Raw genomic sequence first — 57,671 nt, forward strand, 5'->3', positions numbered from 1 at the left:
GGCAAAGCTGATATCGGACTGTTGGGGCATGAGCAGCCTTCCGCGCGACCGTGACGAAGCGCCAAACTGTGCGCGGTCGTGCGGTTGGACGTCTGCCGGATCAATCCCGGCGCAAGGTCATCGTTGGCCGCTACGACGCAGCCACCGAAAGACTGTGAACCGGCTCTGACGATGTTGACGTTTCGCCGACGCGCCGATCCACAACGCGCGGCATACTGACCACCCGTTTTCGCCGCTCGTGGCGCCCCGGAGCCGCACCATGAACGTCGCCGTTGGCCCCTTTGCCGCCCCCTTGCATCGCCTGCGCCCCGCCATGTCGCTCTTGGTGCTGGCCGGTATGCCATGGCTGGCGCAGGCGCAATCGTCGATCCAGATCACCCCGCTACCCGAGCCCAAACACGCCACCGTCACCCAGTTGGGTGCGGCCGAGCTGAGCGCCGGCGATGTGCAGGCGTGGTTGGATGACGCCATGGCCAAGACCCAGCGACAAACGCCGTACACCGGCGCGGTGGCCGTGGTGGTAAAGGACGGCGACGTGGTGTTCTCGCACGGCTACGGTGTTGCCGATGCGGCCACCAAGACCCCGGTGGACCCGGCGACGAGCTTGTTTCGCGTGGGTGCCATCTCCTCGCTGTTCACCTGGACGGCGGTGATGCAACTGGTCGAGCAGCACAAGCTGCAGCTCGATGTCGACATCAATCGCTATCTCGACTTTGCCGTGCCGCCGTACGACGGTAAGCCGATGACCCTGCGCGATCTGATGACACAGACGGCGGGCTTCGAGACCGCCGTCAAAGACCTGCACGTGCGCGATGCCGGCGCGTTGGAAAGCAACGAAGCATGGCTGAAGCGCTGGGTGCCCGCGCGCATCTATCCCGCTGGCGAGGTACCCGCCTATTCCGCCTATGGCACCGCCCTGGCCGGCTATATCGTGCAACGCGTTTCCGGCCTGCCGTTTGACGAATACGTTGAAAAGCACCTGTTCCTGCCACTGAACCTGCTGCACGCCACCTTCCGCCAGCCGCTGCCCACGCCCTTGCAGGGCGATATGGCGCGGGTTACGGCCGCGATGCCATCGATCGAATGGATCAACGCGGCACCAGCGGGCGCGCTGTCTATCAGTGGCGCGGACATGGCGCGCTTCATGATCGCGCACCTGCAGTTTGGCAGGGCTGGCGATGCCCAGTTGCTGGACCAGGACACCGTGCGCCAGATGCAGGGCTACCAGCGCGCCGTCATTCCCGGCCTGCCCGGCACGGGCCTGGGCTTGCAGCGCCTGGACCACAATGGGCAGGCCATGCTCGGCCAGCGCGGCGATGCCGGCACGTTCCATAGCATCGTGGTGCTTTTCCCCGATCGGCATACGGGGCTGTTCGTTGCGTTCAGCGGCGCCGACGAACGCGCGACGCTGGATACCCTGGTCCGGTCATTCGCCGATCGTTACTTTCCACCGTTACCGCAGTTGCGCCAACCCACCTTGCCCAGCGCCGCGGCGCACGGCGCCCAGCTGGCAGGCCACTATCTTTCGAGTCGTCACCCGGAAAGCAACATCTACGCGCTGCATAACCTACTCGCGCAGTCGGAAATCACCGTAAACGCGGATGGCACGCTGCGCGCGCCAATGTTCGACCGCTGGGTGGGCCCCGCGCATTGGCGTGAGATCAAGCCGTACCTGTGGCTGGACGACAGCAGCGGTCACTTGCTTGGCGCGCTGCTACAGGACGGCCACGTGCGCATGCTCTCCATCGATATGCTCGCGCCCACGCAGGTGTATCTGCCCATCGGTGGCTGGCAGCTGGCCTCGCGATGGATGACCCTGCTCTACGCCACCTTGGCGGCCTTCGCACTTGTCGCACTGAGCTGGCCGCTGCAAGCGCTGCTGCGTCGCCTGCGCCCCACCCTCACCGCGCTGCCCGACAACGCCATGCGCTGGCAGCGGCTGAGCTGCATCACCGCCCTGCTGTACCTGGTGTTTGCCGGGGGCTGGTGCCTGATGCTGCCGCGCATGGCCACGGGCGGCTCCCTGTTGGACCTGCGCCTGCGCCTATTGCAACTGGTGGGGGTGCTGGCGGTACTGGGCACGCTGGCCGCGGCGCGCTACGGCTGGACCGCCTGGCGCCTGGCGGGCGCGTGGTGGCACAAGCTGGCCAGCGCCGTCCTGCTACTGGCCTGCGTGGCGGCCATCGTTTTCATCGGCGCCTTCCACCTGCTCAGCCCCGCGCTGCATTACTGAGGATGCGGGAAACCCGAGGACGGCCGGCCCGCTACAATAGGCAGGATGGATGTCTCGCACCTGATCGATAAGCTCAACGACGCGCAGCGCGAAGCCGTTTGCGCGCCCCCCGGCAACTACCTTGTGCTGGCCGGCGCCGGTTCCGGCAAAACGCGCGTGCTTACCCACCGCATCGGCTGGCTCACCCAGGTGGAAGGCGTGCCGCCGTGGGCGATTCTCGCCGTCACCTTTACCAACAAGGCCGCGGGTGAAATGCGCGCGCGCCTGGACCAATTGATTCCCGGTGGCACACAAGGCCTTACCGTGGGCACCTTCCACGGCATCGCCCATCGCCTGCTGCGCCGTCACTGGCGCGAGGCGGGGCTGCCGGAGGGTTTCCAGATTCTGGATGCCGACGACCAGCAGCGCATCATCAAGCGGGTGGTCAGCGGGTTGGGCCTGGACGAGGCGCGTTTTCCGCCGCGCCAGGCCACCTGGCAGATCAATCAGTGGAAGGACGAAGGCAAGCGCCCGGACAGCATCGAGCATCGCGATCACCCCATGACGCGTACGCTGGTGCAGATTTACCAAGCCTACGAAGACGCCTGCCGCCGCGCGGGCCTGGTGGATTTCGCCGAACTGCTGCTGCGTGCGCACGAACTGTGGCTAGGCAATCCGCAGGTGCTGGAGCACTATCGCGAACGCTGGCGCTACCTGCTGGTCGACGAGTTCCAGGACACCAACACGCTGCAGTATGCGTGGATTCGCGTACTGGCCGGCCACTCCGGGCATACGGCACCGGCCCAGGTATTCGTGGTGGGCGACGACGACCAGGCCATCTACGGCTGGCGCGGCGCCAAGGTGGAGAACGTGCAGCAGTTCCTGCACGATTTCCCCGGCGCCAAGACCATCAAGCTGGAACAGAACTACCGCTCCACCTCCACCATTCTCAAGGCCGCCAACAGCGTCATCGCACGCAACGGCGGGCGCCTGGGTAAGCAGTTGTGGACCGACGGCGGCGACGGCGAGCGCATAGCGCTGTATTCGGCCTATAACGAGCAGGACGAAGCGCGTTTCGTGATCGAGCGTATCCGCGAGTACATCGCCGAGAACGGCGAGGCACGCGATTGCGCCATCCTCTATCGCTCCAACGCGCAGTCGCGAAACTTCGAAGAACAGCTGATGCAGCGGGATATCCGCTTCCGCGTGTATGGCGGCCAGCGCTTTTTCGACCGTGCGGAAATCAAGGATGCATTGGCCTATTTGCGCCTGTCTTCCAATCGCCATGACGATGCCGCGTTCGAGCGCGCGGTGAACACGCCACCGCGCGGCATTGGCGATCGCACCCTCGATGTACTGCGCCGCCGGGCGCGCGCCGAAGGCAGCTCCATGTGGGACGCCGTGCTCACCGAGCTAAGCGGCGGCCAGGAACTGGCCGGTCGCGCCAAGAACGCGGTGAAAACCTTCCTCATGCTGATCGACGATATGGCGCGCGCATTCGCCGGCACCGAAACCGGCAATGCACTCGCGCTCGCCGAACAGATCGACCATGCCATCAGTCATACCGGCCTGCGCGACTTCTACGAAAAAGACAGCCGCGGCAACGCCGAATCGCGCGTGGAAAACCTGGACGAACTGGTCAACGTGGCCAGCCGTTTTGAGCTTACCCCGGACGATGAGGAAGCCGGCCTGAGCGAACTGGCCGCCTTCCTTTCGCATGCCGCGCTGGAAGCCGGCGAAGGCCAGGGCGAAGCCTGGGACGATTGCGTGCAGCTAATGACGCTGCATTCGGCCAAGGGCCTGGAGTTCCCGGTAGTGTTCCTGGTGGGTATGGAAGAAGGCCTGTTCCCCAGCCAGCGCTCGGTGGAAGACGAAGGTCGCCTGGAAGAAGAGCGCCGCCTCGCCTACGTGGGCATCACCCGCGCCCGCGAACGCCTGTTCATCACCCACGCCGAATCACGCCGCATGCATGGCACCGAAATGCTGGCGCGGCCTTCGCGCTTCCTCGCGGAGATACCACCGGAGTTGATCGACGAGGTACGCCCGCGCGTGCAGGTAAGCCGGCCGCTTTACGGCGCGCGCCCCAACACCGGCTCGTACGCGCTGGAAGAAAGCATGCCGCTCAAGCTCGGCCAGCGCGTCAGCCACCCGACCTTCGGCGAAGGCGTAGTGGTAAGCGCCGAAGGCAGCGGCGCGCACATGCGCATTCAGGTCAATTTCTCCAGCAATGGCAGCAAATGGCTGGTTTTCGCCTATGCCAACCTGACACCGCTGTAAGCGCCAGCACCAATGAATGCCCCCTTTTCCCTGCGCGAGAACCTTCGAAACCTGTTGGGATTTCAGCAGGGCATGGCCTCGATCTATCGGCGCCTGCCTTGGTGGCATCGCATGGTGCAAGGGTTGTGGCTGGCCGCGCTGGCGCTCGTCGCCTCCAGCGCCGCGTATGGACTGGGTTTGTTGCTGCACACCCAGCAGGCGTTCTGGGCCGCCCTCACCGCCATCGCGGTGACCCAGCAGAGCTACCTGGATACGCGCGCCTCCTCGCGCGACCAGATCATCGGCGCCCTGGTCGGTGGCGTGTGCGGCCTCACCGCGGCCCTGGTGTGGGGCGAGCATTACGTGGGCTATGCGGTCGCCATCGTCGTTTCCATCACGGCTTGCTGGTTGTTCGGCGTGGGCAGCGCGGGGCGCCTGAGCGGCAGCACCACTACCATCGTGATGCTGGTGCCGCACAACGGTTCGTTCTGGTGGGTGGCGCTCACGCGCATTGGCGAGGTGGCACTGGGCATCGCCTGCGCGTTGCTGGTGGTGGCCCTGGCCGAGCGCCTGCAGGCGCGCTGGGTGCGCGATAGCGCCGGCGACGACTGAGCGGCCCTCATCTGGCCGCTGAACGCAACGGCATCGCACGGGAACCTCGCGGGCTTCCCCAGCTCTTGGTTACAGTGCCTTAGACCCGGGAGCGACCATGAACCACGACAACCTCGATACCTCCGACGCCGACCAACGCCGACGACTGGATCGCGATATCTGCGTCCACATCTTCACCGCCTCGGCGGCGATGGTAGGCGTGTGCCTTACGGTCATCGGCATCCTTCGCGTGGTGATCTCGCTACGCAAGGAGGACATCCTTGGCGACGATCTGCTGGCCATCAATTCGATGCTTTATCTCGCCTCATGCCTGCTGTCCTATTGGGCGCTGCGCACACGCAACATCCGTCGCAATCATCAGTTGGAACGCGCGGCGGACATCATCTTTCTCTCCGCACTGGTGTTCACCGCGATCAACGCCGGCTTCATCACCTGGGCGATTTCGGCCAGTTGATCCACCAGCTCCTGACGTACGAGCACGACGGCGTGCGTCACTATCCCGGATCTATCGTGACTAGAAGTCCGAACGAATGCCGGTGTGCCCGCACCGGCATCGCGCCTCTCCGATCGTCGACGCATCACACATTCGCCATGTGCTGCGGCAAATGCATCACACGACGAATCAAGTGATCCCATGCGGTATCCACGTACTTGGATACCGCACACATAGTCCCTTGGAAAACCCACGAACAGGCAAGCGATAAAGCGACATACCCTGCAGTGTTCCCCCTTCCGCCAGCGCGCTTTGCATCAAGACGAGGCATCGGCTGGATGCTAGATTTTCCGCAGGAACAGGGGTGTTCATTTATCAACTGAGAGGGACTATCCATGCGCTTATTATCACGTGCAGTTCTCGCCATATCGATCGCCACCGCCGCCAGCACGGCTCTCGCCGACGCTCCCGCCACGGGGCTTGGACAGGAATGGCCGAATGCCCCGGATGTCAGTGCCCATCCGAACTTTCATGTGTATGTCTTTGCACTCGGCGGCATCGATTACATTCAGGTCAACGATGCAAGCGGCGACGTGCTTGGCGGTGTCGGCACCTCGGGCGGCCAGTTCATTACCCTGCCGATTGGCCGTTACGCACAACAGGTGACGACACCTGATCAGCCTGCCGCAAGCCCGAGCAATGCCGCCGCAATGGCGGCACCGGCATCGGTGTACAACGACAACGACACCGTGATCACGGCGACGCCCATGAGCGACGGCACCTTGCAGCTAAGGGCTGGGCCGCAGCGCCTGGGCTGCGGCGATCCGGTTGACTGCAATATGAAGGCGCTTTAGTAGTTAGCGCATTCCATTGATGGCTCGAACGGGTACGGTTCGCGCAGCGATACCATCAAGCGGCGGCCATGGTGCAGGGTACGTTCCCGCACCTGGCCGCGAAAAAGGGCGGCCCTATCTTCGATGGCTTTGCGCCCGAGCCCGGTGGCGCCAAACCGGAGCCGATGGGCAACCGTCCAATCCACGCGCTGTGCTCGCTCGGCCTGATGCTTGGTTTCGATCATCAGCACCAGCCAACCGCCGTAGCGAGAACCACACCGAATTTTCACCAGGACATCGGAGGCGTCGCGCGCAATCAACGCGTCGGCAATCGCTTCGCAGGTCATGCGATACACGGCCAGCTGCAAGGGCTGTGCAAAGAAGCTCACGGGGCCGCGCAGATCGCACCAGTACCGGATGCCAGCCTCATGAAGCGTGCGGGCCAAGGTACCCTCGACAAGCACGGCAGGCAGACCCCGCTCGCGCAGCTGCGATGGACTGACACTGTCGGTCAGCTGATAGATCCGCTCCTGGGTCGCGCTAACCTGTCGACGGTAGCCGGCGTCATTGGCCACTGGCTGAAGGATCCGTAGACGACTCAGCATCGTGTCGAACGTCTGGTTGACGGAATCGCGCATGTGATCCATGGCCAGGGCCGCGATGCGCAACTGCGCCTCACCGAGTGTCGCGTTACGCAGGGCGAGCTCGATGGCCCTATCCTTTTCCTGCTGCGCGTCTTTGGCGTGGCGATCCAACCGGGACAAACGATCACCCACCATCAGCATGGTCGATATGGCGATAGCGACTACCGCCTCGGCATGCAGCGTCGCCGGATCGTTCCTGGTCGGCATCAGGAGCATGATGCCCAGGCTCGCCATGGCGCCCGCCACGGCGGCCCCCGCCCAGCCGTGCCGCAAGGCCATGAGAATAACGGGGAAGAACATGACCATTTGCGCAGCTGATTGCGCATCGGCATTGCGCGAACCAATCCAGCCGAGAAACCCCAGAACAGGCGCCACGAGGAACGCATTTTCCAAGAAAAAGCGGCTATCCAAGGCTTGGCGAATCCACGTCACGCAACGACCATCGACCACCATCAAGCTACGATGCAGTACCAGCGCGATAGGCACGATGGTGAGTATGCCCATCAGGTTGCCCAACAAAATCCGCGCGACAAGATCGCCGTACTGAATGACATAGTCAGCAGGCAACCGTGTGACCTGCAACTGACCAATGGTTAGAGTAGTGGATATGGTCGCCATAACGAGCGCGCACGCGACCAGACCCTGCATGCTCACCTCGCTCTTTGCGAACAGCTTCCGACGCTCCAGGAACCACCAGACAACCGGCGCTTGGTATAGCGTCGCCGGAATGAGGTTGATCACCGCCCAGAGCGGTCCAAATTCATCCAGGCAGGTAAGGCTCACATAGGCCAACCAAATGCTGTCACCGACGAAGATAGCCGGCCAATATCGATAGGGCACGAGTAGAAGCGCGGCAACGTGGAGCCCAACCAAGGGGAACCAGTGCTGAATCGATACCTGCCGAAACAGCGCGAGTATCGCGAGATAGATCGTTGCCACGGCCGCTTGTTTCAGTAGCGCTTGATTCCTCACACCTGCATACATGTTGCGGCCCTCGGCTCGGCAAACGGGCGAAAAGTATCGATCACACGCGGCCTTATCGGAAAAATGTAGGCTCACATTTCTCCGCCTGAGCACGTGCGATCACACCGCGCTGCCATGTCAACGCAGGCCTTCAGCGACAGATCCCGCGGCGTAGTCCAGCTCGCTCACGCGCAACTGGCCAACACCCTTGTTCGCATCCGACTGCACATGCGTTGCTCGTCGATCGCGCCAGCGTGTTCGATCGCATGCACCCACGCAGCATCTCCGTGATTCGTCGTTGGGATAGACATCAACGATCGCTCGCGAAGCTATGCGCACCCACAAGCTGTAGCGCTAAAGCACCACGTACGATCAGCGCGATTCACCACGCGAAGCGCATACCAAGGCCTTGCGTGCCGGCAATCGAGTAATGACGTGTGCGGCGCAGATGCCGCTTAAGCATGCGATGGGTTGCGGCGCGGCTGAGCCGCGTGGCGCCACTACGATCAACCCGAGCCCCCGCTGATAGCGGGATGATCTGTGCTCAACGGGGCCAGTCCGTAGCCTTTCGGAAGGCACCCACGCCAACCTAACTTCGCTACCCGGCGAAGGCACGTTCACGGCGATACCTTCAACCGTTTGAGTGCAGTGCACAACACCACGCAATACCGCAGCCTGGAAGGTTTGCGGCAGTGCGAACAGGCTGCCGCGCGCGCGGGGTGCATGCCCTGCGCGACGGCCGGCAGCTCATTCCGGCAGGCGCGGTACGCCGTGCTCGCTGCGTTCTTCCATGGCGATGGGGCGCGTATCCAGGCGCGAGGAACGCGCGCTCTGCGGCAAAGGTTCGATGGCTTCGCCACGGGCCAGCGCCAGCGCATTGCGGTAGCAGCGCTGTGCCAGCGCGGCATCGTCCTGGCCCGCATGCACGTCGCCCAACGCTTCCCAGGCACCGCTGCTGGGTGCAAGCGCCAGTGAGCGCTCCAGGTATTGCGTGGCTTTGCCCCACAGCCCCAGGCGCACGCACATGCGTCCCAGGGTGAGCAGTAGCACGGCGTCGTTGGGATGCCCATCCAACCAGGATTCGGCGCGACGCAGACGTGCCTCGATATCTTCCGCGCCCAACGCGCCATAGGTTTCGATGAGCAGCGGCGACCATTCGCGACGCAAGGCCGATTCCACCTCGTCCATCGCCGGCAGCACCATGCCGAACGCCGCCGCCTGTCGCGCGTAGGCATCGATGGCCGCCGGCACGCGGCGCTGGGCTTTGGGCAGTTGTGACCACAAGGTGTTGAGTGCGGCGGCATCGGGCGCCGCGCGCAACGAGGCGGCCAGTACCTGGCCTTCCAGCACGGCGTAGCGTCGCCCACCCAGGGCGCCGCTCCTCTGCAGAGGGTCGAGCGCGGCGCGGGCGCGACGCATGTCGCCGCTTTCCAGTGCCGCCAGCGCCAGCTCGCGCCAGCCACCCGGGGTCAACTGGCCGCTGTCGGCGTCCGGTGCCAGCAGATTCACCGCCTCGCTTGCCCGACCATCCCGGCGCAACACGCGGGCGCGCAATACGCGCGCGGCGCGCGGCGCGACCTGGCCGGCTTCATCCAAGGTGGTGAGTGCGCGCGCGTTCTCGCCGCGACGCGAGGCGGCCTCGGCGGCGGCCAACAAGGCCGGGCCGCGCAGCACATCCAGGCGCGAGGCGCGATGCAGATCGCGCTCGGCATCGCCGTGACGACCTTCCATCAGCGCGATCAAGCCCTCGCTCATCTTCTTGCGGCTGAGCCGGCGATGTCGACGGCTGAGCGCGCCGAACGGCCAACGCACGGCAAACCACAGCGCACTGAGCACGCCCCATGCCACGAGCAGCACGACCACGGCCGCCACCACCGTGGTTTCGGCCTGCCATCCACGCAACTGCACCAGCACATAGCCCGGATCTTCCGCGACCCAATGCCAGCCGAACGCGGCCAATGCCGCCAGGATCACCAGCAGCAGAATCCAGCGCCACAGCTTCATGACTTGGCCCCGCCCGGCGTGCCCACACTCGCGGTCGGCTTGAGCGCGTGCACGGCGCGCAGGTTACGCAGTTCATTCAACGCTGCGCCAAGCTGCACCGAACCGGGTGCCTGCTGTGCGAGCAGGGCGGCCAACTGTGTGCGGGCCTGTTGCACGGCCGGCGCCTTGGCGTCGAATTGCGCGGCAATGCCGTCATCGGCACGCTTGAGTGCGGCGACGTAGCCGTCGTGATCGGCGGCCAGCAGGGCGGCCTGCGCCTGAGCCAGATCGATCGCGGTGAGTTCGCGCGCAAAACGCGCGTCCGCGACGGAAAGCGGCGCGCCATTGGTGCGTTGCACCTTCACCACGCTGTCCAGGGCGGACGTGATGCGCGACCAGCCGCTGGCCGTGCCTGCGGCCGGTGCGTCCAACGCCTTGAGCGGCAACTGCGCCATCGCGGCGCGCAGATTGCTCAGCACGCCCAGCGCCGCGGGGAGGCCGGCCGGCTGGCTCTTGGCCAGTGCGTCGCGTTCGGCGCCGATGCTCTGGCGCAGGCCGGAGAACGCACCGTCGTCCACCGCCGCCAGGGACTGGTCCGCCAGCGTGTACGCGGTGACCGCGCCTTGCGCATCGTGGAACAGTTCGTAGCGTTCCTTGGCCATGCGCAGCAGCGATTCGGTTTCGTCCAGCAGCATGGCGTCATGCGCGGACAAGGTCTTTTCCGAGAGTTTGGCAACGGCGTCTTCGAGGTTGCGCGTGCGCTCGGACTGGCCGAGCAGCTCCTCGCGCAACGATCGGTTCACCTGATCGGCGTCGGCCAGTCGCTGGCGTAGCAGGTTACGGTCGCTGGCGTTGGTGGAGAGCGCGCTCTCCAGCGTGTCCACGCGTTGCTTGAGGCCGTTCAGCACCGCGTCGCTGGCGACGTCGCCTTGCTGTTGCTGCCATTGGCGCCAGCCAACGTAGCCGGCGCCACCCACGGCGACCAGCGACAGCAATAAGGCGACCGCGAGGGTGCCGCTGCCGCGACGGGCCGGCGCAGCCGTGCGTGAGGAGGAGGATTCCGCGCGAGGGCTCGCCGTCGCGCCAACGGGGGCAGTGGAGTCTTCTTGGCTCATGGGCATCATGCTAGCAGCCCCCGGCCGGAGACTCGCATCAAACGGGCGTGAAAAAGGCTCTATCGCGCCGCCGCCGCGAGCAAATCGGCACTGACGGCGGAATCGGCCTGGACGATCCGCTCAAAGCCCGCCGCACGTGCCGCCTCGGCCAACCGCTCGCTGCTGACCACGGCCACGGCGCCGGTCAGTGCGGCAAACACCGACGGCGGCAAACCGCCACGCAGGTTGTCCAGGGCTTCGGCACTGGACAACAACACGCGTGCCTGTGCCGGCAATGCCTGCACCGCCGCGAGCTGGCGACGCAGCCATCGCGGCGTGGTGCGGCGATAGACGTGAATCTCGCGCAGCACGGCGCCGCGCGCGGCCAGCTCGGTGCGCAGCAGGCCACGCCCGCCGGCAGCCCCGATCAAGCTCACGCGCTGGCTACGCAGTTGGGCCAGCGCGGAAAGCGCCAGCACGCCTTCGCTGTCTTGTCGCTCGCGGGGCGCCAGCGGTTCAGCCACACCGTGCCGGCGCAACGCACGCGCCGTGCCCTGCCCTACCGCGCACACCACGGCCCGCGTGTGCAGCGGCACCAGTCGCGCGGCAAAGCGCACAGCGGCCGGGCTGGTGAATACCAGTACGTCGTCGCCCAGCGCGGCGCGCAAAGCAATGGCTGCGCCCGCCTCATCCGCTGCCGCGCGCAGGGCCAGGCCCGGCAGCAATAGCGGCACGCCGCCGCGCGAACGCACTTGCCGCGCCAGGGTGGAGCCAGTGCCGGCGGGGCGTGTGATCACCACCATACGTCCGCGTAGCGAAGGCGGCACCGAGAGGCTGGATTGAGGCATGCGCACTCCGCCGGCGGAAAAGTCACGATGAGTGTAGCCGGGCGACGCGGCGGGCCGGCAGGCTGCGTACACTAGGCGATCCCCCTGGCTTACCCGACCCCCGCATGAGCACGACCGATCGATCCACCCTGGCGCGCAAGCTGGTGAACTTCATGCGCGAGGAGATCCCGCTGGCGCACACCATGGATCTGCAGCTGCACAGCACCGACCCTGCGCAACTCACCATCGCCGCGCCGCTGGCACCCAACATCAACGACAAGGGCTGCGCATTCGGCGGCAGCCTGGTCAGCACCATGACGCTCACCGGCTGGGGCCTGGTGGAACTGGCGCTGCGCGAACGCGGGCTGGAGTGCGACGTGTTCGTGGGTGAATCCACCGTGCGCTACCTGGAGCCGGTGTGGGGCGACTTCCTCAGCGAGGCGCGCGTGGCCGATGGCGCCAGCTGGGCCACCTTCTTCGACACGCTGGATGCGCGCGGCCGTGCACGCATCGAGGTGACCTGCCGCGTACCGGGCAGCGGCGAGAAGCCCGCGGCTACGCTGGAGGCCCGTTTCGTGGCCAAGCGGCGCTCGCCCGACGCCGTATGAAATCACCGCGCGAAATCGTCGCGCGGGATGCGGCAGAATGGCGCCCTGCCTCTGGGGGAACCACCATGCGCCGCATCCTGCTGACTCTGCTCGCCGCCGTCACCGTGCTGATGCTCGGCGGCTGTGCCTCCGACCGACGCGACGACTCGCTCACCACCACGCTCAATGCCTATGCCAGCACGGTGCGCTGGGGCGATTTCAACACCGCGCTGCAATTCGTGGACCCCAAGGTGCGCGAGGAACATCCGCTGTCCCCGTTGGATATGTCGCGCTACCAGCAGTACAAGGTGAGCGGCTACGACGAAGGCAAGGGCCCCATGCCCCATGGCCAGTACGAAGTGACCCAGGTGGTGCAGATCAATCTGGTCAATGTGAATACCCAGGCCGAGCGCACCGTCACCGACCGCCAGACCTGGCACTACGATACGCAGGCCAAGCGCTGGTGGCTGGTCAGCGGCCTGCCCGACATCAATCGGCAGTAAACCCCGCGCGGCACGCACTGGCCGTATAATCGCCCGTTCTGTTCAATCCGCGCGGCCAACCGCCGCGCCTGCGGAAGCCTTCGAATGAGCGATGTACTGCACAAGTTGCCCGAGTTCATCAGCCACAACATGGCGCTGGTCGCCCTGTTCGTGGTCCTGCTGCTGGCGATCATCGTCATCCAGGTGATGATGCTGTTCCGCAAGTACAAGGAACTGACCCCGGCCGGGCTGACCCTGCTGATCAACCGCGAAGGCCCGCTGATGGTGGACCTGTCCGCCTATGCCGATTACGAGAAGGCCCATGTGCCCGGCTCCCGGCACGTGGCCATGAGCCAGTTCGACCCCGAGCACAAGGAGCTGGCCAAGGCCAAGGACGTGCCGGTGGTGCTGATCGACAAGGACGGCCGCAACACCGGCAAGGCCGCGCAGCGCCTGATCAAGGCCGGTTTTGCCAAGGTGTACGTGCTCGGCGGCGGCGTGCTCGCCTGGCAGCAGGCGCAGTTGCCGGTGTCCAAGGGCAAGAACTGAGCGGCCGAGGCCCCGGGGCGCTCCGTGCCCCTCAGCGCTCGGCGATCCCGGCTCGCCCCGCCAGAATCTGCGCCAGCACATCGGGCGCATAGTCGAACGAGTCGTAATAGAGCCGGTCCTCCGGCAGGCCCGCATCGACGAACAGCTTGCGGCCGGCATCAATCATCGCCGGCGGCCCGCTCATGTAGACATCGTGGCCACTGAGGTCCGGCTGGTCTTCCAGCACGGCCTCGTGCACCAGGCCCACGCGCAGCCCCGCGGGGGCCTGTTCCGGATCGGAGATCACACCCTCGAAGGACAGCGCGTGCGCGCGCTGCATCCAGCCCTGCGCCAGGCCGCGCTGGTAGAGATCCTCCGCGCGGCGCGCGCCCCAATACACGCGCATCGGGCGACGCGTGCCCAACGCGATGAAGTGTTCCACCACCGCTTTCACCGGCGCAAAACCGGTGCCGCCGGCCATGAAGATCATCGGGCGCACCGAATCCTCACGGGGCACGAAGGTGCCCAACGGGCCTTCGATGCGCAGCGCATCGCCCACCTTGAGCGTATCGGCCACCCATGAGGTGAAACCGCCGCCCGCCACGTGGCGCACGTGCAGTTCGATCACGCCGTCCGCCCCGGGGTGATTGGCGATGGAGAACGGACGGCGGCGCCCATCGTCCAGCAGCACATCCAGATACTGGCCGGGCAGCCATTGCAGGCGCGGCTGGCCCGGCGCAGGCGTCAGCCACACGCCCACCACATCGGGTGCCAGCAGGCGCTTGTCCGATACCACCACATCCAGCTGCCGCCGCGTGATGTCCTCCACGGAGGTCACTTCGCGCGCCTCGATGCGCAGGTCACTGGTGGGTACCGCCTGGCACAGCAGGATCGCGTGCTGGGACGCGGGTGTGCCGCTCAGCGCCACCGGCGGGTTGCGCGGGTATTCGCAATGGCCTTCCAGCAGGGTGGCCTTGCAGCTGCCGCACACGCCGGCACGGCAGGAATACGGCAAGGCGATGCCTGCGCGCTGAGCCGCTTCCAGCACGGTTTCGCCGGGCCGGAGCGGGAACTGGCGCCCGGAGGATTGGAGAGTGACAGTAAACACGGTGCGCATTGTCGCGGCGACGGCAGTCGAACGACAATGTGGCCCTTGTGTCGGAGAATCAAGCCATGGCCATCTGGAAGCAGGACATTTCGCTGGAAAAGATCAACGGCTGGAGCGCCAACACCATGATGGAGACGCTCGGCATCCGCCTTACCGAGATCGGCGACGACTGGTTGCGCGGCACCATGCCGGTGGACCATCGCACCCATCAGCCTTACGGCTTGCTGCACGGCGGCGCCTCGGTGGTGCTGGCCGAGACCCTGGGCAGCACGGCGGCCATGCTTACCCTGGACCCGGCGCAGGAGGTGGCCGTGGGCCTGGATATCAACGCCAACCACGTGCGCGGCGTACGCAGCGGCACCGTCACCGGCACCGCGCGCATGGTGCATATCGGCCGCACCACGCAGGTGTGGGAAATTCGCATCGAGAACGAAACGGGCGAGCTGGTATGCATCTCGCGCATCACCATGGCGGTGATTCCCGCGCGCGTGGTCACGCCGCGTTGAGCCTGGAAGCCCCCTACGCCTCGCTCGATCCCGATTGCGTGCTCGACGCGGTCAGTGCCTGCGGGTTGTGGCCGGATGGCCGCCTGCTCGCGCTCAACAGCTACGAAAACCGCGTGTGGCAGGTGGGTATCGAGGACGCCGCGCCGGTCATCGCCAAGTTCTATCGTCCCCACCGCTGGAGCGATGCGGCCATCCTCGAAGAGCACGCCTTTGCCAAGGAACTGGCCGATGCGGAGGTGCCGATGGTGGCGCCCCTGCTCTTCGGCGGACGCAGCCTGCTGCATCATGAGGGCTTTCGCTACGCCTTGACGCCGCGTCGTGGCGGCCGGGCGCCTTCGCTGGAATCACCCGAACAACTGAGCTGGCTGGGACGCCTGATCGCGCGCATGCATAGCGTGGGTGCGCGCCAACCGTTCGCGCATCGCGGACGCATCGACCGCACCACGCTGATCGAGCAACCGACGCGCGCCGTGCTCGCCTCGTCGCTGTTGCCGCCCTCGCTGCACGATGCCTATCGCCACGCCGCCGCGCGGGTGGATCAGGCGGTCGCCGCGCGCCTGGAAGCCGTTGGGCCAGTGCGCCCGCTGCGCCTGCACGGCGACTGCCACCCCGGCAATGTGCTGTGGACCGACGCCGGCCCGCACTTCGTCGATCTGGACGACGCACGCATGGGCCCGGCCGTGCAGGACCTGTGGATGCTCGCCAACGACGATGCCGGCATGGAGGCCCTGCTCGACGGCTACCAGCAGATGCGCGACTTCGATTTCAGCGAACTCGCCCTGGTGCCCGCCTTGCGCGCCATGCGCCAACTGCACTACGCCGGCTGGATCGCCACCCGCTGGCACGATCCGGCTTTTCCCGCCGCCTTCCCGTTCGTGGCCGAGCCGCGCTGGTGGGAGCAACACATCGCCGATCTGCACGAACTGGCCGACGCGTTGTAACGCGCCCCGTTAAACCGCAGCCCAATGCCTGGCGTGACCCACGCCAGGAAGTAACCGCGCCACGGGAATACGCCTCCGGCGCTTCCGCTATGCTCCGGGCTTTTACGCGGGTAAGCACGTGCGCAACTTCCTTTTCCGGCTGATCGGCATCCTCGAAGTGGCAGGCGGTTTCTTCGGCATGGTCGCCATGCTGCGCCGGATGCTGCCATGGGGCTCGCCCCACGATTCGATCGTGGCGGTGATTGGCCTGGTGCTCTACAGCTTCGTGCTGGTGGCTGGCGTGCTGCTGATCGAAGGAAGCGAGCAAGGCGTGCGCCTGTCCAGTTGGGCCCAGCTGATGCAGCTGCCGCTGCTGGCCACGCCGATCCTGAGCTATGCGCTGCACTGTGGCGCCTTCGTCAATGTCTTCGCCACGCTGCAGTGGCCGGTGCGATTGGGGCTGGATTGGCACGTGGGCAGCGAGGGCTTCCTGCTGGCCGTGGCGGGGCCGGGCGTGGCGCGGATGGGCGTCAACCTGCTGGCCCTGCTGTCGTGGCTGGCGTTGCGCTTGCGCTGAGGCGCGGGCCGCCGCGCCGTCTCACCACCTGAGACAGACACCCGCTGCAATGCGCTCCCCGGACGGAGAGCGCGCCCATGAATGCCCTGCCCAACCCCTATGCCCAGCGCGCCGCGCGCCAGGACGGCGCGCTGGCCGCACCCGTGTCCGGCGGCGACCAGCTCGCCCGGCGGCTGAGCCGGCGCTATGCCGACCGCATCACGGGCTCCTTCGTACTGCCCGGCCGCGAAGGCCGCTATGCGCCGCTGCCGGGCGATATGCCGCCCGCGCTGGCACACGCATTGCGCAGCCGCGGCATCGATCAGCTGTATGCGCACCAGGCGCACGCCTGGGAGGCGACCGCGGCGGGCCAGCACGTGGTAATCGCCACACCCACCGCCTCGGGCAAATCGCTGTGCTACACGCTGCCAGTGATCAGCGCCGCGATCCGCCAGCAGGCCAAGGCGCTGTTCCTGTTCCCGACCAAGGCGCTCGCGCAGGATCAGGTGGCCGAACTGCTGGAACTGAATCAGGCCGGCGAACTCGGCGTCAAAGCCTTTACCTTCGACGGGGATACGCCGGGCGATGCGCGCCAGGCCATTCGCCTGCACGGCGATATCGTGGTGAGCAACCCGGACATGCTGCACCAGGCGATCCTGCCGCATCACACCAAATGGGCGCAGTTCTTCGAGAACCTGCGCTACGTGGTGATCGACGAGGTGCACACCTATCGCGGCGTGTTCGGCTCCCACGTGGCCAACGTGCTGCGCCGCCTGCAGCGCGTGTGCGCGTTCTACGGCGTGTCACCCCAGTTCATCCTGTGCTCGGCCACCATCGGCAATCCCGCCGAGCACGCCAGCGCGCTGATCGAGCAGCCGGTGACCGCCATTACCGACAGCGGCGCGCCGGTGGGTGAGAAACATGTGCTGCTATGGAACCCGCCGGTAGTCAATGCGGACCTGGGCTTGCGCGCTTCGGCGCGCTCGCAGTCCAACCGCATCGCGCGCACGGCGATTCGCGCGGGGCTCAAAACACTGGTGTTCGCGCAATCGCGATTGATGGTGGAAGTGCTCACCAAGTACCTCAAGGACGTGTTCGACAGCGACCCGCGCAAGCCCGCGCGTATTCGCGCCTATCGCGGCGGCTACCTGCCCACCGAACGCCGCGCCGCCGAGCGCGAGATGCGCGCGGGCCAGGTGGACGGCATCGTCAGCACCTCCGCGCTGGAACTGGGCGTGGATATCGGCGCGCTCGACGTGGTGGTGCTCAATGGCTACCCCGGCAGCGTGGCGGCCACCTGGCAACGCTTCGGCCGCGCGGGTCGCCGCCAGCAGGCATCGCTGGGCGTCTTGGTCGCCAGCAGCGATCCGCTGGACCAGTATCTGGTGCGTCATCCGGAATTCTTCCAGGGCACGCCGCCGGAACACGCGCGCATTGCCGCCGATCAACCGCTGATCCTGCTCGACCATATTCGCTGCGCGGCGTTCGAGCTGCCGTTCCGGCACGGCGAACTGTTCGGCCCACAGGACGCCACGCCCTGGCTGGAGGTGCTGGCCGAGGAAGGCGTGCTGTACCGGGAAAGCGAACGCTTCGAATGGATCGCCGACAGCTACCCCGCCAACGCGGTATCGCTGCGTTCGGTGGCGGACGGCAACTTCGTGGTGGTGGATCGCACCGAAGGGCGGCAGACCATCGTGGCCGAAGTGGATTTCAGCGCGGCCTCGCTCACCCTCTACGAGGGGGCCATCCACATGATCCAGTCGGTGCCCTACCAAGTGGAGAAGCTCGACTGGAACGGGCGCAAGGCGTACGTCACGCGCACCCAGGTGGATTACTACACCGACGCCATCGACTACACCAAGCTCAAGGTACTCGAAGCCTTTGACGGCTCACCCGCTGGAGCCGGCAGCGCGCATCACGGCGAAGTGCACGTGGCGCGGCGCGTGGCCGGCTACAAGAAGATTCGCTACTACACGCACGAGAACATCGGCTACGGCCCGGTGAACCTGCCCGACCTGGAGCTACACACCACTGCCGTATGGTGGCAGCTGTCGCAACGTGCACTGGAGCAGGCCTTCGACCATCGACAGCAAGCGCTGGATGGTTTCCTCGCCGCCGCGCATGCGCTGCATATTGTCGCCACCGTCGCGGTAATGGCCGAAGCGCGCGACCTGCAGAAAGCCGTGGGCAGCGGCGACGGCGCCTGGTTCGCCACACCCGACGCGCAAGGCCGCGCACAACTGCGCAGCAGCATTGGCGAGCTGGATATGCCGCTGCAAGGCCCCTTCATTCCCACGCTGTATCTGTATGACGCATTCCCGGGCGGCGTTGGCCTCAGCGCACCGCTCTACGAACGTCGCGAGGATCTCGTACGGCTGGCGCGCGAACTGGTGCAGCGCTGCGATTGCCACCACGGCTGCCCCGCGTGCGTCGGCCCCATCCTTGCCGCCGACGAGGATGGCGAGCGCTCGCTCAAGACACTCGCCACCCGCGTGCTCGATCTGATCGTGGCCCTGTGAGCGCGCTCGCTGACAAGCTGCGCGGCTTGCGTCGCCAAGCCGGTGTCACCGCGCCTGCGCCGCCGGCACCGCGCCCTGCGCTGCCGGACAACGTTGCCGCGCTACTGGGCGTGCGTCGTCGTGCACAGGCACCGGCACCCACCCAGCGTCATCGTGCGCGCGAACCCGACACGCTGCCTGGTCGCTCCATCGCCCCGGGCCTGCAGTTGATTGAGCAAGCGCATGCGTGGCCGCCCACACCTCCCGCTTTCGATGCGTGCTTTGCCCGCCTCGCCGAAGTCATCGCGCCGGAACGCCTGCTGCTGTTCGACACGGAAACCACCGGGCTCGCCGGCGGCACCGGCACACGCGCCTTCATGATCGGCGCCGCCGATTGGCACCAGGGAAAACTCCGCGAGCGGCAGCTGCTCATCACCACGCTCGGCGCGGAGGCTGCGATGCTGGATCACTTCGCGTCTTGGCTACGCCCCGACACGGTGCTGGTGAGCTACAACGGCAAGAGCTACGACGCGCCCTTGCTCAAGACACGCTATCGCCTGCACCAGCGCGCATGCCCGATCGCCGACCTTGCCCACATCGATCTGCTGCATCCCGTGCGTCGCCGCTGGCGCGGCGTGTGGGAAAACTGCCGTCTTGCCACCGTGGAGCGGCAGTTGCTGCAGGTGGTACGCGACGATGATCTGCCCGGCGCCGAAGCTCCCGCGGCATGGCTGGGCTATCTGCGTGGCGGCTCGGCGGCGCCGCTACAGCGCGTGGCCAAGCACAACAGCCAGGACCTGCGCAGCCTCGCCGGCATCCTGCTGCGTTTTGCCGACCATCCGTCTGCGATGGACGCGACGGCTCCGCGCTAAAACTACGAGTAACCCCCGGGACGGCCGGTGCATACCTGGGTGAACGGCGTGGACGGCCCGCTCGCGCGAAAGTAGCGTGCGAACATGTCCTTGGCCCAGGCCTCACCCTCGGCGCGTTGACGGGGCGTGAGCTTGGCGAGGAAGTCGGTGTCCCGATCAAGCATGCGTATCTCCTTGCTGTCCGGTTCGGCGCCAAGCCGCAGCAAACGGTTGAGCCGATAGCGCGTCGCCACGTCGCCCCCCAGAAACGCGGCCAACGGCGCCTCATCCACCACACGGAACGACATGGACTCCAGCGCGGCCTGCACCACACGCCATTGGCCCTCGCGAATGGCTCGCTGCAACAACGTCGTGGCATAGCCTTGATAGGTGGACGGGGTGGATGCGGGAAACCGGCCCAATCGCGTGAAATAGCTGCCTGCCACATAGCAGGCGGCCGCGTGGCTATCGCCGAGCGTGGCTGCTTGCCACAACACCTGATACACACGCCCATCCTGAAACTGCGCCTGGTAACCCGCGCACAGCACGGCGGCATCATCCGTTTCGGCCGCCCTGCCCAAGAGTTCGGCCGGCAACGGTTTACCGGGGTTAACCTGCTGCCATCCGGTGATGGCCGCATGCGACGCCACGACGTCCTCGCAACGCATGAAATCGGCCGCCAGTTGTTTCGCCGCTTGCGCATCGCCGCCGGACGCGAGCCGATCCAGCGGCGCGTACTCGGTCACCAGCGACACGCCGGCCGGCGGTGACCCATCCGCACGCGCCGTGCTCGCCGGCGACGCAGGAGTGGCGCTGGTGGCCTGCGCGCCAGCTACCAAGCCACCGAACACCCACACCAGGCCAGCCCACCAAACCATATCGCGCCAGCCACGCATGGCTTAGTTCGCCGCCTCATACACATACTCGTGCTGGCCGTCGCGCAGGACGAGCTTGCGCTTGTCGGGCGTCCCCGCCACCACGAACTCGAAGCCATCGGCGCCCGGCGCAATGGTGACAAAGGAGACGCTGCCATCGTCGTTTTTGCGCGTGGCGACCTCGCTATGCCACGCACCGAAGTTGAACACCGTGGCCTTGCCTTCGTGATCCACCTGGATCTCGCCCAATGCGGTGTTGCGGTAATTGCCCGCGAGCTGCGCGGCAAGCGCGGCATCGGCCGGTACCACAAGACGCTTGCGCTCCGCCGCCACCTGCGCCTTCAGGCGCTGCACGCCGGCATCGATATCGCCCTGCGCCAGCGGCTTGCCGTCGAACAGCACTTCCAGCAGGCGGCGCTGGAACGGGCCACGGATGAATACGCCGGCATCGGCATTGGTGAGAATCACCGCGCCCACGCCCTGCTCGGGCAGCCACAGCATGTCCGAATGGAAGCCCGTGAGGTCGCCGCCGTGATGCACCACCGGCACACCCCAGGTGTGATCCACCATCAGCCCCATGCCGTAGGTGGCGGTACTGCCAATGGCAACGCTGGGCTTGCGCCGCTCCAGCAGCGCCTCCTTGGAAACGTAGCGATCGCCGTTGGGCAGCACGCCATTGGCCAGCTCCATCTGCACGTAGCGCAACATATCGCTTACCGCGCTCCAGGCGGCGCCGGCGGGTCGCGCAGCGCGGATCGAATCATTGATGCCCATGCCAGCCACGGCGGTCCGCCCATCCACGTCCAGACCATGCGGCGTGGCGTGATTGGCGAGCAAGGCGCGGTCGTAGTCGAACGTGGTAAGACGCATGCCCAGCGGATCGAATACCTGCTTCTGCATCGCCAGGTCGTAGGCGGCGCCCAGTTCCAGATCCGGGTACAGCACATGCGCGCCGATGTAGCCCGCAGCGGCCGCCATCAGGTTGGAATACTGGAACAGCTCGCCGAACTTGCTGGTGGGCTGCATGCCGGCCAATGCCTTCATCACGGTCTCAGGCGTGGCATCGCGGCTGTTCAGCAGCCACTCCATGTCCTGCCGGGGCATGCCGGTACAGGCGCAAATCAGATGGCGCATCAGCACCTGCCGCGTGGTGCCGGCATCGCCCAGCTTGAACGAGGGCATGACCTTCACCACCGGGGTATCCCAGGTGAATTTCTGCTGGTCGACCAGGCGCGCCAGCATCAGCGTGGTGAGTGCCTTGGTGTTGGAAGCGATCATGAACAAGGTATCGGCATCCACCGGCGCCGGCTTGCCGATCTCCTTCACGCCCAGGCCGCCCGCAAACACCACCTTGCCGTGGTCGATCAGGCCAATCGCCACGCCCGGCACGTCGTAGGCTTTGCGCGCGTTGTCCACAAAGGTTTTGAGCGCTTCCACGCGCGCCGCATCCAGCGGATGCGCCTTCTTGCCGGCGAAGCTCTCGCGCTTGTAACCCTTGGGCAACAGACGATCGGAAATGGCGCGTATTTGTGACAGGCGCTTTTCGGCCACCGCATTCGCCAGGTCATAGATCAGCACGGTGAACTGGTCGCCGTGGCGATACGCTATAGCGGTGACGCCGCGCTTGTCGTTGGCGGAGGTCTCGTAGTTGTAGATGCGGATCTGCTCCCAGCTGTCACGCGGGGCGCTGTCCGTGGCGACTTCCAGCGGCCAAGTCTTGGCCGGCGCATACAGCTGCCAGGCCTTGGCCACGGCGGCATCGGCATCGCTGGCCTTCACGTCCACCAGCACGGCCTGTGAGCCCGCCTCCGGCGGACTGAGCGTGACCTTGGCGCCACTCACGCTCGCCGACCAGCCCGCAGGCAGCACGTACTGCGTACCGCCCGGCGTGGTGCGCGGCGTATCCGCCTTGGCCACTTGCGCAGGGTGTGCCGCCGCGGGCTTGTCGGCCAAGGCGGGTTGGGCCAGGCAAAGCAATCCAAGCAAAGCAACGCATCGCATCAACATGGCGCAACCCCCAAGGGTGAAGAGACACTCGACGGGTGGACGCGGCGCGGACATCCCGTCCGGGCGCCCTGTAACGGCGACAGCAAGCGTGCCGCCGAGTCTACACGGCTCGCCGGCAGGCGCCAGTGCGGCTCATCAAGCCGTCCAGTTGGCCTGGAATACCCTGCTGAAATTGAGGCCGAGCACCTTCTCCGCCACACGTTCACTGTAACCGTGCTTGAGCAAGGCATCGGCGACACGCTCGAGTTTGCGCGGCGTGTTGATATCGGGAATGTACGGCGGCCGGTTCTCGCCCGGGGCGGCCACGCCTCGCTTGATACGCTCCTGCGTATCTTTGGCCAGCTCCTTCAGATCGTCCGGCGTGACCTCGAAGAACAAGCTATCCGTGCCGATGCCCACGTGATCCTCACCGCACACCTTGAGCGCATACGCCATGTGGCGCATGTAGTCGTCCAGGGTCGGCTGACGATTGGGCTCGGTAAGAAAGGGCAGCATATAGATGCCCATCACGCCGCCCTTGTCGGCCAGCGCCTTCATCTCGCGGTCGTCCTTGTTGCGCGGGTGGGCATAGACGCTACGGCAGCCCGCGTGACTGATCACCGGGGGCTTGCTGGAAAGGGCAATGCCCTGCGCCGTCGTCGCGCGATTGGCATGACTGAGATCCAGCGCCACGCCAAGCGCATTCATCTTGCCGATGGCTTCGCGGCCCAGCGGCGTGACACCCTCGGTATCGCCATCCAGGCAACCGCAACCCAGCGGCGACTTATGGTTGTAGGAAAGCTGCATCACCAGCACATCGAGCTGGCGGAACAGTTCGATGCGATCGAGCTTGTCCTCGATCATGGTGGCGGCCTCGAACGATTGGATCACCGCGACCTGGCCCTCGCGCTTGGCGCGGGCCAGATCGTCGTGGCGGATGACCTTGATGAAGCTGTCCGGGTAACGATCAAACAATTGCTGCGCCCGCGCGATATCCGCCACGGTTTCCTCGAAGGAACCGCCGAAACCGCCCAGTGTGGATTTCATGGCGTTAACGCCGCTGTCGCGCACAATCTGCACCGCCTCGGCCGTCTCCTTATCGCAACACAAGCCACCAATCCCTGCGATCGAATTGGCATCGAGCACAAGCGCGCGCTGATAAAGCGTGGCGCCCGCACCAGGCGTGGCAGCCGCACCAAGCGCGGCATCCAGCGGCACGCCTTGCGCATCGCGCATGAACAACGCAGGGGATAGCAGGGCCGCCAACCCAGCATGGCCGGTGGCGGAGAGAAAACGGCGACGTGCGGGGAGTTCAGCCATGAGCTTGCCTCGCGCTGGGGAGCCAGGCCGGCAGCGTGCCGTATCCGCCTTCCCGTTGGGAAGTGCAAACATGCACAGGGACTTTATGCACAGGTGCATAGGTCACTTCAAGGCATGCAGGTGCACCGCCAGCAGTAGCTTGATCAGCAGCATGAAGGCCACGCCGCCCACCGCTACCGCGGTGGTGACGATCAGCACCAGCCGCGCCATGCCCTTGATGGCCACGCTCCACCGCCATCTCATGAATAACGCCTCAAAGCGACCACCCGCCGATGCCCGTGCGGCGCGCGACCGAAGCCCATCGTCGCCTGCTGCGGGAAACCTGTTGGCGAAGCCATGCCGTATCCACTATTGCAGTGCTTCGGGCTTGAAGCTGTAGCGGTGGCTCTTCCGGCCAGAGGCGATGCCGATGTCGTAGCCGTAGACCAGCTCGACGATCACCGCATTCTGGGAGGTCACGTCGGGGAACTTGCTGGCCATGATGCGCGCGATATCGCGGGCATAATTCTCGTCGTCCACCATGGAGGCATCGAGGTTGAGCGAGGCCACCAGATAGTGGGATGTACGGCCATTCACCGACACAAAGCTCTTCTGCACCGTCGCTCGGCTTACATGCGGCTGCACGGAAACAGCCTGGTAGACCGACGTGAGGTCGGCCAGCCAGCCACTACCCATAAGACGCTGGCCCAGCATCGCAGCCGCCACGGGAAGCACGATCAGCAGGCCCACCACCACGCCATGTCCACGCCATACCGGCGAGAGCGGCGCAGGTACTTGGTCGTCCGCGACGCGCACCACATAGGTGCCGACCGCCAGATCATGCAGCGACTGGCGCGTGCGGCGATTGAAGATATACAGGTAGATGCTCGACAAGCCCGCACCGAACACGATGATCCCCAGGGGGTAGCTCCACCACGACTCGAGTTGCGGCTGGCCCAGCGGCAGGTTGTTGAGAAAGAACGGAAGCCCCAGCACGGCGTAGCGCAGCAGCGACTTGGGCAGGGCGATGCATTGACCGCCCGCATCCACCACGCGCAGACCAAGCAGTTTCTTTCCGGGCGTCTGACCCTCGCCGTAGCGGCTATTGAACAGGCCGAAGTAACCCAGCGCGATGATGAAACCCAGCACGCGTCCGTAGATACCGAGCCTGGCAAGGCCATCGAAACTGAGCGCGCCGATGAAAAGACCGCCCAAACCCAGTATCAGAGCATCGATGGCAAATGCGCCAAGGCGCCGCCAGAAACTCGCAATGACCAACGCGGGCCGGCCTGCTTCCTGCATCATGATGATGACTCCCTCGAAATTCCCGGCAGTGTGCCGCACTGCCTTGCGCCTGACGAGCCGGCGAATGCTTAGCGCCGCGTGGCCAGCACGCCATCCAAGGCCAGTTCTGCCTTGAAACCGGCTTTTTCCAGGCGGCGGGCGACTTCGCGCGGCACATCGCGATCGCTGGTGAGTTTGTTGGGGCTGCCGGTGTAATGGAACATCCGACCGCCCCGACGCAGCACGCGGGCGAGCTGATCGTAGAACACCTGCGAATACAGCTCGCCGGCAATGCCGAAGCGCGGCGGGTCGTGCAGCAAGGCGTCCACCGAGGCGTCGCCGATCTGCGCTACGGCCTGCGATACGTCCGCGTGGGTCAGTTGCAGGCGGCCACCGCTGGCTGGCGCCTCCGGATCGGGCGACCACGGATTGAGCGTGCGCAGCCAAAGCACATCCGGGTTCTTTTCGAACGAATGGATGCGCGCCACGCCAGCTTCCAGACAACACGCGGCGAAGTAGCCAAGGCCGCCGCAGGTATCGAGCACCACCTTGCCGCGCGGTTCGACCAGGGCGACCTTGCGGCGCGCATCCTCGAAGGGCGACTCCTTGGCGGTGGGCAGCATCTTGATGCCGTCGATCTCGAAGGTAGGCGCGCCCCATGGCGTGGGCACCAATTTGATCAACGAACCGGAGAAGCGCGAGACCGCCGAAAACGCCTCGCCATCCCAGTAATAAAGGGTGCGGTCCTTGAGCTTGCCCGGGTAGGCGTAGCGCTGGCCCAGCCACTGCCACGCGTCCGCTTCCAGTACGGCGCTGCCCTCGGTGCGCCCCAGATCCAGCGAGCCCGTCCAGGTGCCGGCCCCGCTATCGCGAGCGGCCAGCAAGGCGGTGCCAGTGGATAGAGTGAGCAAGGGGCCGGAATAGTGCGACACGGGGTGAATCTCCTGCAGAACGGGGTACGGCAACGGGTGACGATCAGGTGCCGCGCGGCTTGGCGCGATGGGTGGCCTGGGCCGTCCAGGGGTCGTCGGGCCAGGGGTGGCGCGGGTAACGCCCCTTCAGCTCTTTCTTCACCTCGGGGTAGGTGCGCTCCCAGAAGCCTTTCAGATCCTGCGTGACCTGGATGGGACGGCCCGCCGGGGACAACAAGTGCAGCGTCACCGGCACGCGTCCGTTGGCCACGCGCGGCGTATCGGCCAGCCCGAACAACTCTTGCAGTTTCACCGCCAGTACGGGCGGTTCGTCCTCGGCGTACTCGATGCGACGATGCATGCCGCTGGGCACGGTGAGGCCCTCCGGTGCTTGCGCATCGAGTTGGCGACGCTGCTCGTAGTCGAACAGGCTGCCCAGTGCCTGGGAGAGTTCCTCGGCACTGAGCGCGTCCAATCGACGCTTGCCATGGAGATACGGCGCCAGCCAGGTATCGAGCGAGGCCAGCAAGGCGGCGTCCGATACATCCGGCAACCCCAGTTCGGGCACCCACGCTCGCAGCGCCTGCATGCGCGCGCGCAGGCGGCGAGCCTGTTCACTCCACGGCAACACATCGATGCCCTTGCTGCGGATCGCCGCAAGCAGGGCCGGCAGCGCGTCTTCCGCGTTCACCGGTACGCTGCGACGTTCCAGCACGATGGCGGCGAAACGATGTTCTTCGAAAGCCTCCACCGCATCGCGCTCGTCGTTCCAGCGCAGCACGCGTTCGCGGCGGAATTGCGCCGGGTAGTCGCGTTCGAGCACGCGTGAATCCAGCGGCGCGGCGGCAAGAATCAGGCTATCGCGCGCTTCGAAGCGCACATCGAGCGCCACCAGCCAGGGCTCGCCAAGCAATGCGGTGTTCTCATGCAGACGCGCACCACGGCCGTTGGCAAGCGTGTAGCGCAGCGGATTGCTGTCGTCACGCCGCGCCACGCGATCGGGAAACGCATGTAGCAACAGATCGCCCACGGTGTGGCTGTCGGGCACACCGGTAGCGGCGCTGCGCACCTCCAATCGACGACGCCAGCCCTTGCTGGCTTGTTCGATGGCGGCGAGCGCACCGGCATCGGCTCCACCGCGCGCACCGGCGGTGCTGCGATCGCGCCACACATGCAACGCACCGAGCCGCGCGCGGAAGTCATCCGTGCGCGCGTTCTCGCCACGCAACGGCGAACGCGCTTCCATCAAGGCGAGCAGGTCCGCCACCAAGGCGCGCAGCTCGGGCGCGGCGCGCAAGGCGGCGGCGCCGAGGCGGGGAGCCGCACCTAACTCCAGCATGTCGCGGCCAAGCGCGGTAATGCGCCCATCGCCGGCCAGCGCACCCCATTGCGTGAGCAGCTCGCGCGCCTGCGCCAACGCGCCGGCCGGCGGCGCATCCAGCCACGGCAGGTCGCTGCCACCGCTGGCGGTGATGCCCCAGGCCGCCAGCTCCAGCGCGAGGCCGGACAACTCCGCCTGCGCGATTTCCGCCGAGCGCGACGCATCCAGCCGCTTGCTCTGCGGCCACAGGCGATACGCGGTGCCTTCGGCCACGCGGCCGGCGCGGCCCGCGCGTTGATCGGCCGATGCCTGCGCAATGGTCACCGTCTCCAATCGAGTAAATCCGGAGTTGGGATCGAATCGCGGCTCGCGTGCCAGGCCGCTATCCACCACCGCGCGAATGCCGGGCAGCGTCACGCTGGATTCGGCGACGTTGGTGGCCAGCACGATGCGTCGCGTACCGGGCTCGGCGGGGCTCAGCGCCGCCTGCTGTTCAGCCAGCGACAGCTCGCCATGCAAAGGCACGATGACGATGTCATCGTCGAGTGCGCTTTCCAGCACCGCTTGCACACGCGCGATCTCGCGGCGACCGGGCAGAAACGCCAGCACGTCGCCGTCGTTCTCCTGCAACGCCTGTCGTGCCACGCGCGCAAGCTGATGTTCTACGGTCTCCTGCACGCGCGCCGCGGGATATTCGACGCGTACCGGAAAGCTGCGCCCCGGGCTGCTGACGCGTGGCGCATCCAGCCACTGCGCGATGCGCTCGCCGTCCAGCGTCGCCGACATCACCACGATGCGCAGATCCGGCCGCAAGGTGCCCTGCACATCCAGCGCCAATGCCGCGCCAAGATCACCGGCCAGGTGACGCTCATGGAATTCGTCGAACAGGATCGCGCCGATGCCGCTCAGCTCGGGATCGTCCTGGATCATGCGGGTGAGAATGCCTTCGGTGACCACTTCGATGCGTGTGGCGGCGCTTACCTTGGCCTCGAAACGGATGCGATAGCCTACGGTCTGCCCCACTTCTTCACCGCGCTGGCGCGCCATGAATTGCGCGGCGGCGCGCGCGGCAATGCGGCGCGGCTCCAGCATCAACACGCGCTGTCCGTCCAGCCAGGGCGCATCGAGCAAAGCCAGCGGCACCTGGGTGGTCTTGCCCGCACCCGGCGGAGCCTCCAGCACGAGACGCGGATGCGCCGCCAACGACGCGACGATCTCGGGTAGCAGCGGGGTAATGGGGAAGGACGGCGGGGTACTCATCGCGCACATGATAGCGGGCGCCGCCTTGCCACCCCTCATCGCACGGCGCATGGCCGCTCCCCTGGGGAGCGGCCGGCCTGGATTTACGGGTGCTGGGTGTTGCTGCCGCCGGTGCTGCCCGTGGTGCCGGTGGAGCGCAGTGGCGCCAGCGATTCGAACTTGCGCTGGTACTCGTCGGTGACCTGCTTGGCTTCCTCGGCGCTGGTAATCACGCGGGGGGTAATCAACACGATCAGCTCGGTACGGGTACGGTTGTGACTGGTAGTACCAAACAGGCGTCCCAGCACGGGGACGCGATTGAGTCCGGGGATGCCCGTATCCGTGTTGTTCTCGTTCTGCTGGATCAAACCGCCCAGCAATACCGTCTGCCCGCTCTGCACGGCAATCTGCGTACCCACCGCGCGTTGCTGGATGGTGTAGTTGCCCTGCGAGTTGGCCGCACCCGTGGTATTGCTCACCTGCTGCTGCACATTGAGATACACCAGGCCGCCGGGATTCACGCGCGGCTGCACGTCGAGAATCACGCCGGTGGGCAGATAGCTCACACTGCTCGCGGTGGAGCCGGTGGGCGTGGTGCCCAGGCCGGTGACGATGGAGGTCTGGTTGATCGGCACCTGATCGCCCACCTGGATGTGAGCCACCTGATTGTTGAGCACGACCAGCGACGGCGCGGAAAGCGTCTTGGTATTGCCGTTGGTTTCCAGCGCGCTCAAAGCCACCTGGAACTTGCGATTGCTGCTCAGGAACGAGTAGAAGAACGGCTCGCCGCCGTATTGGTTGCCGCCCGAGCCCAGCGCCACCTGGCGATGCATGCCCGGCGGGATATTGGTCGCGCCGTTGACATTGCCGTTGCCATCGTAGGTCGGCGTGGAGCCGGCCAGACCCTGCAGATACCACTGCACGCCGAACTCCAGCTGCCCGGTGAGATCCACCTCGAGGATGCGCATCTCGATCTGCACCTGCAACGGCACGTTATCCAGCCGCTTGATGGCCTGTTCGATCTCGCCCCATTGCGACGGCCGCGCGCGCACCAGCAACTGGTTATTGGTGTCGACCGAGCTGATGCGGATGCTGCCGTCTTCGGAGGTGTACTGCTGGCCCGCGCTGTTGTTGGCGCCGCCATTATTGTTGCCGGTACCGAAGGCGGCGCCGCTGGCGCCGTTGGTACTGCCAAAGCCACCGCTGCTGCCGTTGGTGCCACCCAGCGCATTGGTGCCGTTGGTGGAGTTACCAAAACCACCCGCGCTGCCAAAGCCGCCGCCCGTACCGTTTACGCCACCGGTGGTGCTGCTGCCGAAGCTGCCGGCCATGCTGCCCATGCCGCTGGCCGAGCCATTGGCATTTTCGCCCGCACCCAGCGTGGCGCCGTTGAGGCCTGGCCCCACGCGGCCGCCATTGCCGCCACCACCGTTGCCGTTGGTGTAGATCTGCGCCAGGTATTGCGCCAGGTCCGACGCCTTGATGTTGCGTACGTCGTAGACGAACAGCTCCGGCTCATTGCCACCGCCGCGATCGATCTTGGTGATCCATTCGCCCACTTCCTTGAGATAGTTGGGCTGTGTGCTGATGACCACCAGCGCATTGGTGCGCTCGATCGGAATGAAGCGCAACATGCCGGCCAGCGGCGTATCGCCCTTGGCGCCGAACATCTGATCGAGCTGCGGCATCAGCTCGCCCACATTGGCGCGCTGCAGGCTGAACACGCCCACCGACATGCCGCGCAGCCAATCCACGTCGAAGGTGCGGATGGTGCGCTGGTAGTTGTCCAGCTCCTGCGACGAACCGGACAGCACGATCAGGTTGCGCGACGGGTCTACCAGCAGCACGGAATCGGCGCGGGCGAATGGCTTGATCAGTTTCTGCATCTCGTTGGCGGAGATGTAGCGCAACGGGAACAGTCGCGCCTGCATGCCACCCTGCGGCGCCACCGCGTTGAGGCTGGGAACCAGGTTGCCGGCCACGGCATCCTTGGCCGGCATCACCACGTAACGGCCATCGCGCATCACCAACGCGTTGCTGGTCCACGACAGCAGCGTCTCCAGTATCGGCAATGCTTCACTGCTGTCCACCGGCTCGGAGGTGGAGAACGAGATATTGCCCTGCACGCCAGGCACGATGGTGTAGTTCTGCTTGAGCAGGTCGCCAAGAATCGCCTTGACCACCGCCTGCACCGGTTGATTCTCGAAATTGAAGGTGACCGCGCCATCGCCGCTGGCGGCCTTGCGCGGTTGCGCCAGGCCCACGCCATTGACGAATTGTCCGGTGCCGGCACTCAGATCGGGGTGCGCGATGGTCTTCTGGTCGGCGCCGACACGGGTGTTGAGTGGCAACGATTCCGGCACCGGCTTCTCGGTACCGGCCATGGCCTCGCGCTGCAAGGCGCCATCGTCGCGCGGTGGCGGCAGCGATTGGCACCCGGCCAGCCAGAGAGCCATGGTGAGCGTAGCGATGCGGTGCATCCGCGGCGTGCGCTGGGTGGACATAAATCAGTGTGCTCCCTGGGTGGACGCATCTTGTTGTTGCTCGGCGCGTCGCTTCTGAATGGCTTCTTTCAACTGACGGATTCGATCCGCCTGGGCGTCATGGATCTCACTGGCCTGCGGGGGCGGCGGCGACACAGGCATCGGCATGCTCTGCGGCGGCGGCGCACCCACCATCATGGCGCCCGGCGGCAACACCGGCGCGCCATTGGCTGCCGTGTTCGGCGGCGTGGGCGCATTGGGCGATGTCTTGGGCATGTCGATGGGCGCGCCGGCGGGCAGGTCGAGCTGGGTGCGACCGCTGGAGGATTCGAACACGGCGGCGCGCGGTTTCAACTCGGCCAAACGCCAGCTGCCGTCGGGCAGCGTATCGCCCTCGCGCACGCGCACTTCGTGATCGCCGCTCTTGTCGTGCAGCAACGCCATATGCAGGGTGGAGGTAAGAATGATGCCGGTAAGTTGCATGTCGCCCAGGCTGGCGCCGCCGCTGGCGGTGCGTAGCGTGGGTTTGCGATCGGGGTTGAACAGCGGCTGCGTCCAGACCACGGCGAACTGTTCCAACGGCGCGGGCGTCGGCAAGCCTTGCTCACGCGCTTGCGGCAGCGGCGTCGCCGGACGCGGCGGCCCCCACTGCACACCGCGACCGATGCCGGCCAGCAACAACAGCAGGAGCAGCGCGAACACGGCGGCGATACCGCCGAGCACCGGTGTAAGACGACGTTGACCGGCGGCGTTCACGGTGCACCTTCCTGTTCGGCGTCGCTGGTGGAGGCGCGCGGCTGGCGCACATAGCCGGACAGGGTGAACTGCACTTCCAGCGGAGCGGCGGCCTGCTGCAACGCGGCCACGGGATTGCGGTAGATGCTGAGGTCATCGACGAACAGGTACGGCGTGCCCTGCTCCAGATCGTGCAGCGTCTCGGCCAGGGGCTGCACATCGCAGCGCAGGCTGATGCTCACCGCTACCTTGCGGTAAGGCTCGTCCGGGCCGGCCGGGGGATTGGGCACCGGCATCTTCTGGGTGACATCGCAGGCGCCGCCCTGCGGATGGGCGGCCACGGCATCCACCACATGCTGCATCAGTCCAGCGGCAGCGGCGTTGGGGTCGTCTTCCGGCAGGAACGCGTGACTGGAGGCCTGGCCCGCGCCCATCGCTGCGATGCGTTGCTGCAATTGCGGCTTGTCGGCAATGGCCGCGGCAAAGCGTGCATGCGTGTCGCGCAAATCGTCCATCTCGCCATGAATGGCTTGCAGCGGCGCCACGAACCACCAGTGCAGCAAGACGAAGTAACCGATCACCACCACGAGCAACAGCAACAGGATTGCCGCGATACGACTTTCGCGCGGCTTCAGGGCGGCAAGCTTCATGGCGAGCCTCCCGCCGTGGAGGACGCCGTGGCGACCTTGCCCTTGGCCTCGGTGGGTTTGCGCAGGTGCGCGACCATGTAAAAGCGCTCCTTGCCCGTCGCCGGATCGACCTGGATGGTGCCCTGGAAGTTGGCGTCGGTAAGCACCGGCGAGCCCTTGAAGGCATCCACCAGGCGTGCGGCCTGCGGGCTTTGGCCCTGGAAGCCGACCTGCCCGCTGTTGTCGATGCTCAGGCGCTCCAGCCACGCATTGGTGGGCAGGCGCTGGCTGATGTCCTGCATCACGGCGAGCGCGGATACGGTGACGCGCTTGCGCTCGGCGAGGAAGCCCGCCGCGCCGGCGTTGTCCTGCAATTGCTGACGCAGGGAGGCCACCTGCGCCGCTTCGGCGCGCATGCCCTCCACCTCGCCGCGCATCTGCTCCAGCGCGGCGTTTCGGTTATGCAGAAACTGCAGCAAGGTCAGCACCAGCAGCACGATGGCCGCCGCGCCCAAGGCGAGATTCAAGCGCTGGCGCGGATGCTGCCGGCGCGGCAGCAGTTCGGGCGGCAACAGGTTGGCGCCCAGACGATCGACGCCCACGGCGACATCGATGGCATCCACCTGCAAACCGGACGAGGCCAGGCGCGCCAACGTGGGATCGAGCGTGGCGCGCGGCACCACCACCAGCTCGGCGGCGAAGCGGCCAGCCGGCGCGGCGGCGCGCAGTTCGCGCACGTCGTAGCGCACCTGCTCCACGCGGAACGGCGTCTGCCGATCCATCTCGAAGGCGCCGATCTGTAACAGGTTGTCACGCGCGGCCAGCGGCAGCTGCAAGCGTGGGCGCAATACGGCAGCGGGGTCCAGCACCAAGGCCAGGCGCAGATCTTCGTTATCCACACCGCGCAAGGCGTCGCGCAGCGCCACTTGCTGACTGGCCGCATCGAGCTGGCTGCTCCAGCGCGCCAGCGGCTGCGCATCGCCTGCACGACGCAGGACCCATTCGTCGTCGTCCAGTTGCAGCAGATGCCAGGCCAGGCCACCGCCAAACCGGGTGCGCCAGCGCGCGGGCAGCAACGCCGCCAGCTCGCCGCTCCACCACGCGATAAAACGCGGCAGCGGCGAGCCGCGCCACGCGCGGCGTGCACGATCCAGCTGCGAGCGCAGCGGCAAAGTTGCCGAATTCATTCCCCGTCACCCTCCTGCCAACGCAGTACGGCATAAGGCGACGCGCCTGCCCGGGCGCCCTGGAGGCGCACCGTGGCGCGCAGGATCGCGCGCGTGCCGTCAGCCAGCGTGGCCTCCGAACGAATACTATGCGTTAGTCCCTGAGCAACGGCTAGGCCTGGCGGCTGACCGGGCTGCCCTGCTTGACGCGAAGCCGTCAGCGCCTGCGCCTGCTGCGGCGTCATGCCGGGAATGGCCGCCAGCGCCAGCGGCGGCGCGGTGGCGGGATTGGGGCTTTGCCGGCCCGACCACAACGTGACCTGCGAAGCCACCGTGCGATACACGGCAGGGTCCATGCCCAGCACCATTTGCAACTCCTCGACGGTGGCGAACGGGCCGTGGCGCGGACCGTAATCCTTGCCAGCCTGTGCATAGGCTGCGTTGGGCACGTTACTTGGCGGCGACAGCGAGAAGCTGCGCCAGTCCACCACGTTCTGCGTCAGCGCCTGCGCCTGGGCATCGGCCATGCCGGCGGCGCGGAACAGGTTAGTGAGCACATCGGGCGAGGCGGCGTTGAGATCCACCTTGCCGCTTTCGTCGACGATGCTCACGTTGATGCGGGCGCCGTCGAAAGTGAAGGGATAGATGCGCCCATCCGGCAGCCAGCGCTGTTCCGTCTGCGGGTCCTGCAGGGCAGCGATGGCGCGCATTACGCCCGCTTCCGCCGCATAGTGCGCCTGGGTCTGCGCGAACTGATAGCGCGCCTGCAGGCCTTCGGTGCGCGCCAGCATGGCGTAGCCACCGAGCAGGATCGCCAGCAACGTGCACGCCCACATCACCACCAGCAGGGCGACGCCACGCTGGCGCGAGGGCGGCATGGTCCTGGCGCGCGTCATGGCACGTTCCGCCGCTGCAGGCCTTGCAGCAAATCCACCTGGCCCTGCATGGCCGACGCATCCACGCGCAGCGGCGCTTCCAGCTGTGGCCAGTTGGAGGTGCCGTCGAGCTTGAGCGCGATGCGCACGATGCGCGGCATGGCGCGCACGCTATCCCAGTGATCGCCCCAATCGCCGGCCTTGTCCGGCGTATCGGGCGAGCGATAGCTGAATTGCCCATCGACGATGCCATCCACCAGCACCTCCGGTGGGCCCAGCGATTTGGCCGGGCTGCCATCGGGCGGCATGAGGGCGAAGCTCGCCTCCAGGCGCCAGCCACCCTTGCCGTTGGAAACCAGCTTCAACTGCTGCAATTGCGGCCCGAGCTTGCCCAGGTAACCCGGCAGCGGGGCGACGTAGCGCATTTCGTGCGCATCGCCGGTGAAGAATTGGGGATCGCCCTTGTCGGTACGCGCCAGCGGCACGGCGCGCGCCTGAGCCAGCTCGCGGCGCAGGAACTGCTGTGCCGAGCGCACTTCGTCCAGGCGTGCGATGGCGCGCTCGCCGGAGCGCACGGCGTGCGTCGCGGTGCGCACGCCGCCGTACACGCCCAGCAGCAAGAGCGCGAGCAAGGCCAGCGCGCCCAGTACTTCGAGCAGGGTAAAGCCACGGGCGTGCTTCATGAGCCGTTGTCCGGCTCGGGCCCGAGCGCGCGCAAGGTGCTGAAATGCGCCGAGCGCTCGCGCAGGCGCGGCCCCCAGATCACGTCCAGATCCAGCTTGAACATGCGGATCGACGCATTGGCGGAGGCGCCCGGCGCACTCCACGGGCTCACCACCAGGCGCCAGCGATAGTGCTGGTCGAAACGCCCTTCCGTGGTGCCCGGGCGCAACGGCGCGGTGAGGTCAACGGTGTCGAGCATGCTGCGCGCCCATAGCGCGGCCTGGCTGTGATCGTCCGCGTTGCGGGTGAGCGCGATCGAGCCGCCCGCCACTTTCATCAAGGCGGCAAAGGCAATCGCCAACAGCAACATCGCCGCGATCACTTCCAGCAGGCTGAAGCCGCGCTGTCGCTTCATCGCGACGCGCTCGTATCGGCCACGCTCACCGCACCGGTAAGCCAGGACACATTCACCTGCCACTGGCGCCGTTCGCGCTGCAAGGTGACATGGCCGCCCGTGGAACTGCCATCGGGAAAGAAACGGATGCGCCCGGTGTGATCGTTGACCTGGTCTTCCCGCGCACTGGTGATGCCGATGCGCATGCCCGATGGCAGGCGCACCGGCTCGCCACGGTCGGCGCGATAGGTATTGGCGCGTGTATCCACCTCAAAGGTATGTTCCTCGCCGTGCACGATGGCCTGCGTGCGCGTGGCGCGCAGCGCGGCGGCCAGTTCGCCGCTGGCCGCGCTAACGCGTGCACTGGCCAGGCCCTGCGTCACCGATACCGCCACCGCAGCGGCGGCGATGCCGATCAGCAGGATCACCGCCAGCATTTCCAGCAAGGTGAACCCGCGCTGCGCGCCCACGCGCGCGCCGGCCCGAGTTGCGGGCAGCGGCGATAACGCGTGGGGCGCGCACGTGGGCATGCTTACTGCCAGTTGCCCACGTCGGCGCTGTAGCCGTCGCCACCGGGCTTGCCGTCCTGACCGTAGAAGATCAGGTCGAAGCTGCCGTGGTCGCCGGGGTACTTGTAGCCAAACTCATGCCCCCAGGGATCTTTCAACTCCGATTCCTTCGCATACGGGCCCTGCCAATTGCGCGCATTGGCCGGCTTGACCAGCAGATCCTGCAGCTGCGCCGGCGGCGAGCCGTTGTCCAGCGCGTAGTTCTCCACCTTCTGGCTGAGTGTGGTGAGCTGGGCCTTGCCGGCGCCGTACTTGCCCTTGTCGACGTTCTTGCCGACCTGGGTCACCACCACCGCGCCGATGATGCCGATCAGCACGATCACCGCCAGCATTTCCAGCAGGGTGAAACCACGGGAAGCATGGGGGCGATGAAGAGAACGATGTCGCATGAGGTACCTCGTGTGTTTCGAAGTGGACGGCAGCGCCAAACTGACGCGGAACTACTGGATGTTGCTGGTAAGACTGAGCAGGGGCAGCAGGATCGCCGCCATGATGATCGCCACCAGCACGGTCATCACGATGGTCAACGCGGGCACCAGGGCGGCGAGCAGCCGATCGATAGCACGGCGACTTTCCAGCTCGAACGTATCGGCCACCTTCAACAGCATGGTGTCGAGCTGCCCGGCCTCCTCGCCTACCTGCACCATTTGCAGCGCCAGCCGCGGAAAGCGCTGCGCCTGCCCCAGTGCAAAGCTCAATCCCGCGCCGCCCTTGACCTGCTCGGCGGCCTGCTCCAGGGCCTGATCCAGCGCGCGATTGGCCGTAACCTGGCGCGCAATGCCCAGCGCCGAGAGCAGCGGCACGCCGTTCTTGAGCAAGGTACCCAGCGTGCGCGCGATGCGCGCGGTCTGCACCTTCAACAACAAGGGGCCGACCACGCGCACAGTGAGCAGGCGTGCGTGCCAGGCCAGAAGCTGCGCCGGATCGCGCAAGCGCGCGCGGACGATGAACCCACCCACCACCAGCATGCCAAGAATCAGCCACCACCACGACTGCAAGGCGCCACCCACGGCCAGTACGGCCTGGGTTATCCAGGGTATCGGCACTTGCATGTCTTCGAAAATCGGCACGAACTGCGGCACCACGTAGGCGAGCAGCAACAGCAGCGAACCGAGCACACCCACCAAGAGGAACGCCGGATAAATCAGCGCATTGATGATGCTGCCACGCAGTTGCTGGGAGCGCTCCAGGTATTCGGCCAGGCGATGCAGCGTGTCTTCCAGCGACCCACCCGCTTCGCCCGCGCGAACGAGGCTGATGTAAAGCTTGGGGAATACGCTGTGCTCTTCGTCCAGGGCCTGCGACAGCGGCGTGCCGCCGCGCACGCGATCGCGTACGCGCTCGATCAGCTTCTTGGCGCGCTCGCCCTCGGGCAGTTCCATCAGGATGCCCAGGGCGCGATCCAGCGGCTGGCCCGCGCCGAGCAAGGTCGCGAGCTGATGGGTGAACTGGGCCAATTGATCGCCGGTGAACGGGCCGCGCCGCAACAACGCGGACAGCCCGCTGCCACTGCCGCCGGCATCCGCGGCCTGCGCATCCAGCGGGGTGTGGCCTTGATCCTGCAAGCGGCTGATGACCTCGTCGAGGCTGGCCGCTTCCATCTGACCCTGCAACATTTCGCCTGCCGCGCTGACAGCGCGATAGCTGAACTGGCTCATGAGTACACCCTCATGAGTACACCGGCGCCTGCGCACGCCCGCACCGGTACGCGTTCGCCTCACTCACGCCTTGGCGGAAGCGAGGGTGCGCGCTGAGGATGCGTGTCGCGGCGTCAGCCTTCCTGCGTGACACGGAGCACCTCCTCGATGGTGGTAATGCCAGCCACCGCCTTGGCAATGCCGTCCTCGTACATGGTGCGCATGCCTTCGGCACGCGCCAGGCGCTCGATTTCACCCGCATCGGCGCGCTGCATCACCATGCGGCGCAGCGGATCGCTCATCACCAGGAATTCCATGATCGCGCGGCGGCCGCGATAGCCCGTGGGGTTGGCGGCACTGGTGCCGGGCTTCCACAGGCGGATCGGGCGTTCATCGGTGTACTTGTGCAACTCGAACTGCTCGATCACTTCGGGCAGCGCTTCATACGGAATCGCCGTGGCCGGATCAAGTCGGCGGACCAGCCGCTGTGCCAGGATGCCGTTCACGGTGGAGCCGAGCAGGTAATCCTCCACGCCCATGTCGAGCAGGCGCGTGATGCCGCCGGCCGCGCTGTTGGTGTGCAGCGTGGAGAGCACCAAGTGACCGGTGAGCGCGGACTGGATCGCGATGCGGCATGTCTCCAGGTCGCGCATTTCGCCGATCATGATCACGTCCGGATCCTGGCGCACGATGGAGCGCAGCGCACCGGTGAAATCCAGGCCGATCTGCGGCTTCACCTGAATCTGGTTGATGCCTTCGATCTGGTACTCGACCGGATCTTCCACCGTGATGATCTTTACGTCGGGCGTGTTGATCTTGGACAACGCCGTGTAGAGCGTGGTGGTTTTGCCTGAGCCCGTGGGACCGGTGACCAGCAAGATGCCGTGCGGGCGCTCCAGCACATCGATAAAGCGCTGCTGGAAGCTGTCGGTGAAACCCAGCTCGGCGAAGTCGAACACGACCGACTCGCGATCAAGGATACGCATCACCACCGATTCGCCGAAGCTGGTGGGCACGGTGGATACGCGCAAATCCAATTCCTTGCCCTGCACGCGCAGCTGGATGCGACCATCCTGCGGCAGGCGGCGCTCGGCGATATTGAGCTTGGCCATGATCTTTACGCGCGAGATCACCGCGGCCGTGGAGCTGGAGGGCGGCGCTTCCACTTCGTGCAGCACGCCGTCGATGCGGTAGCGCACTTTCAGACGATTCTCAAAAGGTTCGATGTGCACGTCCGACGCGCGCTGTTCCACCGCGCGCTGCAGGATCAGGTTGACCAGGCGAATCACCGGCGCCTCGGAGGCGAGGTCGCGCAGGTGCTCCACGTCGTCCTCCACCGCAGCGCTGCCATCGAGGTTTTCCACGATGGTGCCCATGGCGGAGCGACCCGAGCCGTAATAGCGCTCGATCAGGTCGTCGATTTCCGAACGCAGGCCAATGCGCAACGCCACCGGTCGACCGGCGGCAAGGCCGATGGCCTGCAAGGGATAGGGATCGGCCGGATCGGCCACTATCAAACCCAGGCCATCCTCGCCCACCCGCACCGGCACCACGTGCTGCTGCTTGAGGAAACGGCTGGAGATTTCCAGCTCGGCGGGTGGCAGTTCCGGCGCCTCGCGCGCGCCCAGCAACGGCGTTTGCAGGAGTTCGGACCAGGCTTCGGCCAGATCGCGCTCGGAAACCAGCCCTAAGCGAGCCATCAACGCGGTGAGCGTGCCTTCGGGCGACTCCTCGTGGAGCCGGCGAGCGCGGACGAGATCGGTATCTTTCAGGCGCCCACGGGTAACCAGCAGCGCACAAACCGCCGCTTCGCGGCTATCCATCGCCGCCTCCCCGCTAGCCGCCGACCTGGCCACTGCCGACATGCGTTCACCCCGCTTCCTGTTCTTGATTCTGGCTTCGCAGATGCCGCCCCCAACGGCACCAAAGAAGCATTGTTAACACACCCGTCGGGCACGACGCGAGCGCGGTTTCTCGCCGCGCATCACAAACTCGACCACAATCACATCCACATGTTCCGGGCCCGAGGGTAAATAACCAGGATGACGGTTCGCTTGCCGAGCGGAGCGAAGGAAATCGGCGCTCGCAAGAATTCGCTGCCGGAAACGAAGCCGGCGCCCGCAGGCGCCGGTTCGTTGGTGGCTGAACAACTATCGCGGTACTTACCCGCCGTACTTACCAGCCAATACCCACGCCCACGCCACCGGAACTTTCGCCACCGCTGATCGCGGCGCCGAAGGTGACATTGGCGTTATTGCTGACCTGGCGCGAATAGCCCACCGACAACGCCTGCTGGTCGCGGTAGCCGCCCACGCCCACGCCGAGGCGATTGGCGGTGTTGATGCCCTGCGTACTGAAGGACATCTGCGCCATCGCCGTGCCCATGGCGCCGACCCGGTTGACCCGACGGTTCATGGTGTTGAACTGGTCGTTGACCTGATCGCGCAGGGCGTTCAACTCCGTGCTGCTGGCGAAACTGCCCAGCTTCTGGTCGGTATAGGCCTTGGACTGTTGCAGCGTGCGCTGGTCACCGGCATCGGCGTAGGTCTTGGCGGTGCTCAGCGCGTCCTGCACCTGACCGTAGTTGGCCGCATCGGTCGCCTGCGTACCGGCCGCCACATTGGTGACCTGTCGCTGCGCCGCCGCCGTGCCCACCGATACGGTGTTGGCGCGATCGGCCACCGAACCCTGCCCCAACGCCACCGCGCCATTGGCGGTCACCGAGGCTCCCTGGCCTATCGCCGTACCGGAGGCCGCCGAGACCGATGCGCTCTCGCCCACCGCCACCGCATTGGTGCCCGCCGCCGCAATGGTGGTGTTGGCACCCAGCGCCACGCTGCCATCCGCGTGCACCTTGGCATTGCCGCCGATGGCGGTGTCGTTGGGGCCGGCCGCGTAAGCATCGCCACCCACGGCGGTGCCGTAGCTGCCACCCGCGCTGGCGCCATGCCCCATGGCCACGCCCTTGCTGCCCTGAACCACCGAGGCCGAGTTGCTGCCATCCACCTGGGCGCGGTCGCCCACCCCATTGGCGGCCACCGTGCCGGTCAGGGTATCCATGCGCTGCTGGACCGCGCTCAATCCGTCGAAGGCGTTGCGCAAGGCGCCATCCAGCGCACTCAGGGCATCGCCGACGGTGTAGTAGCTGCTGCCCTGCGTCCAGTACGACGGGCCGGTGATCTCACCGCCGCTACTCATCTTCACGCTGCCACCCAGCAAGCCGAGCACGCCCTGCAGCTGGCCGACATTGGCGGCATCCGTAGCGATGCCGCTGGTGGCGACATTGCTGATCACCGTGCCGCCATTTCCGGCCAGCACGATGCGCTGCTTGTCGCTGCCTTCGTACATCACCGCGCCATCCAGCGTGGTGCCCACGCCGCTGATCGCCGTCTTGAGCTGCTTGAGGTTCACCGCATCGGTGTCCTCGCTGCCATCGGCCAGGTGCGTGATCTGACGCTCCGCGCCATCCGTACCTACCGAGACGGTATTGGCGCGGCTCGCTTCACTGTTGGCGCCAATGGCCACCGAATTCTCGGCACCCGCTTGCGCGTTGAAGCCCAGCGCCGCGCTGTTCTGTCCAAACGCCACGCTGCCCGCGCCCAGCGCCGTGCCGTTGTCGCCGAACGCCCAGCTACCCGTGCCAAGGGCGGTGGCATTGACGCTGCTGATACCCAAAGCGGCATAGCCGGTTTCCGCCCCCGAACCGATGGCGATGCTGTCCTTGCCCGCGGCCGATGCACGCGCGCCCATGGCAATGCCGCCGGCGTCGTACGCCGCGGCGCCGTAGCCTGCCGCCAGCGACTGCTCACCCTTGGCATACGCCACCGCGCCCAGCGCGGTGGAGAGATCGCCCGCCGACTCCGCGCCAAGACCCAGCGCGGAACTGGCGAAACCGCCAGCCTGCGCGCTCGCACCCACCGCCGTACCGCCGGTGCCGGCACTGGTGGCACTGGTGGTGATGGGTTGCTCGTGCGCGTCGGTGAGCAACGCCGAGCCATCTTCGTCCACCGCCTGACCACCCACGGCCACGCTGCCCGCGCCGGTCGCCTGCGCCCCTGCGCCGTACGCCGAGCCCTGCAACGCCGCCACCGCACCGAAGCCCGTCGCGGTCGCATAGTCGCCGTTGGTGTTGGCTCTGCTGCCGAAGGCGGAAGCGCCCACGCCGAATGCATTCGCACCCGCGCCTACCGCCGTGGTGCTGGCGTCATTGGCTACCGCGCGATAACCCATCGCCGTGCTCTCTCTGCCATCGGCGATGCTGCCGGCGCCCGCCGCGACGCTGTGGTTGCCAAAGGCTGCGGCGTCTTCGCTGCCGTCGTCCTTGCCGTCGACCGCAAAGAAGCGGCTGGGCGATTGGGCCGCGATCATCGCCGCGTCGAGCTGCGCTTTGTTCACCGCATCGGTGCCTTGCGTGCCGACCGCCACGTTGGTGATCTGACGCTCAGCGCCCGCCGAACCCACCGATACCGTGTTGGCGCGCGTGGCCTGGCTGTCGGCGCCGATCGCCACCGAGTTCACCGCGATGGCCTGTGCATTGGCGCCCAAGGCGGTGCTGTTGACGCCGTAACCCACGGCGCCGTAGCCAGCCGCCAGCGACTGCTCGCCCTTGGCATAGGCCACCACGCCCAATGCGGTGGAAAGATCGCCTGCCGCTTCCGCGCCGAGACCGAACGCGGAACTGGCGAAACCGCCAGCCTGCGCGCTCGCACCCACCGCCGTGCCGCCGGTGCCGGCACTGGTGGCACTCGTGGTGATCGGCTGGTTGTTCGCATCGGTAAGCAGCGCCGAGCCATCTTCGTCCACCGCCTGACCACCCACGGCCACGCTGCCCGCGCCGGTCGCCTGCGCCCCTGCGCCGTACGCCGAGCCCTGCAACGCCGCCACCGCACCGGAGCCCGTCGCGGTCGCATAGTCGCCGTTGGTGTTGGCACTGCTGCCGAAGGCGGAAGCGCCCACGCCGAATGCATTCGCACCCGCGCCTACCGCCGTGGTGCTGGCGTCATTGGCTACCGCGCGATAACCCATCGCCGTGCTCTCTCTGCCATCGGCGATGCTGCCGGCACCCGCCGCGACGCTGTGCACGCCGAATGCAGCGGCATCGTCGCTGCCATCCTGCTTGCCATCGGCCGCGAAGAAGCGGCTATGGGTCTGCACATCGGCGAGCGCGTCGTCGAGCTGCGCCTTGTTCACCGCATCGTTGTCCTCGGTACCCGCGGCCACACCGGTGATCTGGCGTGTCAGCTGGTGCGCCACGTCGCCCACGGCCACCGTGTTGGCGCGATCAGCCCACGAATGGGCACCAAGCGCCACGCTGTTGGCCGCCAGGGCCGTAGCGTAATCGCCCACGGCGACACTGCTCGCACCCGATGCCCACGAGTTGGTGCCCAGCGCAGTGGCATTGGCGCCCGGCGTATAGGCGAGGTAGCCCACGGCCGTACTGTTGAAGCCGCTGGCTTCGCTGATCGCACCGAGGGCGATGGCATTGTCACTGGTGGCTTTCGCACCCGAACCCAGCGCGGTGGCGTTTTCGCCGCTGGCCAAGGTCTGGATGTAGATGCCTTCGCCGGGAATCAGGTCCGCCATGCCACCCAGCGCGACGCTGCCATTACCGGTCGCCGCGCTTTGCGCGCCCACGGCGGTCGCGAAGTTGCCGGTGGCATTGGTCACCGCACCCAGCGCCAACGACTGCTCGCCCGTGGCGTACGCGCCCACGCCGAAGGCCGACGCCGCAAAGCCACTCGCCTGCGCGCTGGCACCCACGGCGGTGGCCACCGTGCCACTGGCGATGGCGCCGGTGCTCACCGGCTGGCCATCGCTGTCACTCACGATGGGATTGCCGTCATCGTCGACCGCCTGGCCACCGATGGCGATGGCGCCACCGGCACTGGCTTGCGCGTTCGTACCGAAGGCCGCGCTGTGCACGCCGCTGGCAAGGCTGCCGTAACCGGCGGCCGTGGCGTAGTCGGCATTGGTGCCGGCGCCATGACCAAACGCCGAAGCGCCGATGCCAAACGCATTCGCGTCAGCGCCAACCGCCGTGGCGCTCATGTCGGAGGCAACCGCGTTATAGCCCACCGCCGTGGCCTCCCTCGCATCGGCGATGCTGTGGGCGCCGGTCGCGGTGCTGCGCTCGCCAAACGCGGCGCTGCCGGCACCGGTGGCGGTGCTGTCCTTCGCACCGGCCAAGGCGTCGGCACCGGTGGCGGTAGCGCGCTCATCACTGGCCTGCGCATTGGCGCCATAAGCCGACGCATGCTTGGCGGCAATGGCGCCAAAGCCCGTCGCGGTGGCGTAATCGCCCGTGGTGTTGGCATTGCTGCCAAAGGCGGAGGCGCCCACGCCCATCGCCATGGCGTTGGCGCCTACGGCGGTGGTGTTCGCATCGTCGGCCAGCGACCGGTAACCCATCGCCGTACTTTCACTGGCGTTGGCAATGCTGCTGGCACCGGTGGCGGTGCTGCGCGCGGCAAAGGCGGCGCTACCCGCACCCAGGGCGGTAGCGTCGTCCGCCTCGGCCCCGGCCTCGGTGCCCACGGCGGTGCTGCGCTTGCCTACGGCCAGCGTATTGGCGCCCAGCGCCATGCTGTTGTCACCCTGGGCATGCGCCAGGAAACCCAGCGTGCTGGCATGCAGGCCTTCGGCATAGCTGCCGCTGCCCACCGCCGTGCCGCCTTCGAGTTTCGCGGTGGACAAGGCACCCAGCGCACTCGACTGCAGACCCGCGGCCGATGCCAAGGTACCTACCGCGGCCGAACCCAGCCCAGCCGCCGAGGCGCCATTGCCGAAAGCGCTGGCGGCGATGCCCGCCGTGGTGGTGCCCTGATAAAGCACGCCCGGCACGTTGTAGATCAGATCGCCCACGTCGGCGCGACCACCCACCGCCACGCTGTACTTGCCGGTGGCGCTGGCGCGATCGCCGATGGCCACCGTTTCCGCTGCCGTGGCCTTGCTGCCCTGACCGATCGCCACGGCGCTGGCGGTGCTGGCCTGGCTGGTCTGGCCAATGGCCACCGCGCCGGCCGCACTGGCCTGGCTGCTCTGCCCGATCGCCACGGCGGCGCTGGCGCTCGCTGTCGCACTGGTGCCCATGGCAACGGCATTGCTGGCCGACGCGCTCGCACCCGAACCCACCGCAATGCCATTGCTGCCGACGGCCGTTGCCGCGGCGCCGGTGCTGTTGACCTGGTAATACTTGCCGCCCTTGGTGTTGAGCTGCACGGCAAAGTTGTCGAGTGCGGTAAGCGCATCCGATACCTTGGCATACGTGCCGGTGCTCAAGACGTACTTGGGCGCGGTGAATACGCCCGTGGCGGCATCGAAACTCGCACCGCCACCCAGCGCGCTCGTCGCCGCCTGCGCCACCGCGGTCAACTGACCATAGGTGGCGGCATCGTCGGCGTTCATGGCGTTGGCCACATGGGTGATGCGACGGGTGATGGTGCCGCTGCCGACGGACACCGTGTTGTCCTGATCGGCGATGGAAGCGGTACCCAAGGCAACGCTGTTCACACCGCTGGCCGTGCTGCCTGCGCCGAGCGCGATCGCGCCGATGCCGCTGCTGGTGCTGTAGCCGCCGATGGCGATGCTGTTGTCGTACTTGGCGTTGGCGTAGTGCCCCACGCCCACGGCATCGATGCCAAAGGCCTGGGCGTTGTAGCCCAGGGCGGCGGAACCCGTGGCAAGCGCCAATGCATGGGCGCCGTAGGCCACGCTCTGGTACTGCGCGATGGCGCCGCTGCCGGCGGCGAGACTGCCGTTGGTGGCGATCGGCTCGATCCACGGCTCGTCCGTCGTATCGGCAACGATTTGTCCGGCGCTTGCGGCCGGCGCCCCCAGCGCCAGGGCCACGCCCATCGCCAACGCGGAGATGCCGGCGCGCGCGCCGCGCGTCGTTCCGCGCTTGCCGTCCGCACGGGCCAGTTCACTGGCCACCACCAGCATGCCCAACGACTTGTTCCACACCTTGCTGTAGATCCTGTTCACCGACGTTCTCCCCAAAATTGATGCTTGCGATCGATGGGCTGCCCGGTTCCCCGGTGGCCCGCCCACATGGCCGCAGCGCATTGCTGCGGCTTCATCGGGACGCACGCTCCCGAGGCGACCGCGCGGGCCTCCTTGGCATGTGTTCCTTGCGTGACGCGCGTGAGTTGCGCGCCGTCGTTGATGTGTGTCGCTGCCGATGCATGGCGGGTCGTCACGCACGACGACCCGCCACGCCTAACGGCCGGAGCGCGAGGCTCCGGCCGACTCGATCAGGGCACCGTGTAGCTGCCCTGCACGCTCACGCCCGCATAGGCCTTCACGCCCACCAGCTTCACGTAGTACGTGCCTGCCACCGGGCGTGCCACCGTCACCGACTCGGCGTTGCCGGTGTGCACCGACGACGCATCGTTGTCGGTCGCGGTCGGCGCGGCGCCGGCCTTCATGTACAGCGACACGTCACCGGTACCGCCGAAGCTGCGCAGCACCAGACTGCGAGCGCCGGCCGGTACGTCCAGCTTGTAGACCACCTCCGCGCCGGCCGTGCCGGACTGGCCGCCCAACGCCACGCCGTTCTGCAGCGTGATGACGGTAGGCGTACCCGGATCGGTGCCGCCCTTGCCCCAGGCGGTGTACTGCTTCTGCAGTTCCGCGTCGGACAAGCACGCGTTAAGGCTGGTGGCCTGGCTGCCGGTGATCAGGCCGTGGCTGGCCAGGTCGCTGGCGTATGCCAACATGGCGCTGCGGTAATCGGCGAAGGTGGCGAGCGAACTGGCGGCGAGCTTGGCGGTGCCCAGCACATTGGCACCCACGATCGCACCGCCCTGCACCCAGGACGGAATGCCCGTGCTGCAGGTCAGCAGGCTCTGTGCGCCGTCGTTGAGCTTCCAGCCGAGGTCCTGGAACAGGGCCGGGGTGATATCCACATCGAGCTGGCCCATCAGCGTGCTGGTGATGGCGTATTCCATCAGCGCGTTCGGCGTAAGGCGCGTGTCGTAATGCGAGAACGACGAACCCGTCGCCAGTACGGTGGGCGCGTACAGCAGCACGTTGCCATCGGCATCGCCGCCGGCCAGGCGGTGCTGCGGATCGGCCTGGAATGCCACGGCGAGGCCCGCCAGGTTGGCCTTGAAGCTGTCACCCAGCGCCTGGGTCACACCCACGGTGGGAATGGTGATGCTGGCATCGTCGCCGGCCGGCACAAATGCGCTCGCCTGGTTATTGGCCAGGATCACCGCGGTCGCGCCCGCGTTCTGCGCGTTCTTTACCTTGACGGTGAAGTTGCACGAGCCGCGATCGATCAGCGCCACCTTGCCGCTCACGCTGGCATCCACCGCATTACACGCCGTGGGATCGGCCGGGCGCACCACGCTGCCGGCAAAGTTGGCCGGCGACGGTGCGCTGCCAAATTCTGCTGCGTTGTAGTCGTAGCTGCCCACCAGCGCCGCCGGCGCGGTCACGTTGAAGGTAATCAGCGGCTTCAACACCATCTGCGCCTGCGCCTTCACCTGCGGGCCGGTGAATACCAGGTTGCCATCGTTGAGCGCGGAAGCCTTGCGCTCGGCGTCGGTCATCGCCGTCCACGCCTTGCCGTTGGTGTTGTCCTTGACGAAGGTCGAGAAAATATCCGGGCGCCCCTGATACTGCGCGCCGGTACTGAGCGTGTTGAACCCGGCGAAGCCCAGGCCATGCGCCATCTCGTGCATCACCACGTTGAGGAAGTTCATCTGCCCCGACGGCGTCTTGCCATCCAGGCCGAAATACCAGGACGAACCTTCCAGACAGCCGGGGCTGCCCATCTTGCCGTTGAACTGACTCTGGATGTCGGCCTTGCCGCCGCCGGCATCCTCACCCGCCAACGCGTCGGTCAACGCCGAGTGGTACCACACGCCTGCCACCGCGCCAGCCGGCGCCGGGCTGTTGAACGCGTAGATGCTGGTGGTGCCGGACGAACCCAGCACGCCCGAATTGGCATCGCACTGCAGATCCTTGAAGGTGGCGTTGTTGATGATCGGCACGTTGCTCTTGAGCACCGCGCCCCACAGGTCCGCCGCGAACTGGAACACCACCAGCGCCTGCTGACCACGCGTGGTGCCGGGGTTACCGCCCACCGGCGCGGCCGGCGTGGGATCGTCCAGGCCCTTCTGGGTGCCCACGTCCTGGTTCACGATGCGGATCTCGGCGGCGCTCGCAGCGCCCACCGCCAGCCCCAGCGACATGGCAATGCTCAGGCACATCAGCTTGCGACGGTTCATTCGGTCACCTCCTGCGCCTTCGCCTTGCCGTGCGCGGCCTCATCACCCTGGTGATGAATCACCACGCTGCCATCGGCCTGCTTCTCGGCCACCAGGCTGCTCACCAGGCTTTCCGGCACATCCACCGCGGTTACTTCCACGCCGCTCTTCAAACGCAGCGTACGCAGCGTGGCCTTGGCGTCCTGCTCGGTCAGCGGACGCACGAAATCCGTGCTGTTGACGCTCTGCTGCGCGCTGCGATTCAGCGCGGCCTGCTGCACCAACGCCTTGGACAGTGCAGCGCGCTCGGCGGCGGTGGGCTCGCGCAAACGGCCCGTGGCCGCATCGATGGCTACCTGCACGCCCTGCACCGACACCGTGGTTTGCGCCGCGGCGCTGTCCTGTCCGGCCGCGTACGCCGGCAGCACGCCGGCGAGCAAGACGGCCGCCAGACTCAAGCCCGCCGTCTGGATCTTTAGTGTTTTACGCATGAAACCTCCTCCCTTGAAAACGCGACGCCGGATTGGACGTCGCCCGTGTTCGAGACGGCTCTACCCCCGTCGTCCCGACGTTTCTTAGAAACAGCCGCCCGCGCGGACGGCCCGTGCGAGCTGCCCGTGTGGCGGTTTGGTCAATCGATGGGATGTCGCACGCGAAGGCGGTGCCCAGCCCCTTGGAACGGGCGCGCGAACGCCCCGCTCCATCCTCAGGAGACGTCAACCATCAACGAATGCGGGTGTGCGATCGGCGGCTTGGAAAACGCCGCCCAACCGACGGCTCAGCCAGTCGGCGTCGATGGCGTCAAATAATTGACGCAACGACAGCGCTGCCAGCCGGAAGCAAAGACACGTGAAGCCCGATGGGGCGTGTGGATGATGCGACGCATGGAACTCCCCTTTCCTCGTCTGACTTACCTGTGGTGCCTAAACGCGTCCGCGCACTCCCCGCAGCGAAACAGCGCCGATCCAACAATCAAGTCTCGGTGTCAAAAAGTCGTCACCGAACCACGACCGTATCAGCGATTTCTTACGAACGTCAATAAGAAAATGCGATATAGAGCACATTCTTCCGCGCATGGTCCCCGCTAAGGCGCCATCGCCATCCGAGCGGTTTTCGCCCATCGCACGAGGTTTTGGGACAATAGGCGTTTTGAGCGACGCACAACGCCCATGCCGCTGATCGATATTGGTGCCAACCTCACCCACGAATCGTTCCATCACGATTTCGCCGATGTACTGCAACGCGCGCACGATCACGGCGTGTCCCGCCTCATCGTTACCGGCGCCTCCCGCGACGGCAGCACGCATGCGCTGGCGCTGGCGCAGAAGCACCCTGGCGTGCTCTACGCGACGGCGGGCGTGCATCCGCATCACGCGATCGACTACGACGACGCCACCGATGCGCTGCTGCGCGAACTGGCCACGCATGAAGAAGTGAAAGCAGTCGGCGAAACCGGCCTGGACTATCACCGCAACTATTCGCCGCGCGATGTGCAGCTCGCCGTGTTCGAACGCCAGTTGCAGATCGCGGTGGATGTGCGCAAGCCGCTGTTCCTGCATCAGCGCGATGCTCACCACGACTTTATCGCCCTGCTGCGCCGCTACCGCGACAAGCTGCCGGGCGTGGTGGTGCATTGCTTTACCGACACCGGCGAAGCGCTGCGCGACTACCTGGCGCTGGATTGCCACATCGGCATCACGGGCTGGATCTGCGACGAGCGACGCGGCACGCATCTGCGCGAACTGGTGAAAGAGATTCCGGCCAACCGCCTGATGATCGAAACCGATGCACCGTACCTGCTGCCGCGCACCGTGCGTCCACAACCCGCGCATCGTCGCAACGAGCCGATGTATCTGCGTCACATCTGCGAGGAAATCGCACGCGATCGCGGCGAGACGGCCGAGGTAACGGCGGCGCACACCACGGCGACGGCGGCGGCTTTCTTCCGCTTGTAAGCCCGCTCAGCGCGTGAGTACGCGCGTTTCACCCGGTGCCAGCCCATCCAGTGCATACGGGCCAACGCGCTCGCGAATCAGCCGCAAGGTGGGAAAGCCCACCGCCGCCGTCATGCGGCGCACCTGACGGTTACGCCCTTCGCGCAAGGTGATGCGCAGCCAGCTGGTGGGAATGAGCTTGCGAAAACGCACGGGCGGATCGCGCGGCCACAACCCATCCGGCTCAACCGCGTGCTCGGCGCCCGCCGGCAAGGTGGGGCCATCGTTAAGCGACACGCCGCGACGCAACGCGGCGATGGCCTCGTCGGTGATCTGCCCATCCACTTGCACCAGATAGGTCTTGGGCTCTTTGTGGCGCGGGTCGGTGAGCTTGTGGGCCAGCGCGCCATCATCGGTCAGCAGCAGCAACCCTTCGCTGTCGTGATCGAGGCGGCCGGCCGGATAGACGTCTTTTTGGCGAACGTATTCCGCCAGCGTGCGACGACCCTGATCGTCGCGGAACTGGCAGAGCACGCCATAGGGTTTGTTGAGTGCAAGCAGCATGCAACAGGGCCCGCGCTTGCGCGCGGGCGTACAAGGTCAGTGCGCGGACGACGCCGCGGCGGGCGCCTCGGGCTTCACGAAGCGCAGGGTCATGCGATCCGATTCGCCGATGGCCTGGTACTTGGCGCGGTCCTGATCGCCCAGCTGCAGCGTCGGCGGCAAGGTCCATACGCCCTTGGCGTAGTCCTTGGTGTCCTTGGGGTTGGCGTTGATCTCGCTGGACTCCTCCAGCTTGAAGCCGGCATCCGTGGCCAGCTTCACCACGTAATGCGTGGGCAGATAGCCACTCTGCTTCACCGACTCCAGGCTTGCCGTATCGGCCGCGCGGTGATCCACCACGCCCAGCACACCGCCCGGACGCAGCGCGGCGTAGAACGCCTTGAACATGGCCGGCGCGTTATCGGCCATCACCCAGTTGTGCACGTTGCGGAAGGTGAGCACCAGATCGGCCGAACCCGGCGCGCCGAAAGACGGCGCCTTGGGATCGAACTCCACGATCTGCGCCTTGCCGTAATGCTCGGCATCGGCGGCGAACTTGGCACGCAGGCCAGAACGATCGCGGTTGGCCTCGCCCTCGCCCGTCGGCTTGATCAGCGCCGCGATGTAGTGACCGTTATCGCGCAGCAGCGGCGCCAGGATTTCGCTGTACCAACCACCGCCAGGGGTGATCTCGATCACCGTGAGGTCCGGGCGAATGCCGAAGAACTGCAAAGTGGCCTTGGGATGGCGATAGACGTCGCGCGCCTTGTTCTCCGGCGAACGCCAGCTGCCTGCCAGCACCTGATCGAGCTGGTTGGCGGTGTAGTCGTTGGCCGAGATCGGCGGCACCAGCGCACCGGCAGGCTGATCCTGCGGCTGCGCATTGGCCGGCGCGGAGGTACCACCGCACGATGCCAGCAGCAGCGTCGCCACACCCAGGAACACACGGCTTTTCATCGACTACCCCTTATGGAAAACGTCGGCACGACCGACGCAGCATAGCCGCGCCAGCTTGGCGGCCACTACGTATACAAATGGTGGATGGACAAGGCCGCACCCTGCCCATTAGCGCTAGCTGAGCACGGCCGCCTAAAGGCCGCCTTTCACGGGAAGGGCGGCCCTGGGCCTGCTCAGTAGTGGATCACCGAGCGGATCACCTTGCCTTCGTGCATCAGGTCGAACGCCTCATTGATGCGCTCCAGCGGCAAGACCTTGGTAATCATCTCGTCGATCTTGATCTCGCCGGCCATATAGCGATCCACATAACCCGGCAACTGCGAACGGCCCTTGACGCCACCGAACGCCGAACCGCGCCACACGCGACCGGTCACCAGCTGGAACGGACGCGTGCTGATCTCCTGGCCGGCACCGGCCACGCCGATGATGATCGACTCGCCCCAGCCCTTGTGGCAGCACTCCAGCGCCGAGCGCATCACATGCACGTTGCCGATGCACTCGAACGAGTAGTCCACGCCGCCATCGGTGAGGTCCACGATGACCTGCTGCACCGGCGTATCCGGGTAATCCTTCGGATTGACGAAATCCGTCGCGCCCAGCGCGCGCGCCATCTCGAACTTGTCCGGGTTGGTATCCACCACCACGATGCGCCCGGCCTGCGCCATCACCGCGCCCTGCACCACCGAGAGGCCAATGCCACCCAGGCCAAACACCGCCACGCTCGCGCCCGGCTCCACCTTGGCGGTGTTGAGCACGGCACCGATGCCCGTGGTGATGCCGCAACCGAGCAGGCACACTTTCTCCAGCGGCGCGGCCTTGTTGATCTTGGCCAGCGAGATTTCCGGCAGCACGGTGTATTCGCTGAAGGTGCTGGTGCCCATGTAGTGCAGCAGCGGCTTGCCGTTGAGCGAAAAGCGCGAGGTGCCATCGGGCATCACACCGCGACCCTGGGTGATGCGAATCTTCTGGCACAGGTTGGTCTTGCCGGAGAGGCAGAACTTGCACTCGCCGCATTCGGGCGTGTACAGCGGAATCACGTGATCGCCGACTTTCAGCGAGGTCACGCCCTCACCCACTTCCTCGACGATGCCGCCACCTTCATGACCCAGGATCACTGGGAACTGGCCTTCCGGATCGGCACCCGACAGCGTGAACGCATCGGTGTGGCACACGCCGGTAGACACGATGCGCACGAGCACTTCACCGGCTTTGGGTCCCGCCACATCGATTTCTTCGATGGACAGTGGCTTGCCTGCTTCCCAGGCAACGGCGGCGCGTGACTTCATGGTGTTCTCCTCAGGACGGCGGCGGTGCAAAAGGGGAATGATGACGGGTTGGGGCGCGATGTGGAACCTGGGAGGGGTTTGACGTTGGTCTTAGGTGGGCGCGGTTTTCGCGGTGTCGCCGTTGCGTGCGTTGTCGTGCCTGTGTGGCGGTGCCTGCGGTGGCAGCACACGTGCGAGGCGCGCAGAAACCGGCCTTACCTACAGTGTCGTCGCTGCGAAAGCGGGAGGGGCTTTTCAGCCGCCGAAGGGTTGGTCAGCTGGTGTCTTTCGCTTTTGATCTGGCGCTATGGCCAGCGTGCTCGCCTGCGGCGGGCTTCCGTCCTCCTGCCGGAGGCCGGGTCACGTTCTCTTGCGTGCCCAAGAGAAAGTAACCAAAGAGAAGGGCACCCCTCACCGCCACACAGGGGGCCCAAAGTCCAAAGCGGGGCTCGTGCCGCGAAGCGGCACATCGCCCTTGGCGGAGCGTGCAAGCAGAGCGGTGGGCGTTCGTGGCGTTGCGTCGCGCGATGAATGCCACGTTTGGCTTGTGCAAGTTTGGCTTGGGTTTGCTTTGGCTCTGGCCTTGGCTCCGCTTCGGGCGCGCAACGCGCCGCCGTAGCTCTTGATCTCCCCTCCCCTTGGGCGCGACATCGGGGGTGGCCTCTCTTTGGGTGACTTTTCTCTGGCCACTCGGAGAAAAGTCACCCGCTGGCCGGCAGGACAGCGGAAGCCCGCCGCAGGCGAGCCCCATGACCGCAAGGCATCACAAGAGAGAAAGACACCAGCTGACCAACCCTTCGGCGGTTGAAAAGCGCCTTACGCTTTCGCGGGGATGACGTTGTAGCAGAGGACGAGGCACGGCGCGCAAGCCCCGCCCTCGGCGATGACGTTGTAGACCATCCAGCGCCGCCCACCAACGCCCCCGCACACCCCAGCACCGTCACACCCCATCACCCCCCGCCCCCGTCGCATACGACATTGCCTCCGCGTACTTCCCCGCCTCGCACAACAACCACTCGCGAAACGTCCTCAGCCCCGCGTGATCGCGCGCGCGCTCCGGGTAAACGAGAAAATACGCCTCCGGAATCTGCTGATAGCGCTGACCCAACACCTTCAGCAGCCCCGCCTCGATCAACGGACGCGCCATCACCATGCGCCCCAGCGCCACGCCCATCCCCTCCATGGCGCCGCGCTGCAACGCATCGGTGTTGTCGAACTGGGCCACATAACGACGGGGCGGCTCACCGCCGGTAGCGGCGAACCAGTCGCGCCAGCGGTCGCCGGAGCAATCCATTCGCCGAACAGGCGTTCGGTGACCAGGCCCGGCCACGGGCCGCGGCCATAGCGCACGGCGGCATCCACCGGATCGCGTTCGAAGTTCACCAGCTCCACGCTGGACTGGAGATTGAGTTCCAGCTCCGGGTGCGCCGCCACCAGGCGAGCCAGGCGTGGCACCAGCCAGCTCGACATCACGCCGGGGATGGCGCTCAAGGTGAGCGCGTCCTCGCGACGGCAGCGGTAGCCGGCCATGGCGCGGTCGATGCCTTCGAAGTGATGGCCCACCGCTTCCATCAGCCGCCGCCCTTCGCCGGTGAGTTGCACACCGCGCGGGCCGCGATCGAACAGCTTGCGTTCCAGCCGCTGCTCCAGCTGGCGAATCTGGTGGCTCAAGGCGCTGACGGTGAGGTTGGCCTGCTCGGCGGCGCGGGAAACGTTACCCAGCCGGCCGACCTGCACAAACTGTTGGAGGAGATCCAGCGAGATGCGCGCCATATTGAAAATGCCTCAAGTCTGGCTTGCGAATATATCGCTTTTTGGCGGCATGCGAGGCGCCTATCTTGAGCGCTCCACCACCCATGACCGCACGACGGGAGGATGTCATGAGTTCGCTCTGGACCAACCTGTTGTTCATGCACGGCCATATCGCCGACCCCGCGCTGGCGCGTCGCCTGGCCGACGTTGCCGAACCCAAGCCACGCCCCAGCGGCAAGCGCCTGCGCACGACGAAGCCGGCGGCGGCAAGCAGCAAGCTGCCCCCGGCGACCGCCCTGCCCCAGGGCGGTTGCGTTTGATAGCACCGGGCGCCGCCATCTCGGCGGCGCCCGGTGGTTTCAGAGCTGCGCGGGCGCGAGCTTCAGTGTGACCGGCTGGCCCAGGTCGTCCGAGGAACGACCTTCCACGACTTGATAGTCACCGCCACGCAGCACCCAGGCGTGCTTGGCGGTGTCGAAGTCGGCGAGCAAGCGGCGTTCGAGCGGAATGCTCAGCGTGCGGTGCTCGCCCGGGCGCAGGAAGACCTTGGCGTAGCCGGCGAGGCGATGCGCCTTGGCGCCGGGCACCTGCACATACACCTGCGCCACCTCGGCACCCGCGCGGTGGCCGGTATTGCTCACCTCGACCACCGCATGCACCTGGTTGTCGTGCGTGGCGAGCTTGAGCGGGCCGTGCGCGAAGCGCGTGTAGGAAAGGCCATAGCCAAACGGGAACAGGGGCTTGATGCCGCGCGACTGGAACCAGCGATAGCCCACATCGGCGCCTTCGATGGCGTAATCCACCGATGCCGGCGGGGTGCCGCCACCTGCGCCGGGCAGCGCGGGGCGCGGCAACTGCGAGACATCGCGCGGCCAGCTCAGCGGCAGGCGCCCGGACGGATTCACCTTGCCGGAAAGCAGGTTCGCGATACCGGTGCCGGCGTCGCCGCCCGGATACCACACCTCCAGCACGGCGCCGACCTGATCCAGCCACGGCATGGCGACGGGGCCGCCGTTCTCCAGTACCACGATGGTGCGCGGGTTGGCCTTGGCGACCGCCGCCACCAGCGCGTCCTGGTTGTCGGGCAGGGAGAGATCCTTGGCATCGATCGATTCCGCCTGCCACTTCTGCACAAACACCACGGCCACGTCGGACTTGGCCGCCAGCGCCGCCGCCGCGGCAAGGTCATCGCCTTCGGCGAACTGCACGCTGGCCTTGGGCGCCATCGCGCGCAGCGCGGTGAGCGGTGCGTAGGGGTGATACATCACCGGGCCCGGCCACGCGGTGGGCGCGATGCCCGGCACCGCGTTGCCGCCCTTGGCCGACACCAGCGAGGAGCCGCCGCCGGCGATCACGCCCTTATCGGCGTGCGCGCCAATCACCGCGAGCGAGCCCAGCTTGGCGGCATCGAGCGGCAGCACGTCGTGCTCGTTACGCAGCAACACCGCGCCCGCCTCCAGCGTTTCGCGCGCCACCGCCAGGTTGGCGGCCTCGTCGATCGGCGCCTTGGTGGCGGGATGCTCGAACAAGCCAGCGGCGAACATGCTGCGCAGAATGCGCTGCACCATGTTGTCCAGGCGCGCCTGCTTGACCTCGCCCTTGGCGAGCGCGTCGCGCAGCGGGGCGTCGAAGTACAACTGCTTGTCGAAGATTTCGCCGGCCGATTCCTGATCCAGGCCCGCGTTCACCGCCTTGGCCGCGCTGTGCACGCCGCCCCAGTCGGACATCACAAAGCCCGGATACTTCCAATCGCCCTTGAGCAACTGGTTCATCAGGTAGTCGTTCTCGCAGGCCCAGTCGCCGTTGACCTTGTTATAGGCACACATCACCGACCCGGGCTTGCCGCGCTCGATGGCAAGCTCAAAGGCCAGCAGATCCGACTCGCGCATGGCTTGCTCGCCGATCTGCGCGCTGATGGTGTCGCGGCCGGTTTCCTGGTCGTTCAAGGCGAAGTGCTTGATGGTGGAGATCACGTGCGCGCTTTCCACGCCGCGAATCGCCTCGCCCACGATGGTGCCCGACAACAGCGGGTCTTCGCCGGCGTATTCGAAGTTGCGGCCGTTGCGCGGCTCGCGCATCAGATTGACGCCGCCCGCCAGCAACACATTGAAGCCTTTGCGATGCGCCTCGCCGCCGATCATGGCGCCGCCACGATAAGCCACCTGCGGGTCCCAACTGGCGGCGGTAACCGGACCGGCCGGCAGCGGCGTGGCGTAATCACCCGGACGCATGCGCGTGGAACTGGCCACGCCCAGGCCCGCATCGCTCTCTTTCAGCGCGGGAATGCCCAGGCGCTCGATCGGCGGCACGTAACCGGCGGAGGCAATGGCGCCCGTGGGCATCGGCTTGTCGGCGGGGCGATCCGGGCCGGCGTAGTAACTGCGGATCAGCTGAAACTTTTCGTCCTGCGTCATCTGCGCCAGCAACAACGCCGCGCGTGCATCGGGTGACATCGCCGCATCGCTCCACGGCCGCGCAGCCGGCGTTTCCGCCGTGGCCGTCGCCATCCAGCTGCACAGACCCAACATGACGGCGTACCGCAGTGCGGCTCCTGCCTTGCGCTTCATTCGACCTCCAGGGATGTGGGCGTGCCGATGCGCTCGCCTCGGCATCACATGACGCGCGCGTATACTCGCGGGCCTCGGAGTTTCGAGTATGCATGAAACCCCGGCCTCACTGTCATACACGGAGCCCATCCATGAATCTGCGCCCCCTTGGCCGTTCCTCGCTCAACGTCGCGCCGCTCGCCTTTGGCGGCAATGTGTTTGGCTGGAGTGCCGATGAGCAACGCTCGTTCGACTTGCTCGATGCGTTCGTCGATGCCGGCTTCAATCTGATCGACACCGCGGATGTCTATTCCGCCTGGGTGCCTGGCAATCGCGGTGGCGAATCGGAAACCATCATCGGCAAGTGGCTCAAGCGCAGCGGCAAGCGCGACAAAGTGGTAATCGCCACCAAGGTCGCCAAATGGGCCGAACACCCGGGCCTGTCGCCCTTCAACATCAACCAGGCGGTGGAAGGCTCGCTCAAGCGCCTGCAGACCGACC

The 57,671-nt window shown here is 66.4% G+C and carries 45 protein-coding genes and 2 pseudogenes (1 of these 47 running past the window's edge); 16 read left to right on the forward strand and 31 right to left on the reverse strand.

Annotated features, from left to right (window positions below):
* Window positions 1-259 precede the first annotated feature (259 nt).
* The 5 genes from JHD67_RS07325 (at window position 260) to JHD67_RS07345 (ending at window position 6,367) form a co-directional block, all read left to right on the forward strand.
* A complete protein-coding gene (locus tag JHD67_RS07325) occupies window positions 260-2,233 on the forward strand; it encodes a serine hydrolase domain-containing protein (protein ID WP_199098516.1) in 1,974 nt (657 codons plus the stop codon).
* Between the two features lie 45 nt (window positions 2,234-2,278).
* Window positions 2,279-4,489, forward strand: a complete 2,211-nt coding sequence (gene uvrD, locus JHD67_RS07330; protein ID WP_199098517.1) for a DNA helicase II — start codon at window positions 2,279-2,281, stop codon at window positions 4,487-4,489.
* Between the two features lie 72 nt (window positions 4,490-4,561).
* A complete protein-coding gene (locus JHD67_RS07335; RefSeq protein ID WP_199098518.1) occupies window positions 4,562-5,080 on the forward strand; it encodes an FUSC family protein in 519 nt (172 codons plus the stop codon).
* Between the two features lie 97 nt (window positions 5,081-5,177).
* Entirely contained in the window at window positions 5,178-5,534 is a 357-nt protein-coding gene (locus JHD67_RS07340) for a hypothetical protein (RefSeq protein WP_199098519.1), read from the forward strand.
* A gap of 374 nt (window positions 5,535-5,908) precedes the next feature.
* Window positions 5,909-6,367 carry a hypothetical protein gene (locus JHD67_RS07345; protein WP_233171708.1) on the forward strand — a complete coding sequence of 153 codons (459 nt, stop codon included), beginning with the start codon at window positions 5,909-5,911 and terminating at the stop codon, window positions 6,365-6,367.
* On the opposite strand, the gene JHD67_RS07350 is transcribed toward JHD67_RS07345, so the two are convergent.
* From JHD67_RS07350 to JHD67_RS07365, 4 genes are all read right to left on the reverse strand, one after another.
* Complete coding sequence (locus JHD67_RS07350; RefSeq protein ID WP_199098520.1) at window positions 6,364-7,929, reverse strand: MASE1 domain-containing protein; 1,566 nt, start codon at window positions 7,927-7,929, stop codon at window positions 6,364-6,366. The two genes, JHD67_RS07345 and JHD67_RS07350, sit on opposite strands and share 4 nt — an antisense overlap.
* A 771-nt stretch (window positions 7,930-8,700) precedes the next feature.
* Complete coding sequence (locus JHD67_RS07355) at window positions 8,701-9,957, reverse strand: heme biosynthesis HemY N-terminal domain-containing protein (protein WP_199098521.1); 1,257 nt, start codon at window positions 9,955-9,957, stop codon at window positions 8,701-8,703.
* Entirely contained in the window at window positions 9,954-11,051 is a 1,098-nt protein-coding gene (locus tag JHD67_RS07360; protein ID WP_199098522.1) for a uroporphyrinogen-III C-methyltransferase, read from the reverse strand. The genes JHD67_RS07355 and JHD67_RS07360 overlap by 4 nt, the downstream gene beginning before the upstream one ends.
* Before the next feature lie 59 nt (window positions 11,052-11,110).
* Window positions 11,111-11,878, reverse strand: a complete 768-nt coding sequence (locus tag JHD67_RS07365; RefSeq protein WP_199098523.1) for a uroporphyrinogen-III synthase — start codon at window positions 11,876-11,878, stop codon at window positions 11,111-11,113.
* Between the two features lie 104 nt (window positions 11,879-11,982).
* On the opposite strand from JHD67_RS07365, the gene JHD67_RS07370 reads away from it, so the two are divergent.
* The 3 genes from JHD67_RS07370 to JHD67_RS07380 all read left to right on the forward strand — a co-directional run bounded on the left by JHD67_RS07370 (window position 11,983) and on the right by JHD67_RS07380 (window position 13,475).
* The gene (locus tag JHD67_RS07370; protein ID WP_199098524.1) at window positions 11,983-12,465 is read left to right on the forward strand and encodes a YiiD C-terminal domain-containing protein; all 483 of its coding nucleotides are present in this window, start codon (window positions 11,983-11,985) and stop codon (window positions 12,463-12,465) included.
* A 65-nt stretch (window positions 12,466-12,530) separates the two neighbouring features.
* Complete coding sequence (locus JHD67_RS07375) at window positions 12,531-12,947, forward strand: hypothetical protein (protein WP_199098525.1); 417 nt, start codon at window positions 12,531-12,533, stop codon at window positions 12,945-12,947.
* A gap of 84 nt (window positions 12,948-13,031) precedes the next feature.
* Window positions 13,032-13,475, forward strand: a complete 444-nt coding sequence (locus JHD67_RS07380) for a rhodanese-like domain-containing protein (RefSeq protein WP_199098526.1) — start codon at window positions 13,032-13,034, stop codon at window positions 13,473-13,475.
* Between the two features lie 31 nt (window positions 13,476-13,506).
* Here the strand turns inward: JHD67_RS07380 and JHD67_RS07385 are convergent, their stop codons facing one another.
* Window positions 13,507-14,562 carry a 2Fe-2S iron-sulfur cluster-binding protein gene (locus tag JHD67_RS07385; RefSeq protein ID WP_199098527.1) on the reverse strand — a complete coding sequence of 352 codons (1,056 nt, stop codon included), beginning with the start codon at window positions 14,560-14,562 and terminating at the stop codon, window positions 13,507-13,509.
* A 65-nt stretch (window positions 14,563-14,627) separates the two neighbouring features.
* On the opposite strand from JHD67_RS07385, the gene JHD67_RS07390 reads away from it, so the two are divergent.
* The 5 genes and pseudogenes from JHD67_RS07390 to JHD67_RS07410 form a co-directional block, all read left to right on the forward strand.
* Window positions 14,628-15,068: a hotdog fold thioesterase gene (locus tag JHD67_RS07390; protein WP_199098528.1), complete on the forward strand. Its 441-nt coding sequence runs from the start codon at window positions 14,628-14,630 to the stop codon at window positions 15,066-15,068.
* On the forward strand, window positions 15,011-16,009 hold the full coding sequence (locus JHD67_RS07395) for a serine/threonine protein kinase (RefSeq protein WP_199098529.1): 999 nt from the start codon (window positions 15,011-15,013) through the stop codon (window positions 16,007-16,009). The genes JHD67_RS07390 and JHD67_RS07395 overlap by 58 nt, the downstream gene beginning before the upstream one ends.
* A gap of 118 nt (window positions 16,010-16,127) precedes the next feature.
* Entirely contained in the window at window positions 16,128-16,565 is a 438-nt protein-coding gene (locus JHD67_RS07400; RefSeq protein ID WP_199098530.1) for a hypothetical protein, read from the forward strand.
* A gap of 77 nt (window positions 16,566-16,642) precedes the next feature.
* On the forward strand, window positions 16,643-19,063 hold the full coding sequence (locus JHD67_RS07405) for a DEAD/DEAH box helicase (RefSeq protein WP_199098531.1): 2,421 nt from the start codon (window positions 16,643-16,645) through the stop codon (window positions 19,061-19,063).
* A gap of 89 nt (window positions 19,064-19,152) precedes the next feature.
* Window positions 19,153-19,914: pseudogene (locus tag JHD67_RS07410) on the forward strand (ribonuclease H-like domain-containing protein); the annotation flags it as partial.
* A 2-nt stretch (window positions 19,915-19,916) separates the two neighbouring features.
* On the opposite strand, the gene JHD67_RS07415 reads toward JHD67_RS07410, so the two are convergent.
* The 21 genes from JHD67_RS07415 to JHD67_RS07515 all read right to left on the reverse strand — a co-directional run bounded on the left by JHD67_RS07415 (window position 19,917) and on the right by JHD67_RS07515 (window position 48,664).
* Window positions 19,917-20,789 (reverse strand): hypothetical protein, encoded by an 873-nt coding sequence (locus JHD67_RS07415; RefSeq protein ID WP_199098533.1) that lies wholly within the window; start codon window positions 20,787-20,789, stop codon window positions 19,917-19,919.
* A 3-nt stretch (window positions 20,790-20,792) separates the two neighbouring features.
* Window positions 20,793-22,775 carry a serine hydrolase domain-containing protein gene (locus tag JHD67_RS07420; RefSeq protein WP_233171711.1) on the reverse strand — a complete coding sequence of 661 codons (1,983 nt, stop codon included), beginning with the start codon at window positions 22,773-22,775 and terminating at the stop codon, window positions 20,793-20,795.
* Between the two features lie 135 nt (window positions 22,776-22,910).
* The gene (locus JHD67_RS07425; RefSeq protein ID WP_233171712.1) at window positions 22,911-24,074 is read right to left on the reverse strand and encodes a membrane dipeptidase; all 1,164 of its coding nucleotides are present in this window, start codon (window positions 24,072-24,074) and stop codon (window positions 22,911-22,913) included.
* Window positions 24,075-24,176: 102 nt separating this feature from the next.
* On the reverse strand, window positions 24,177-24,317 hold the full coding sequence (locus tag JHD67_RS07430) for a hypothetical protein (RefSeq protein ID WP_199098534.1): 141 nt from the start codon (window positions 24,315-24,317) through the stop codon (window positions 24,177-24,179).
* Between the two features lie 105 nt (window positions 24,318-24,422).
* Entirely contained in the window at window positions 24,423-25,358 is a 936-nt protein-coding gene (locus JHD67_RS07435) for an RDD family protein (protein ID WP_199098535.1), read from the reverse strand.
* A gap of 68 nt (window positions 25,359-25,426) precedes the next feature.
* Window positions 25,427-26,269, reverse strand: a complete 843-nt coding sequence (locus tag JHD67_RS07440) for an SAM-dependent methyltransferase (RefSeq protein ID WP_199098536.1) — start codon at window positions 26,267-26,269, stop codon at window positions 25,427-25,429.
* A gap of 43 nt (window positions 26,270-26,312) precedes the next feature.
* Window positions 26,313-28,829 (reverse strand): ATP-dependent helicase HrpB, encoded by a 2,517-nt coding sequence (hrpB, locus tag JHD67_RS07445; RefSeq protein WP_199098537.1) that lies wholly within the window; start codon window positions 28,827-28,829, stop codon window positions 26,313-26,315.
* Window positions 28,830-28,912: 83 nt separating this feature from the next.
* Window positions 28,913-31,312, reverse strand: a complete 2,400-nt coding sequence (gene gspD, locus JHD67_RS07450; protein ID WP_199098538.1) for a type II secretion system secretin GspD — start codon at window positions 31,310-31,312, stop codon at window positions 28,913-28,915.
* 3 nt (window positions 31,313-31,315) lie between these two features.
* Window positions 31,316-32,047, reverse strand: a complete 732-nt coding sequence (locus tag JHD67_RS07455; protein WP_199098539.1) for a general secretion pathway protein GspN — start codon at window positions 32,045-32,047, stop codon at window positions 31,316-31,318.
* Entirely contained in the window at window positions 32,044-32,676 is a 633-nt protein-coding gene (gspM, locus tag JHD67_RS07460) for a type II secretion system protein GspM (RefSeq protein WP_199098540.1), read from the reverse strand. The genes JHD67_RS07455 and gspM overlap by 4 nt, the downstream gene beginning before the upstream one ends.
* A complete protein-coding gene (locus tag JHD67_RS07465) occupies window positions 32,673-33,842 on the reverse strand; it encodes a PilN domain-containing protein (protein ID WP_199098541.1) in 1,170 nt (389 codons plus the stop codon). The genes gspM and JHD67_RS07465 overlap by 4 nt, the downstream gene beginning before the upstream one ends.
* Entirely contained in the window at window positions 33,839-34,717 is an 879-nt protein-coding gene (locus JHD67_RS07470; RefSeq protein WP_199098542.1) for a type II secretion system protein GspK, read from the reverse strand. The genes JHD67_RS07465 and JHD67_RS07470 overlap by 4 nt, the downstream gene beginning before the upstream one ends.
* Entirely contained in the window at window positions 34,714-35,379 is a 666-nt protein-coding gene (locus JHD67_RS07475) for a prepilin-type N-terminal cleavage/methylation domain-containing protein (RefSeq protein ID WP_199098543.1), read from the reverse strand. The genes JHD67_RS07470 and JHD67_RS07475 overlap by 4 nt, the downstream gene beginning before the upstream one ends.
* A complete protein-coding gene (locus tag JHD67_RS07480) occupies window positions 35,376-35,774 on the reverse strand; it encodes a prepilin-type N-terminal cleavage/methylation domain-containing protein (protein ID WP_199098544.1) in 399 nt (132 codons plus the stop codon). The genes JHD67_RS07475 and JHD67_RS07480 overlap by 4 nt, the downstream gene beginning before the upstream one ends.
* The gene (locus tag JHD67_RS07485) at window positions 35,771-36,223 is read right to left on the reverse strand and encodes a GspH/FimT family pseudopilin (RefSeq protein WP_343214330.1); all 453 of its coding nucleotides are present in this window, start codon (window positions 36,221-36,223) and stop codon (window positions 35,771-35,773) included. The genes JHD67_RS07480 and JHD67_RS07485 overlap by 4 nt, the downstream gene beginning before the upstream one ends.
* A 62-nt stretch (window positions 36,224-36,285) precedes the next feature.
* Complete coding sequence (gene gspG / locus JHD67_RS07490) at window positions 36,286-36,711, reverse strand: type II secretion system major pseudopilin GspG (RefSeq protein ID WP_199098546.1); 426 nt, start codon at window positions 36,709-36,711, stop codon at window positions 36,286-36,288.
* Window positions 36,712-36,762: 51 nt separating this feature from the next.
* Window positions 36,763-37,980 carry a type II secretion system inner membrane protein GspF gene (gspF, locus tag JHD67_RS07495; RefSeq protein WP_199098547.1) on the reverse strand — a complete coding sequence of 406 codons (1,218 nt, stop codon included), beginning with the start codon at window positions 37,978-37,980 and terminating at the stop codon, window positions 36,763-36,765.
* A 113-nt stretch (window positions 37,981-38,093) separates the two neighbouring features.
* Window positions 38,094-39,782, reverse strand: coding sequence for a type II secretion system ATPase GspE (gene gspE, locus JHD67_RS07500; protein ID WP_233171714.1), 1,689 nt, complete (start codon window positions 39,780-39,782; stop codon window positions 38,094-38,096).
* Between the two features lie 352 nt (window positions 39,783-40,134).
* Window positions 40,135-45,942 (reverse strand): ESPR-type extended signal peptide-containing protein, encoded by a 5,808-nt coding sequence (locus tag JHD67_RS07505; protein ID WP_199098549.1) that lies wholly within the window; start codon window positions 45,940-45,942, stop codon window positions 40,135-40,137.
* Window positions 45,943-46,211: 269 nt separating this feature from the next.
* Window positions 46,212-48,194, reverse strand: a complete 1,983-nt coding sequence (locus JHD67_RS07510; RefSeq protein WP_199098550.1) for a PA domain-containing protein — start codon at window positions 48,192-48,194, stop codon at window positions 46,212-46,214.
* Window positions 48,191-48,664 carry a hypothetical protein gene (locus tag JHD67_RS07515; RefSeq protein ID WP_199098551.1) on the reverse strand — a complete coding sequence of 158 codons (474 nt, stop codon included), beginning with the start codon at window positions 48,662-48,664 and terminating at the stop codon, window positions 48,191-48,193. Before JHD67_RS07515 ends, JHD67_RS07510 begins: the two co-directional genes overlap by 4 nt.
* 678 nt (window positions 48,665-49,342) lie before the next feature.
* Here JHD67_RS07515 and JHD67_RS07520 point away from each other — a divergent pair.
* Entirely contained in the window at window positions 49,343-50,128 is a 786-nt protein-coding gene (locus JHD67_RS07520; RefSeq protein ID WP_199098552.1) for a TatD family hydrolase, read from the forward strand.
* 6 nt (window positions 50,129-50,134) lie between these two features.
* On the opposite strand, the gene JHD67_RS07525 is transcribed toward JHD67_RS07520, so the two are convergent.
* The 4 genes and pseudogenes from JHD67_RS07525 to JHD67_RS07540 all read right to left on the reverse strand — a co-directional run bounded on the left by JHD67_RS07525 (window position 50,135) and on the right by JHD67_RS07540 (window position 54,645).
* The gene (locus JHD67_RS07525) at window positions 50,135-50,671 is read right to left on the reverse strand and encodes a pseudouridine synthase (protein ID WP_199098553.1); all 537 of its coding nucleotides are present in this window, start codon (window positions 50,669-50,671) and stop codon (window positions 50,135-50,137) included.
* Between the two features lie 36 nt (window positions 50,672-50,707).
* Complete coding sequence (locus tag JHD67_RS07530) at window positions 50,708-51,607, reverse strand: class I SAM-dependent methyltransferase (RefSeq protein ID WP_199098554.1); 900 nt, start codon at window positions 51,605-51,607, stop codon at window positions 50,708-50,710.
* Window positions 51,608-51,780: 173 nt separating this feature from the next.
* Complete coding sequence (locus JHD67_RS07535; RefSeq protein ID WP_199098555.1) at window positions 51,781-52,893, reverse strand: S-(hydroxymethyl)glutathione dehydrogenase/class III alcohol dehydrogenase; 1,113 nt, start codon at window positions 52,891-52,893, stop codon at window positions 51,781-51,783.
* 919 nt (window positions 52,894-53,812) lie between these two features.
* Window positions 53,813-54,645: pseudogene (locus JHD67_RS07540) on the reverse strand (LysR substrate-binding domain-containing protein).
* A 107-nt stretch (window positions 54,646-54,752) separates the two neighbouring features.
* On the opposite strand from JHD67_RS07540, the gene JHD67_RS07545 reads away from it, so the two are divergent.
* Window positions 54,753-54,944, forward strand: a complete 192-nt coding sequence (locus JHD67_RS07545) for a hypothetical protein (RefSeq protein ID WP_199098556.1) — start codon at window positions 54,753-54,755, stop codon at window positions 54,942-54,944.
* 39 nt (window positions 54,945-54,983) lie between these two features.
* Here JHD67_RS07545 and JHD67_RS07550 read toward each other — a convergent pair whose 3' ends face one another.
* The gene (locus JHD67_RS07550; protein WP_233171719.1) at window positions 54,984-57,131 is read right to left on the reverse strand and encodes a glycoside hydrolase family 3 C-terminal domain-containing protein; all 2,148 of its coding nucleotides are present in this window, start codon (window positions 57,129-57,131) and stop codon (window positions 54,984-54,986) included.
* Window positions 57,132-57,322: 191 nt separating this feature from the next.
* Here JHD67_RS07550 and JHD67_RS07555 point away from each other — a divergent pair, with 191 nt between their 5' ends.
* Window positions 57,323-57,671, forward strand: the 5' portion of a protein-coding gene (locus JHD67_RS07555; protein ID WP_199098558.1) for an aldo/keto reductase. It continues 596 nt past the right edge of the window; 349 of the gene's 945 nt are visible here — the first part of the coding sequence; its start codon is at window positions 57,323-57,325; the stop codon falls past the right edge of the window.

The sequence above is a fragment of the Dyella sp. ASV21 genome (genome assembly GCF_016428975.1).
GTDB lineage: Bacteria > Pseudomonadota > Gammaproteobacteria > Xanthomonadales > Rhodanobacteraceae > Dyella.

Excerpts from the sequence above, each read along its gene's own strand:
- JHD67_RS07395 (WP_199098529.1), top strand. The coding sequence starts at position 15,011 with ATGCATCTCGCGCATCACCATGGCGGTGATTCCCGCGCGCGTGGTCAC.
- JHD67_RS07545 (WP_199098556.1), top strand. The coding sequence starts at position 54,753 with ATGAGTTCGCTCTGGACCAACCTGTTGTTCATGCACGGCCATATCGCC.
- JHD67_RS07465 (WP_199098541.1), bottom strand. The coding sequence starts at position 33,842 with ATGAATTCGGCAACTTTGCCGCTGCGCTCGCAGCTGGATCGTGCACGC.
- JHD67_RS07360 (WP_199098522.1), bottom strand. The coding sequence starts at position 11,051 with ATGAGCCAAGAAGACTCCACTGCCCCCGTTGGCGCGACGGCGAGCCCT.
- JHD67_RS07335 (WP_199098518.1), top strand. The coding sequence starts at position 4,562 with ATGGCCTCGATCTATCGGCGCCTGCCTTGGTGGCATCGCATGGTGCAA.
- JHD67_RS07375 (WP_199098525.1), top strand. The coding sequence starts at position 12,531 with ATGCGCCGCATCCTGCTGACTCTGCTCGCCGCCGTCACCGTGCTGATG.
- JHD67_RS07430 (WP_199098534.1), bottom strand. The coding sequence starts at position 24,317 with ATGAGATGGCGGTGGAGCGTGGCCATCAAGGGCATGGCGCGGCTGGTG.
- JHD67_RS07405 (WP_199098531.1), top strand. The coding sequence starts at position 16,643 with ATGAATGCCCTGCCCAACCCCTATGCCCAGCGCGCCGCGCGCCAGGAC.
- gspE (WP_233171714.1), bottom strand. The coding sequence starts at position 39,782 with ATGGATAGCCGCGAAGCGGCGGTTTGTGCGCTGCTGGTTACCCGTGGG.
- JHD67_RS07415 (WP_199098533.1), bottom strand. The coding sequence starts at position 20,789 with ATGCGTGGCTGGCGCGATATGGTTTGGTGGGCTGGCCTGGTGTGGGTG.
- JHD67_RS07535 (WP_199098555.1), bottom strand. The coding sequence starts at position 52,893 with ATGAAGTCACGCGCCGCCGTTGCCTGGGAAGCAGGCAAGCCACTGTCC.
- uvrD (WP_199098517.1), top strand. The coding sequence starts at position 2,279 with ATGGATGTCTCGCACCTGATCGATAAGCTCAACGACGCGCAGCGCGAA.
- gspF (WP_199098547.1), bottom strand. The coding sequence starts at position 37,980 with ATGAGCCAGTTCAGCTATCGCGCTGTCAGCGCGGCAGGCGAAATGTTG.
- JHD67_RS07475 (WP_199098543.1), bottom strand. The coding sequence starts at position 35,379 with ATGAAGCACGCCCGTGGCTTTACCCTGCTCGAAGTACTGGGCGCGCTG.
- JHD67_RS07355 (WP_199098521.1), bottom strand. The coding sequence starts at position 9,957 with ATGAAGCTGTGGCGCTGGATTCTGCTGCTGGTGATCCTGGCGGCATTG.
- JHD67_RS07525 (WP_199098553.1), bottom strand. The coding sequence starts at position 50,671 with ATGCTGCTTGCACTCAACAAACCCTATGGCGTGCTCTGCCAGTTCCGC.
- JHD67_RS07365 (WP_199098523.1), bottom strand. The coding sequence starts at position 11,878 with ATGCCTCAATCCAGCCTCTCGGTGCCGCCTTCGCTACGCGGACGTATG.
- JHD67_RS07345 (WP_233171708.1), top strand. The coding sequence starts at position 5,909 with ATGCGCTTATTATCACGTGCAGTTCTCGCCATATCGATCGCCACCGCC.
- JHD67_RS07380 (WP_199098526.1), top strand. The coding sequence starts at position 13,032 with ATGAGCGATGTACTGCACAAGTTGCCCGAGTTCATCAGCCACAACATG.
- gspM (WP_199098540.1), bottom strand. The coding sequence starts at position 32,676 with ATGAAGCTTGCCGCCCTGAAGCCGCGCGAAAGTCGTATCGCGGCAATC.
- JHD67_RS07390 (WP_199098528.1), top strand. The coding sequence starts at position 14,628 with ATGGCCATCTGGAAGCAGGACATTTCGCTGGAAAAGATCAACGGCTGG.
- gspG (WP_199098546.1), bottom strand. The coding sequence starts at position 36,711 with ATGCGACATCGTTCTCTTCATCGCCCCCATGCTTCCCGTGGTTTCACC.
- JHD67_RS07435 (WP_199098535.1), bottom strand. The coding sequence starts at position 25,358 with ATGATGCAGGAAGCAGGCCGGCCCGCGTTGGTCATTGCGAGTTTCTGG.
- JHD67_RS07420 (WP_233171711.1), bottom strand. The coding sequence starts at position 22,775 with ATGTTGATGCGATGCGTTGCTTTGCTTGGATTGCTTTGCCTGGCCCAA.
- JHD67_RS07515 (WP_199098551.1), bottom strand. The coding sequence starts at position 48,664 with ATGCGTAAAACACTAAAGATCCAGACGGCGGGCTTGAGTCTGGCGGCC.
- JHD67_RS07480 (WP_199098544.1), bottom strand. The coding sequence starts at position 35,774 with ATGAAGCGACAGCGCGGCTTCAGCCTGCTGGAAGTGATCGCGGCGATG.
- JHD67_RS07340 (WP_199098519.1), top strand. The coding sequence starts at position 5,178 with ATGAACCACGACAACCTCGATACCTCCGACGCCGACCAACGCCGACGA.
- JHD67_RS07520 (WP_199098552.1), top strand. The coding sequence starts at position 49,343 with ATGCCGCTGATCGATATTGGTGCCAACCTCACCCACGAATCGTTCCAT.
- JHD67_RS07470 (WP_199098542.1), bottom strand. The coding sequence starts at position 34,717 with ATGACGCGCGCCAGGACCATGCCGCCCTCGCGCCAGCGTGGCGTCGCC.
- JHD67_RS07510 (WP_199098550.1), bottom strand. The coding sequence starts at position 48,194 with ATGAACCGTCGCAAGCTGATGTGCCTGAGCATTGCCATGTCGCTGGGG.
- JHD67_RS07325 (WP_199098516.1), top strand. The coding sequence starts at position 260 with ATGAACGTCGCCGTTGGCCCCTTTGCCGCCCCCTTGCATCGCCTGCGC.
- JHD67_RS07425 (WP_233171712.1), bottom strand. The coding sequence starts at position 24,074 with ATGGCTGAACTCCCCGCACGTCGCCGTTTTCTCTCCGCCACCGGCCAT.
- JHD67_RS07550 (WP_233171719.1), bottom strand. The coding sequence starts at position 57,131 with ATGGCGACGGCCACGGCGGAAACGCCGGCTGCGCGGCCGTGGAGCGAT.
- JHD67_RS07370 (WP_199098524.1), top strand. The coding sequence starts at position 11,983 with ATGAGCACGACCGATCGATCCACCCTGGCGCGCAAGCTGGTGAACTTC.
- gspD (WP_199098538.1), bottom strand. The coding sequence starts at position 31,312 with ATGTCCACCCAGCGCACGCCGCGGATGCACCGCATCGCTACGCTCACC.
- hrpB (WP_199098537.1), bottom strand. The coding sequence starts at position 28,829 with ATGAGTACCCCGCCGTCCTTCCCCATTACCCCGCTGCTACCCGAGATC.
- JHD67_RS07530 (WP_199098554.1), bottom strand. The coding sequence starts at position 51,607 with ATGAAAAGCCGTGTGTTCCTGGGTGTGGCGACGCTGCTGCTGGCATCG.